We start from the raw sequence: 46,144 nt of genomic DNA, 5'->3' as shown, positions 1-46,144 counted from the left end.
CGACAAGAGCGGCACCCCCGACGGCCTCGCGCTGCGCGGCAAGGCGGCCCTCGCCGACGCCCGCCTCGCGTACGCCGCCTACCAGCAGGTCTTCGAGGTGCAGCCGCGGTTCCAGGGACTGCTCGAGGGCGGTGCCCGCCCGCAGCGCGCACTGTGGGCGTCGACCGGCGTCAAGAACCCCGCCTACCCGGACACCCTGTACGTCGCCGACCTGGTGGCCCCGAACACCGTGAACACGATGCCGGAGAAGACCCTCGACGCGTTCGCCGACCACGGCCAGGTCAAAGGGGACACCGTCTCCGGCACCGCGGTCGCCTCGCAGGAGATCTTCGACCAGCTCACCGCCGTCGGCATCGACCTACCCGACGTGTTCAAGGTCCTCGAGGACGAGGGCGTCGACAAGTTCGAGGTGTCCTGGAACGAACTCCTCGAGGCCACCGCGGAGCAGTTGCGCGCAGCAGGGCAGAAGAGCTGATACGTGAGCGAGCCCGCAGCGTCAGACGATTGGGTCAATCCACTTCGCGACAGTAGGGACAAGCGCCTACCACGCATCGCCGGGCCGTGTGCGCTGGTGATCTTCGGTGTCACCGGCGACCTGGCCCGGCGCAAGTTGATGCCCGCCATCTACGATCTGGCCAATCGTGGTCTTCTGCCGCCCGGGTTCGCTCTCGTCGGGTTTGCCCGCAGGGATTGGTCGGACGAGGACTTCGGCAAGATCGTGCACGATGCCGTGCGCGACCATTCCCGGACCCCGTTCCGGGAGGACGTGTGGGAACGGCTGTCGGAGGGCCTGCGGTTCGTCAAGGGCAGCTTCGACGACCCGGCGGCCTTCCAGGAACTGGCGAACACCCTCGCCACTCTCGAACGCGAACGCGGGACCGGCGGCAATCACGGGTTCTATCTCGCGATTCCGCCGGACGCGTTCCCGGTGGTCCTCAAGCAGCTGTCCGAGGCCGGCCTCGCCCGGTCGAACGACAGCCAGTGGCGCCGGGTGGTCATCGAGAAGCCGTTCGGTCACGACCTCGCGAGCGCACGTGAGCTCAACGCGGTCGTGAACGAGGTCTTCCCCGAGGACACCGTCTTCCGGATCGACCACTACCTCGGCAAGGAAACCGTTCAGAACATCCTGGCGCTGCGCTTCGCCAACCAGTTGTTCGATCCGATCTGGAACGCCCACTACGTGGATCACGTGCAGATCACCATGGCCGAGGACATCGGTCTCGGTGGGCGAGCCGGGTACTACGACGGCATCGGGGCGGCGCGGGACGTCATCCAGAATCACCTGCTGCAACTCCTCGCGTTCACGGCGATGGAGGAGCCGATCAGCTTCGAACCGTCGGAGTTGCAGGCGGAGAAGATCAAGGTGCTTTCCGCCACCAAACTCGCGCAGCCACTCGACGAGACCACCGCGCGCGGGCAGTACGCGGGCGGCTGGCAGGGCGGCACCCGGGTGGTCGGCCTACTGGAGGAGGACGGGTTCTCACAGGACTCCACCACGGAGACGTTCGCGGCCATCACCCTCGAGGTCGACACCCGCCGCTGGGCGGGTGTGCCGTTCTACCTCCGCACCGGGAAGCGGCTCGGCCGCCGGGTCACCGAGATCGCCGTGATCTTCAAGCGCGCGCCGCACCTGCCGTTCGATCAGACGATGACCGAGGAACTCGGTCAGAACGCGCTCGTCATCCGGGTGCAGCCGGACGAGGGTGTGACGATGCGCTTCGGGTCCAAGGTCCCGGGATCGAGCATGGAGGTCCGCGACGTCAGCATGGACTTCAGCTACGGCCAGGCGTTCACCGAGTCGTCCCCCGAGGCGTACGAACGCCTGATCCTCGACATGCTGCTCGGTGAACCCTCCTTGTTCCCCGTCAACGCCGAGGTCGAATTGTCGTGGGAAATCCTCGATCCGGCGCTCGCAGCGTGGGCCGCGGAGGGCAAACCGGAACCGTACGAGGCAGGCACGTGGGGTCCCCCGTCCGCGGACGAAATGATGCAGCGCACCGGTCGCGAATGGAGAAGGCCGTAGATGATCATCGACATCCCCTCGACCACCACCGGCCAGGTCAACAAGAAGCTGGTGGAGGTCCGGAAGACCGGCGGGGCGGTGACGCTGGGACGGGTTCTCACCCTGGTGGTGTGCACCCGGGACAGCGAGAACTCCGAGGACATCATCGACGCCGCCAACGAGGCGAGCCGGGAACATCCTTGCCGTGTCATCGTCGTCGCCCGCGGTTCCCGCGACGCCGAACCGCGGCTGGACGCCCAGATCAGAGTCGGGGGTGACGCCGGCGCCTCGGAGGTGGTGGTGCTCCGCCTGTTCGGCGAACTCGCCGACCACGAGAGCAGCGTGGTGGTGCCGTTCCTCCTCCCCGACACCCCGGTCGTCGTGTGGTGGCCGGAGTCCGCTCCCACCGTCCCCGCGAAGGACCCGGTCGGGAAACTCGCGATCCGGCGCATCACCGACGCCACGGACCGTCCGGATCCCGCCGCGGAGATCAAGGGTCGCCTCGCCTCCTACACGTCCGGCGATACCGATCTGGCGTGGAGCCGCATCACGATGTGGCGGGGGCTCATCACCTCGGCCGTCGATCAGCCGCCGCATTCGCGCATCGAATCGGCGGTGGTGTCGGGCCTCGTGGACGAGCCCGCCGTCGACATGATCGCCGGATGGCTGGCAGGCCGTCTCGATGCGCCCGTCAGCCGCAGGGTCGGAAAGTTGTTCGTGACACTCGCGTTCGCGGACGGTGGCACGCTGACCATCAGCCGCCCGCAGACCGGCACCACCGCGACGTTGTCGCGGACCGGGAAACCGGATGCGCTGGTGGCGCTGGGCAGGCGGGAGACCCGTGACTGCCTGGCCGAAGAACTACGCAGACTGGACCCCGACGAGGCCTACGAGGCCGCACTCGCCGGGCTGACGAAGGTGACGTATGAGTGACATCCACGTAGAAGTGCACCCCGACACCGCCACGCTGGTGACGAAGGCCGCGGAGCGATTCGTCGCCACCGTCGTCGCCGCCCAGAAGGATCGCGGTTCGGCGTCGGTGGTCCTCACCGGCGGCGGCACCGGGATCGGGTTGCTCGAGAAGGTCCGGGAGAATCCGGGCGACATCGACTGGCGCGCGATCGACATCTTCTGGGGTGACGAGCGGTTCCTGCCGGCAGGCGATCCGGAACGCAACGACGTGCAGGCGCGGGCCGCGCTGCTCGACCACGTCGACGTCGATCCCGACCGCGTGCACACCATGCCCGTCGCGGACGGGATCTACGAGAACGACCCGGAGGCGGCCGCCGTCGCGTACGCGCAGGTGCTCGGGGCGCACGCCGACGGCAGGCAGGTCCCGGTCTTCGACGTCCACCTGCTCGGCATGGGCGGTGAGGGACACGTCAATTCGCTGTTCCCCGACACCGACGCGGTCCGCGAGGAGCACCGGTTCGTCGTCGCGGTGACGGACTCCCCCAAGCCGCCGCCGGTGCGGGTCACGCTGACCCTTCCCGCAGTCCGGCACGCCGACGAGGTGTGGCTCGTCGTGTCCGGCGAAGCCAAGGCCGAGGCCGTGGCCGCCGCGATCGCGGGCGCACCGCCCGTCGAGATCCCGGCGTCCGGGGCCCGCGGACTCTCGGCCACCCGGTGGCTGCTCGACAGTTCGGCCGCGTCCCGGCTGCCGAACTGACGCTCGCCGAACTGACCCTCTCATCCGACGGGGTCCTCGTCGTCGCCCGGTAACCCGGCGGGCGACCGGGGGTCCCGTTCGACCGGTGTCCGGGTGACCCGGCATTCGGTGACGATGCGGCCGGCCCGATGCGGGCTCGCCGTCCGCGTCCCCCGCCGCCCGATTCCGCCGCGCCAATAGACCGGGTCACCCGCGCATCGCCTCATCCTGTCGCCCCACTTCGTCTCGGAAACCTTGTGCTCTTTCCCGTTTTGACGCAGGGACGGACGGTTCGGTTCCCGCGCCCCGCAAGAAAGTTCGTGCACTTTCCCGCGGGCGCGGAAACCGGCCCTGCTACCCGCTGTTGCGCAGTGCGGTCGCCAGCCCGTTCATCGTGAGCTGGATGCCGCGGCGCGTCTGATCACTGTCGTCCCCGGCCCGGTAGCGGCGCAGCAGTTCCACCTGCAGGTGGTTGAGCGGCTCGAGGTACGGGAACCGGTTGTGCACCGACCGCTCCAGACCGGGATTGTCGGCGAACAGTGTGTCGTTCCCGGTGACCGCCTTGTACATCCGGATGGTCCGCTCGTGCTCCTCGGCGATCTTGCCGAACACCCGTCGGCGTAGTTCCTCGTCGGGGACGAGTTCCGCGTACCGGGCGGCGAGGCCCATGTCCGACTTCGACATCACCATCGCCAGGTTCGACAGCACGGTCCGGAAGAACGGCCACGTCTCGTAGAGGCGGGACAGTGTCGCCACCCTGTCGGGGTCACCCTGCGTCCATTCCTCGAACGCGGCGCCGGTGCCGTACCACCCGGGCAGCATGACCCGGGACTGACTCCACGACAGCACCCACGGGATGGCCCGCAGGTCGGAGATGGACGTGGTCTGCTTGCGGGAGGCCGGGCGGCTGCCGATGTTGAGCGCCCCGATCTCCGCGACCGGGGTCGACATCTCGAAGTACTCCACGAATCCGGGTGTCTCGTGCACCAATTCGCCGTAGGCGCGGCGGGCCAGTGCGGCGAGTTCGTCGAGGATGCGGTACGCCGGTTCGGCGTCGTCGCCGAGGCCCTCGACGTCGAGGAGGGTGGCCTCGAGGGTCGCGGCGAGCAGCGTTTCGAGATTGCGTTGCGCGAGGCGGGGTTCCGCGTACTTGGCGGCGATCACCTCACCCTGTTCGGTGATCCGCAGCGATCCGGCGACCGCGCCGGGCGGCTGCGCGAGGATCGCCTCGTAGCTGGGTCCGCCGCCGCGGCCCACGGTGCCACCGCGACCGTGAAAGAGCCGCAACCGGATTCCCGTCTTGCGGGCCGCGTCGACCAGGTCCAGCTCGGCGCGGTACAGCGCCCAGTTGGCCGCCAGATATCCGCCGTCCTTGTTGGAGTCGGAGTATCCGAGCATCACTTCCTGGGCGTCGCCGCGCGCCGACACCAGGGCCCGGTAGATCGGGACCTCCAGGGTGGCCTCGAGGGTGGCGGCCCCCTGCTGCAGGTCTTCGATCGTCTCGAACAGCGGCACGATGCCCACCGGGCAGGACGGCGCCTCCCCCGATCCGGGATCGAGGATGCCGACCTCCTTCAGCAGGACCGCGGCCTCGAGCATGTCGCTGACGGACGTGCACATGCTGATGATGTAATTGGGCACCGCGCCCGCACCGAGGGTCCGCACTGCGTCGGCGCCGGCCTGGAGAATGGCGAGTTCCTTCGCCGTCAGCTCGCTGAACTCGGCGTTCGCCGTGGTCAGGGGGCGCCGGGTGGACAGCTCCGCCGACAGTAACTCCACCCGCTCGTCCTCGGACAGCGACGGGTAGTCGGCGTGCACGCCCGCCCACGCCAACAGTTCGGCGACCACGGTCTCGTGCACGTCCGAGTTCTGCCGCATGTCGAGGCCGGAGAGATGGAAACCGAACACCTCCACCGAATCCCGCAGCGTGGCCAGTCCGTCGTCGGCGATCGTGCCGTCGCCGCCGCGCCGCAGGGAGTCGTCGACGACGTCGAGTTCGTCGAGCATCTGCCGCGGCGTGTCGTACGGTGCGAGCCCGAGGTCGAGCCCGTGATCGGGCGCCTCCCCCAGGATGCGGTGCGCGGTGGCCGTGAGACGCCCCCGGATGCCCCGCACGGCACGACGGTACGGCTCGTCGGCGCGGAACGGTGAATCGTCCTGGGACGCCGCGGCCAGGAGGTCGAGGGCGGGTGTGACGGTGACGAGACGGGCCGACATGGACAGTTCCCGCTCGAGCGTCTCGAGTTGCCCGAGATGGTGCTCGAGCGCGGTGGCCGCGGCCCGGATGGTGGCCTGGCGGACCACCTCGGCGGTGACGTACGGATTGCCGTCGCGGTCCCCGCCGATCCACGATCCGGGACGCAGGATCGGTTCCCGGCCCAGATCGGCGTCCGGCCACCGCGACCGCAGGGCAGTGCGCAGTTCGGCGTTGATCTTCGGGACGACCTCGAACAGCGCCGCGTCGTAGTACCGCAGCCCGACCTCGATCTCGTCCTGGATCCGCAACCGCGACAACCGGATCAGCGCGGTCTGCCACAGGGTGAGGATCTGCCGCCGCAACCGGACGTCGACGTCGGCGGTCTCGGACTCGGTCAGCGCGGTGCGTTCGCGGTACCGCATCAGTTCGGTGATCCGCGTCTGGGTCTCGAACACCGTGCGGCGACGGGTCTCGGTGGGATGCGCGGTGATGACCGGCGACACCAGCGCCCCGCGCAACGCGTCCGCGACGACGTCGCTGCTCAGATGAGCGGCGTCGAGCTTGGCGAACGTGGCGGTCAGGGTGCTGTCGGGGGCGGGTTCACCGGCGGCGACGTGGACGGCACGCCGGCGTTCGCGGTGATTGTCCTCGGCGAGGTTGGCCAGCAGGGCGAAGTGGCTGAAGGCCCGGATGACGGGAATGGCGTCGCTCGTGGACACCTCGGTGAACATGTCGGCCAGATCGGCGCGATCGATCTCGGAACGACGAACCCGGAACGATTCGACCCTGGCCTTCTCGACGAGGTCGAAGACGCTGTCCCCGGCCTGCTCCCGCACTATCTGACCGAGGATGCCGCCCAGGAGCCGAATGTCTTCGCGGAGTGGTTCAGTGGCCTCACGTGGGGTTTCGATCATGCATCCAGTATCGACCGGTGACGGCCCGTCCGCATGATGAAGCCGATCAGCCGAACTTGATCTCCAGGCCGATGCCGATGATGGCGATGAACCAGATCAGACCGGTGAAGACGGTCAGCCGGTCGAGGTTCTTCTCGACCACGGTGGAACCGGACAGGCTGGACTGGACGCCGCCGCCGAACAGGCTGGACAGACCGCCGCCCTTACCGCGGTGCAGCAGCACCAGCAGAATCAGCAGCAAGCTGGTGATCACCAGCAAGATATCCAGGAACAGTTCCATGTCTGTCTACGTCCACCCATCCAGTAGGAACAACTACAACCTTGTACACCCTACAGGCGCTCCGCGCTCGTGCGCCTTTCCGGTACCCACCGCTACCGGAAAGGCGCACGAGCGCCGAAGGCGCCTTACGGCAGGGGTCCGCCCGCGGCGATCGCCGACAGGGTGGCGAACTCGTCGGCCTTCAGTGACGCGCCGCCCACGAGGGCGCCGTCCACATCCGTCTGACCGACGATCTCACCGACGTTCTTCGCGTTGACGCTGCCGCCGTAGAGAACGCGGACACCGGACGCGACGTCCGGCGAGGCCAGCTCACCGAGCGTGGCGCGGATCGCGGCGCAGACTTCCTGCGCGTCCGCGGCACTGGCCACCCGGCCGGTGCCGATGGCCCACACCGGCTCGTACGCGATGACGACCTTCGCGATGTCCTCGGCGGACAGTCCGGCGAGCGAACCCCGCAGCTGCTCGACGTTGTAGGACACGTGCTCACCGGCCTCGCGGATATCGAGGCCCTCACCGATGCAGACGATCGGGGTGAGCCCGTTCTTCAGCGCGGCCTTGGTTTTGGCCAGCACGGTGTCGTTGTCCTCACAGTGCAGGGTCCGGCGCTCCGAGTGTCCGACGACGACGAACGTGCAGCCCAGCTTGGCCAGCATGGAGCCGCTGATCTCGCCGGTGTACGCACCCGAATCCTGGGCCGACACGTCCTGCGCACCGTAGGTGAGCAGGAGCTTGTCGCCCTCGACGAGGGTCTGCACGCTGCGGATGTCGGTGAACGGCGGGATCACCGTCACGTCGACCTTGTCGAAGTACTTCGCGGGGAGCGAGAAGGCGATCTTCTGAACCAGCGCGATGGCCTCGAGGTGGTTCAGATTCATCTTCCAGTTGCCGGCGATCAGCGGCTTCCGTGCCATTCCTCAGCCCTCCAGAACTGCGATGCCGGGGAGTTCCTTGCCCTCGAGGTACTCGAGGGAGGCGCCGCCACCGGTGGAGATGTGCGAGAACCCGTCCTCGGGCAGACCGAGCTGGCGCACCGCCGCGGCGGAGTCACCGCCACCGACGACGCTGTACGCGCCCTTGCCGGTGGCCTCGATGATCGCCTCGGCGACACCCTTGGTGCCCGCGGCGAACTTCTCGAACTCGAACACGCCCATCGGGCCGTTCCAGAACACGGTCTTCGCGCTGGTCAGGATCGCCGCGAACCGGCGAACCGACTGCGGTCCGATGTCGAGTCCCATCCAGCCGTCCGGGATCTCGAGCACCGACACGATCTTCGACTCGGCGTCGGCCGAGAACGAATCGGCGATGACCACGTCCTGCGGGATGTGGATCACGTCGGCGTACTGCTCGAGCAGCGCCTTGCACGTGTCGATCATCGACTCCTCGCACAGCGAGTTGCCGACCGAGACGCCCTGCGCCGCGAGGAACGTGTAGTACATGCCGCCGCCGATCACGAGGGTGTCGACCTTGGGGGCCAGCGCCTCGATCACCGCGAGCTTGTCCGACACCTTGGATCCACCGAGGACGACCGCGTACGGCCGCTCGGGCTCCTCGGTGAGCTTGCCGAGCACCTCGATCTCGGCTTCGACGAGCTTGCCCGCGTAGTGCGGGAGCAGCTTCGCGACGTCGTACACCGACGCCTGCGCGCGGTGCACGACACCGAAGCCGTCGGACACGAACGCACCGTCGTCGCCGACGAGTTCGACCAGGGCCTTGGCGAGCTTCATCCGCTCGGCCTCGTCCTTGCTGGTCTCTCGCGGGTCGAAGCGGATGTTCTCCAGCAGGAGGACGTCGCCGTCGGTGAGTCCCTCCGCGCGTGCCAGCGCGTCCTGCCCGACGACGTCGCCGGCGAGCTGGACGTTGCGGCCCAGCACCTCGGCGAGCTTGGCCGCCACCGGTGCGAGGGAGTACTGCGGGTCGGGCTCGCCCTTGGGGCGACCCAGATGGGCGGTGACGATGACCTTGGCGCCCGCCTCCGCCAGCGCTTTCAGCGTCGGTGCGGAAGCGAGGATGCGCCCGGGATCGGTGATCCGGTCGCCGTCGAGCGGAACGTTGAGGTCGGAGCGCACCAGCACGGCACGCCCCTCGACCCCAGCGTTCAGAAGATCGTCGAGAGTCTGAACTGCCACTGTTACCGGACCTTCACTCAGAGAGACTTGGCGACGAGACCGATGAGGTCGGCCAGACGGTTGGAGTAACCCCACTCGTTGTCGTACCAGGACACGATCTTGGCCTGATCCTCGATGACCTTGGTGAGGCCGGAGTCGAAAATCGAGCTGTGCGGGTCGGTGACGATGTCGGACGACACGATCGGGGCGTCCGTGTACTTCAGGATGCCCTTGAGCGGGCCCTCGGCGGCAGCCTTCATCGCGGCGTTGATGTCCTCGACGCTGGCCGACTTCCGCAGGTTCGCGGTGAGGTCGGTGACCGAACCCGTGGGGATCGGGACGCGCAGCGCGTAGCCGTCCAGCTTGCCGAGCAGCTGCGGGAGGACCAGGCCGATGGCCTTGGCGGCACCGGTTCCGGTGGGAACCACGTTCAGTGCGGCGGCACGGGCGCGACGAAGGTCGCTGTGCGGGCCGTCCTGCAGGTTCTGGTCCTGAGTGTAGGCGTGGACCGTCGTCATGAGGCCCTTGACGATGCCGAACTCGTCGTCGAGCACCTTGGCGATGGGGCCGAGGCAGTTGGTGGTGCACGAGGCGTTGGAGATGATGTTCTGGCTGCCGTCGTACTTGTCGTCGTTGACGCCCATCACGATGGTGATGTCCTCGCCCTTGGCCGGGGCGGAGATGATGACCTTCTTGGCGCCGGCCTCGAGGTGGCCCTTCGCCTTGGCTGCGTCGGTGAAGATGCCGGTGGACTCGACGACGACGTCGACGCCCAGGTCGCCCCAGGGAAGCGCCGCCGGGCCTTCCTTGATGGCGAGAGCCTTGATCTTCTGGCTTCCGACGACGATGGTGTCTTCACCCTCGAGCGAGACGTCGTGCGGGAGACGACCGAGGATCGAGTCGTACTTCAGGAGATGCGCCAGCGAAGCGTTGTCCGTGAGGTCGTTGACCGCCACAATCTCGATGTCGGTGGTTCCGAGCGCCTTCTGCGCATCCACCGCCCTGAAGAAGTTACGCCCGATACGGCCGAAACCGTTTACGCCTACCCGGACAGTCACAATCTGCTCCTTTGTGCATGATTCTGGTTGTGCAGCTCTGCTCCCGCGCCGCTACGACACCACCGATGGGTGATCGGCGCAGGGGTTCATCGGTCGATGTGGTTCCTACCCTAGTGCGCGGACGACGCCCGCGCGCAGTCAACTCCGAGCGCCTTTCGCCCTGCCGCCCCGACCGGAACGAACGGGACGCTCGTTCGATCCGACGCGACGGACGTCCCGTTCGTCCGGGAAACCCGGGGTGGCGGGCGGTGACGGCGGACGACGGTCAGGCGTCGTCGAGAAGGTCTGCGGTGACGGCCGACTCGGTGTCCGGGATGCCGGTTTCCTTCGCCTTGCGGTCCGCCATCGACAGCAGCCGCCGGATGCGGCCTGCCACGGCGTCCTTCGTCATCGGCGGGTCGGCGAGCTGGCCGAGTTCCTCGAGGGACGCCTGCCGGTGCTCCACCCGCAGGTGACCGGCGGCCGCCAAGTGGTCGGGCACCTCGTCACCCAGGATGTCGAGGGCCCGCTCGACGCGGGCGGCGGCCGCGACCGCGGCGCGTGCGGAGCGGCGCAGGTTGGCGTCGTCGAAGTTGGCGAGCCGGTTGGCGGTGGCGCGGACCTCCCGGCGCATGCGCCGTTCCTCCCACACGAGGCGGGTGTCCTGGGCTCCCATCCGGGTGAGGAGCGCGCCGATGGCCTCGCCGTCGCGGATCACCACCCGGTCGGTGCCGCGGACCTCGCGGGCCTTCGCGGAGATGCCCAGCCTGCGCGCCGCCCCGACGAGGGCGAGCGCCGCCTCCGGGCCGGGGCAGGAGACCTCGAGCGCGGACGAGCGTCCCGGCTCGGTCAGCGAACCGTGCGCCAGGAACGCGCCGCGCCACGCGGCCTCCGCGTCGGCGACGCTGCCACCGACGACCTGCGCGGGAAGCCCGCGCACCGGACGTCCCCGCAGGTCCAGCAGCCCCGTCTGACGGGCCAGGGCCTCCCCCTCCTTCGCGACCCGCACGATGTACCGGGACGACTTGCGCAGCCCGCCCGCGCTGAGAACGTGGACGTCGGCGCTGTAGGTGAACAGGTCGAAGATCTCGCGGCGCAACCGGCGGGCCGTGGACCCCAGATCCACTTCCGCCTCGACCACTACCCGGCCTCCGACGATGTGCAATCCCCCGGCGAACCGCAGCAGCGACGAGACCTCGGCCTTCCGGCAACTCACGTGAGTGATGACGAGACGACTGAGTTCGTCTTTGACCTCTGCTGTCATTGCCACGAAGCGCTCTCCCTTTCCTCTGGTGTCTCGGCCGCTTCGCTCCCCCGAGACCCCGCTTCGGGGTCGCTCCAGAGCTGTTCGAGAACGGACGCAAGTTTTCCTGCATGGTGCGTGTGGGTGCCGTGCTCCGACACGTCGGCGTACACGACGCGTGCCCGGAACTGTCCGGCGGCGCGCGCGAGGTGCTCGCGCTCGCGCCCCGGTGGCACCGAACCCGAATCGACGACGACGAAGTCGACGGTGAGTTCGGGTGCGTGTTGGGACAGTACGTGCAGATGACGCTCGGTGGAGAATCCCGCGGTCTCGCCGGGTTCCGGAGCCAGGTTGAGTACCAGCACCTTCCGCGCGGGGGTGGCGATCAGCGTGTCGAGGAGTTCGGGCACGAGGACGTGCGGGATGACGCTGGAGAACCACGACCCGGGGCCGAGGACGACCATGTCGGCGACGTCGATCGCCCGGACCGCGTCCGGGCAGGCGGGCGGATTCGCCGGCAGCAACCGCACGCGGCGCACCTTGCCGGGGGTGGTCGCGACCGCGACCTGACCGCGGATGCAGCGGCTGACCCGCGGGTCCGCCTCGAGGCCCTGCACGTCGGCCTCGATGTCCAGGGCGATCGGCGACATCGGCAGCACCCGCCCGTTGATCCGCAGAAGCCGGGCGAGTTCGTCGAGCGCAGCGACGGGGTCGCCGAGCACCTCGGTGAGACCGGCGAGAATGAGATTGCCCACCGAGTGTCCGGCGAGGGCGCCGATTCCGCCGAATCGGTGCTGGATGGTGTCGGTCCAGTCCTGCACCTCGGGGTCGTCCGCGGCGAGCGCGGCGAGCGCCATCCGCAGATCCCCGGGCGGGATGACGCCGAGTTCGGCGCGGAGCCGCCCCGAGGATCCACCGTCGTCCGCGACGGTGACGACGGCGGTCACGTCACGGCTGAGCCTGCGGGCGGCGCTGAGGGTGGCGAACAGCCCGTGGCCACCGCCGAGCGCGACGATCGCAGGCGCCTGGTGCACCGGCCTCATTCGCGCCCCAGATCACGATGGACGACGCGCACGTTCAGCCCGGAGTCCTTTCCGAGCCGGCCCGCCAAGGCCTCCGACATGGCGACACTGCGATGTTTCCCCCCGGTGCATCCCACCGCGATGGTCATGTAGCGCTTCCCCTCCCGACGATATCCGGCGATCGTCAGATCCAGCAGGTGGTGATACGTGGCGAGATAGTCGTCCGCACCGTCCTGCGACAACACGTAGTCCCGCACGTCCGCGTTCTGTCCGGTATGCGGACGCAACTCGGGGATCCAGTGCGGGTTGGGCAGGAACCGGACGTCGCAGACGAGATCAGCGTCCATCGGAAGACCGTACTTGAAACCGAACGACTGGACTGTTACTTGCATGGTGCGGTTCTCGGCGTCGCCGAACGCGTCCTCGATCTTCTGCCGCAACTGGTGCGCGGCGAGGGACGACGTGTCGATCACCAGATCCGCGGCGGCCTTCACCTTCGCGAGCTGGTCGCGCTCGGCGGCGATGCCCTCCGACAGGGTGCCCTCGGCGCCGCCGCCGGACAGCGGGTGACTGCGCCGGACCTGTTCGAACCGGCGGACCAGGACCTCGTCCGACGCGTCGAGGTACAGCACCCGCGTATGCACGGGCTTGCTCTCGAGTTCGGTGAGGACCCAGCCGAGGTCGCCGGTGAACAACCGGGAGCGCACGTCGATGACGACGGCGAGCCGCTCGAGCCGCGAATCGGATTCCAGGCTCAGATCCACCATCCGGGAGATCAGTTCCGGGGGAAGATTGTCCGCGACGTACCACCCGAGGTCCTCGAGGACCTTCGCCGCGGTCTGCAGACCCGCCCCGGAAAGCCCGGTGACGAGAAGGAAGTCCATCGGCCGAACCGTGGGCGGACGGTCGCTCTGCGCGTGCTGCTCGTTCACTCGACACCTGTCCGTTGCGATGCGCTCTGTGCTGCCGGGCCGTGCTGTCCTACCGGTTCGCGGGGTAGGTCCGCGCCGTTTCGTTCCGCCGTGCCCGGCCCGTTCCGATCCGGTTCATCATCCCCCACTCCCGTGACGTCCGCAGACGGTTCCTCTGCCCCGAGAGCGGTGAGTACCGCCTTCGCCGTGGCCGTTCCGATGCCGGGCACCGCGGTGATCTCCTCGACGGAGGCCTGTTTGAGTTTGGCAACCGATCCGAAATGCGTCACCAGCGCCTTGCGCCGGGTCTCGCCGAGGCCGCGGACCGAGTCGAGTGCGGAGGCCGTCATCCGGCGGGACCGTTTGCTGCGATGGAACGTGATCGCGAAGCGGTGCGCCTCGTCCCGCACCCGCTGCAGCAGGTACAGCGACTCGCTGGTGCGCGGGAGGATCACCGGGTCCTCCTCCCCCGGCACCCACACCTCCTCGAGCCGCTTGGCCAGCCCGACGACGGCGACGTCGGTGATGCCCAGTTCGTCGAGCACCGCCGAGGCCGCGGCCACCTGCGGGGCACCGCCGTCGACGACGAACAGGTTCGGCGGGTACGCGAACCGCCGCGGCCTGCCGGTCTGCGGGTCGATCGCCGCCTCCGGGGCGAGGTCGCCGCCGTCGCCGCCGGACACCTGGTCGGCGTCCGCCCCGGCCGCTTCCGCGCGCAGCACCCCGACGTCACGGTTGTGCCGGAGGAACCGGCGCCGGGTGACCTCGGCGATGCTGGCGACGTCGTCGGAGCGGCCGTCGCCTGCGGCTTCCTTGATGGCGTAGTGCCGGTAGTCGGACTTGCGCGGCAGGCCGTCCTCGAAGACGACGAGCGACGCCACCACATCGGTGCCCTGCACGTGGCTGATGTCGACGCATTCGATGCGCAGCGGCGCCGAGTCCAGGTCGAGGGCCTCCTGGATGCCCTGCAGGGCCGCCGACCGCGACGTGAAGTCGCCGGCGCGGCGCAGCTTGTGCTGTTGCAGTGCCTCCGTCGCGTTGCGCTGCACGGTCTCGGCGAGTGCCTTCTTGTCGCCGCGCTGGGGCACCCGGAGACGAACGGCGGAACCGCGGAGACCGCTGAGCCATTCCTGCACCTGCTCGGCGTTCGGTGGCAGCACCGGCACCAGGACCTCCCTCGGCACCCCGCTGGTGCCCACCTCCTGGTCGGCCGCGCCGGACAGGGCCGCCTGCTCACCGTAGAACTGGGTGAGGAACTGCTCGACGAGCAACGGCAGGTCCGAGCCCGCAGCGGAATCGACGCTGGCCCAGTCGATGACGTCGCCTGCCTTCTCGACCACCCAGCCGCGCTGCCCGCGGACGCGGCCGCCCCGGACGTGGAACACCTGGACCGCGGCCTCGAGTTCGTCGGTCGCGAATGCGGCGACGTCGGCGTCGGTGCCGTCGCCGAGCACGACGGCCTGCTTTTCGAGCGCCCGCCGCAACGCGCCCACGTCGTCGCGTAGTCGCGCCGCCGTCTCGAAGTCGAGTTCCTCGGACGCCTGCTGCATCCGGGCCTCGAGCTGGCGGACCAGTTTGTCGGTGCGCCCCGACAGGAAGTCGCAGAAGTCCTCGACGATCTGACGGTGTTCGGTCGCGGACACGCGTCCGACGCACGGCGCGGAGCACTTGTCGATGTAGCCGAGCAGGCAGGGGCGGCCGATCTGGTTGTGCCGCTTGAACACCCCGGCCGAGCAGGTGCGGGCGGGGAAGACCCGCAGCAGCAGGTCGAGGGTTTCGCGGATGGCCCACGCGTGCGAGTAGGGGCCGAAGTAGCGGACACCCTTGCGCCGGGGGCCGCGGTAGACGAACAGCCGCGGGTACTCCTCGTTCAGCGTGACCGCCAGAACCGGGTACGTCTTGTCGTCGCGGTAGCGGACGTTGAACCGGGGATCGAATTCCTTGATCCAGTTGTACTCGAGCTGGAGCGCCTCGACCTCGGTGCTCACCACGGTCCACTCGACGCTGCCGGCCGTGGTCACCATCTGGCGGGTGCGCGGGTGCAGCGTCGAGACGTCGGCGAAATAGGAATTCAGCCGTGATCGAAGACTCTTCGCCTTCCCGACATAGATGACCCGGCCGTGCGGATCGCGGAACTTGTACACCCCCGGGTCGACCGGAATCGTTCCGGTCGCGGGGCGATATGTCGAAGGATCGGGCACCCCTCCACGTTAGTCGGCGCCACCGACCAACTCCGCATCCGCGGCGGCGCGGAGGGGTGGCCCGCCGGTCAGGACGGCGCGTACTCCGACGCGAGCGCGCGGAACCGGTCGACGGCGTCGACGGCGTACTCGCGATCGTTCGACTGGATGGCCATCACGGCCAGGTACTCGTCGTCGGGCAGTTCGATCCGGGCCCAGGCCGCGCCGTCCGGGAAGGACAGCCCCTCGTACAGGTCCCAGTCGACGATGCGCTCACCGAGCACGTTGCGCACGGCGATGCCGCGGGGCCCGATGCGCACCCGCGGGCGGGTCAGCAGCAGCACGCCGGCCGCGAGGAGGCAGCCGATGCCCGCGAACGCAAGCTGGTCGGCGAGCCGGAAGTACACACCCGTCGAATCGCCGCGCAACAGGATCGCGAACGTCACGTGCACGACGACGAGCAGGACCGCAACCCCGATCGCGTAGCGGCGGGACTTGCGGGGCTTCGCGACGAGTGTCCACTCGGATTCTGGGGTGGTCACGGGTGGATCCGGATCATGCGAAGGACTCCTCGGCCCGGCGCAGCCGCGCCAACGTGACGGCGGTGTCGAGCGCGGCCGCGCACGCCTGGCCGCCCTTGTCCTCGACGGATCCGGGCAGGCCGCTGCGGTCGACGGCCTGCTGCTCGGTGTCCGTGGTGAGCACACCGTTCCCCACCGGGGTGCTCTCGTCCAGCGAGACCCGGGTCAGACCGGCCGTGACGGCGTCGCAGACGTATTCGAAGTGCGGGGTCCCGCCGCGGATCACGACACCGAGCGCGACGACGGCGTCGTGGCTGCGGGCCAGCGCCTGCGCGACCACGGGCAGTTCGATGGCGCCCGCGACGCGGACCAGGGTGACGTTCTTCACGTTCGCCTCGGCGGCCACTCGCTGCGCGCCGGCGATCAGCGCCTCGGAGATCTCGGCGTGCCAGCTGCCTGCGACGATGGCGAGCCGGAGGTCGCCGGCCTCCCCGAGTTGCAGCTCCGGCAGTCCCTCGCCGCTCACAGCATCTCTCCCGCTTCGAAGTCGTCGAGGCCGATCAGGTCGTGGCCCATGCGGTCGCGCTTGGTGCGCAGGTATGTCAGGTTCTCGGCGTTCGCCCGCAGCGGCATCGACACCCGCTCGGTGATCTGCAGCCCGTAGCCGTCGAGGCCGACGCGCTTGGCCGGGTTGTTGGTGAGCAGCCGCATCGAGGAGATGCCCAGGTCCACCAGGATCTGCGCGCCGATGCCGTAGTCGCGGGCGTCGGCGGGCAGGCCGAGCTCGAGGTTGGCGTCGACGGTGTCCGAACCGGCGTCCTGCAGCTGGTAGGCCTGCAGCTTGTGCATCAGGCCGATGCCGCGGCCCTCGTGCCCGCGCATGTACAGCACCACCCCGCGGCCCTCCTGCGCGACCATGTCCAGTGCGGCGTCGAGCTGGGGACCGCAGTCGCAGCGCAGCGAGCCGAACACGTCGCCGGTGAGGCATTCGGAGTGCACGCGCACGAGCACGTCGCTGCCGTCGCCGTCCGGTCCGGGCAGGTCGCCGCGGACCAGGGCCACGTGCTCGACGTCGTCGTAGATGCTCGTGTAGCCGACGGCGGTGAACTCGCCGTGCCGGGTCGGGATGCGCGCGGACGCGACCCGCACCACGTGTTTCTCGTGCTTGCGGCGCCACGCGATGAGGTCGGCGATGGAGATCAGTGCGAGGTTGTGGTCGTCGGCGAAGACCCGCAGTTCGTCGGTCTGGGCCATGTGGCCCTCGTCCTTCTGACTGACGATCTCGCAGATCACGCCGGCCGGCCGGAGGTCGGCCATCCGGGCGAGGTCGACGGCGGCCTCGGTGTGGCCGGGACGGCGGAGCACTCCGCCGTCCTTGGCCCGCAGCGGCACGACGTGGCCGGGGCGGGTGAAGTCCTGGGCGCCGGAGTTCGGGTCGGCCAGCAATCGCATGGTGGCGGCGCGGTCGGACGCGGAGATGCCGGTGCCGATGCCCTCGCGGGCGTCGACGGTGACGGTGTACGCGGTGCCGTGCTTGTCCTGGTTGGCGGCGTACATCGGGGGCAGGCCGAGCCGGTCACAGTCGGCGCCGTCGAGCGGCACACACAGGTAGCCGGAGGTGTATCGAACCATGAAGGCAACCAACTCGGGGGTGGCTTTCTCCGCGGCGAAGATGAGGTCTCCCTCGTTCTCGCGGTCTTCGTCGTCGACGACGACGACAGCCTTGCCTGCGGCGATATCCGCAACGGCGCGCTCGATAGTGTCGAACCTGGTCACGTGCTCGGTCTCCAAAGTCTTGACTGACGCATCTTCGAATACAACGGATGCATCCGTGGGATGCTCCTCAACAGTACGACTCAGCGGCCGGCCGCTTGCAGCCGCTCCACATACTTCGCGATCACGTCGACCTCGAGGTTGACGGGCGTCCCGACGGCCGCCGCCCCGAGCGTGGTCAGTTGCAGCGTGGTCGGGATGAGCGAGATCTCGAAGTATTCGGCGCCGCGTTCCCCGCCGAGCGCCGACACCGTCAGCGACACACCGTCGACCGTGATCGACCCCTTCTCCACGACGTACCGGGAGATGGCGTCGGGAAGGGCGATGCGCACGACCTCCCAGTTCTCGGACGGGCTGCGGCTGATGATGTGCCCGGTGCCGTCGACGTGTCCCTGGACGAGGTGGCCGCCGAGGCGGCTGTTCAGCGCGGCGGCCCGCTCCAGGTTGACGCGGCTGCCCACGTCGATCTTCTCCAGGCTCGACCGGTTCAGCGTTTCCTGCATGACGTCCGCGGTGAAGGAGCCGTCGGTGAGCACCTCGACGACGGTGAGACACACGCCGTTCACCGCGATCGAATCACCGTGTGACGCATCGGAAGTCACGACCGGACCACGCACGGTGAACCGTGCGGCGTCGGCCAGTTCCTCCTTGGCGACGATTTCACCCAACTCTTCGACGATCCCGGTGAACACTGTGGCTTCTCCTACGTTCGGTGACTGTCAGGGTTTTCGGACACTGCTGGAACCAGACTCAACAACAGATCGGGGCCGATTGTTTCGACCGACTCGTGCCGGAACCGCAGGGCGCCGCCGATCGTGTGCACACCCGCCTCCGACACGGCGGACGTGCCCGCGCCGAGGACCAGCGGGGCGAGGTACGCCTGGATGCGGTCGACCCGGCCCGCGGCGAGGAACGCGCCCGCCAGCCGGGGTCCGCCCTCGAGCAGTACGTCGGTGTACTCGGCGAGCGCGGCGAGGACCTCGTCCACGTCCCGGGTGCGCAGCAGCAGGGTGGGCGCCGAGTCGTCGAGTACGCGGGCGCCGGGCGGGATGTCGCCGAGCCCGACGACGACGCGCACCGGCTGGTGCGCGGCGAGCGACCCGTCGGGCGTCCGTGCGGTCAGGCGGGGGTCGTCGGCCAGCACCGTTCCCGTCCCGACCACGATCGCGTCGAGCTTCGCGCGGTCGGTGTGGACCCGTTCGCGCGCCTCGGGACCGGTGATCCACTGGCTGGTGCCGTCGGCGGCCGCGCTGCGCCCGTCCAGTGTGGCCGCGTACTTCCAGGTCACGTGCGGTCGTCCGGTGCGCTGCCGGTGCAGCCAGGCCCGCAGCGGGCCGCGCTCGACGTCCTGCGCGCGCAGACCGGATGTCACCTCGACGCCCGCGGAGACGAGGGTCTCGGCGCCGCCCGCGGCCTCCGGGTTGGGGTCGCCCACCGCGTAGTGCACGGCGACCACACCGGCATCGAGCAGCGCCCGCGAGCACGGCCCGGTGCGGCCGGTGTGGTTGCACGGTTCCAATGTGACGACGGCAGTGCCGCCGCGGGCGGCGTCCCCCGCCTCCCGCAGCGCGACAACCTCCGCGTGGGGGCCGCCGGGCGGCTGCGTCATCCCGACGCCGGCGATGCGCCCGGCGGAGTCGAGGACCACCGCGCCGACCGCCGGGTTCGGGCTGGTGAATCCGCGCGCCGACTCCGCGGCGCCGATCGCGATCTGCATGGCGGCGTCGAGGTCCGCAGCCGAATTCTCGTGCCGCACGTGGGGGTTCACGATGTGCCGGGTGCCGCTACCGGGACAGGCTCAGGTGCGGCGACGCCTTCGCGGCGCTGGCCCGCAGGGCGCGCACGGCCTCCGCGGGATCGCTCGTGCCGTAGACGGCGGAACCGGCGACGAAGCAGTCGACACCGGCCTCGGCGGCGGCCTCGACGGTGTCGGCGTTGATGCCGCCGTCGATCTCCACGACGAGGCGCAGCTCACCGGAGTCGACGAGGCGCCGGACGGCCTTCGCCTTCGACAGGACCTCCGGGATGAACGACTGACCGCCGAAGCCGGGTTCGACGCTCATGACGAGGAGCGTGTCGAAGTCCTTCAGGATCTCCAGGTACGGCTCGATCGGCGTGCCGGGCTTGACGCTGAGGCCGGCCTTGGCGCCGGCGGCGCGGATGTCGCGGGCGACGGACCGGGGGTCGTCGGTCGCCTCGGCGTGGAACGTGACGTTGTGCGCGCCGGCCTCCGCGTACGGCGGCGCCCAGCGGCCGGGGTCGTCGATCATGAGATGGCAGTCGAGCGGGATGTCCGTCGCCGCGAGGAGACTCGTCACGACGGGCAGGCCGAGGGTCAGGTTGGGCACGAAATGTGCGTCCATCACGTCGACGTGCAGCCAGTCGGCACCGGCGACCGCGTCCGCCTCCTCGGCGAGACGCGCGAAATCGGCAGAGAGAATGGACGGTGCGATCATCGGGGTTGCCACGCGCCGAAGTTTAGTCGTACGCGTACCGGGGCCGGGTCACGCGGTCCATACTGGGCGCATGCCGACCTGGACGGACGTCGTGGCGATCGGTGCGGCCCTGCCGGAGGTGCAGGAGAGCACGTCGTACAACACCCCGGCACTGAAGGTGGCGGGCAAGTTGCTCGCCCGGTTGCGAGCCGAGTCGGACGGCGGCCTGGTGGTGATGTGCGACCTCGACGAGAAGGCCGCCCTGCTCGCCGAGGGCGCACCGTTCTACACCACCGCGCACTACGACGGCCACGGTTCCATCCTCGTGGACCTCGAGAACGTCGACGTCCCGCAGCTGACCGAGTTGCTGCGCGACGCCTGGCGGATCAAGGCTCCGGCGAAGCTGCGCAAGCAGTTCGACCAGATCTGACGGGAAGGCGAGGGCCCGGGCGGCGCCCGCACACCGGCCCGGACCCTCATCGGATCGGCGTCAGACGCCGAGTTTGAGACCCGCCCCCGCATCGACCCGGAGTTGCTGACCGGTGACGAACCGGGACTCGTCGGACGACAGGAACACCACCGCGTGCGAGATGTCCTCGGGTTCGACCCACGGGGTCGGCATCGCCTGCATGAACGGGAACGTGACCTTCGCGTCCGCGGCGGTCGGGTTCTCGAGGTCGGGGCGGAACGTGCGGAACATCGGGGGGCTCTGCAGCATGTCCGTGTTGCAGTTGGTGGGGTGGATCGCGTTGACGCGGATGGACTTCGGGCCCAGGGTGAGCGCGAGCGAGTTGGTGTACGTCCACAACATCCTCTTGGCGAGGCCGTAGCCGTCGCCCCCCGGCCCCTGCAGGGCCTGCTGGCCGTTCAGACCGGTCTGCGGAACCAGCCCGGCCACCGATCCCGTCGCGATGATCGACGCGCCGGCGTCCAGGTGCGGCAGGGCCGAGTGGATCGTGTTGACCACACCGACGAAGTCGACGTCGAACGCATCGACGAAGCCCTCGACGGGCACGTCGTTCCCGAGGGGCGCGATTCCCGCGTTGGCGACGACGACGTCCAGGCGTCCCAGCGTCGCGACCGCGGCGTCGAGTTCGCGGCGCAGTGCCGCCCGGTCGCGCACGTCCACCTTGGCGGTGACGACGCGCCGCCCCGCTTTCTCGACGAGCCGTCTCGTCTCCGCGAGGTCGGCCTCGGTGGCCAGCGGGTATTCGTTCGACGCGATGTCCTCGCAGAGGTCGAACGCGATGATGTCGGCGCCCTCGTCGGCGAGATGCACGGCATGACTACGACCCTGACCCCGTGCCGCCCCGGTGATCAGAACGACCTTCCCCGCTACCCGATTCATCTGAAGTCCTCCACTCGCCTCGTGACGCACGTCTCTGTCGCGAGAAGAATTAGAACACGTTTCACAACAAAAGTGAAACAGGTTCTACCCTTTGGGGCGGGTGTCGGGTAGCGGGGAGAAGACAGCGCTATGGCTTGCGCAACGCGGCCATGAACATCGCGTCGGTGCCCTGCCGGTGCGGCCAGAGCTGGACGCTCGGACCGTCCCCCAGACCCGGCACCCCGGGAACGAGTTCACGGGTGTCGAGCGCCGTGAGCCCGTGGCGCCGCACCGCGTCGGCGACCACCGCCACCGTCTCGGACAGGTGCGGCGAACACGTCGCGTACAGGATCACGCCACCGGGGCGAACCAGCTCGGCGGCCGACGCGAGGAGTTCCCGCTGCAGTTTCGCGAGACCCGCCACGTCGGACGGTTGACGCCGCCACCGCGCCTCCGGACGCCGGCGCAGCGCACCCAGTCCGGTGCACGGCGCGTCGACCAGGATGCGGTCGAAGCCGCCCTCCAGCCCGGGATCGCGGCCGTCGGCGACGTGCACGTCCACCGGGAGTTCCTTCGTCGTCTTGCGGATCAGGTCCGCGCGATGTGCCACCGGTTCCACGGCGTCGAGGCGCCCGCCTTCGATCCCCGCGAGTGCGCCGAGCAGGGCGGCCTTGCCGCCGGGGCCCGCACACAGGTCGAGCCAGCGGCCGGTGTCCGGTCCGTCCAGCGGCGCCAGCGACAGCGCGCGGGCGACGAGCTGACTGCCCTCGTCCTGTACTCCGGCGAGCCCCTCGCGGACCGCGTCGAGCAGACCCGGGTCGCCGCCGTCCAGGTAGACGGCGTACGGCGAGTACCGGCCCACCTCGCCGCCGGTGGCGAGCGCGAGTTCCTCCGACGAGATCTCCCCCGGACGGGCGACGAGATGGACCGCGGGCCGCGCGTCGTCGGCGATGAGCACGTCCTCGAGTTCCCCGGCGTCGGCGCCGAGCGCGTCCGCGAACACCTGCGCGATCCACGTGGGGTGCGCGTGCTCGAACGCCAGCCGCCCCACCGGGTCGGCGGGGGCGAGACGCTCCACCCATTCCGCCTCCGACCGCTCCGACACCCGGCGCAGCACAGCGTTGACGAACCCCGCCTTCCCCGGACCGGCCTCCGCGCGGACCAGGTCGACGGAGGTGGCGACGGCGGCGTGCGGGGCGACGCGGGTGCGCAGCAGCTGGTAGGCGCCCAACTGGAGAACGTCGAGGAGCGGGCCGTCGATCTCGGCGATCGGCCGGCCCGCGCAGTCGGCGATCACGGCGTCGAGGAGTCCGCGGGCACGGGCGGCGCCGTACGCCAGTTCCGTGGCGAGGGCGGCGTCACGGCCGTCCAGGCGTCGCTCACGCAGCAGCCCGGGCAGGACGAGATTGGCGTAGGCGTCGCGTTCCCGGACGGCGCGCAGCACGTCCCTCGCGGCGAGCCGGGGCTGGTCGAGTCCGGACTGGGATGCGTCCGGGCGGCGCGCCTGCCGGGGGCGGTTGTTGCGGGCCCCCGAGCCGGACTGGCCGCGGCGTGCGGGCCTTCTGGATTCGCTCACTGTGCCCGTACCTCCGCGTCGAGTCGTGCGCCTCGTGCCCAGTCCAGGGCGGCCATCTGTTTCTTGCCCTGCGGCTGGACGCGGTCGAGCCGCACCGCCACCGTGGACGTCCCGATCAGAAATCCGGACTTGGTCACGGAGATCTCCCCCGGCTCCAGTCGCTCGTCCGTCACGGTGACCGGGCCGACCTTGACACGCAGATCACCGATCGTCGTCCAGGCGCCGGGCGCGGGGGTCACCGACCGGACGTGCCGGTCCACCACCGCAGCTGTTCTGTCCCACCGGATCCGGGCCGCCTCGACCGTCACCTTGGCGGCGTGCGAGACCCCCTCGGCCGGTTGCGGGACCGCGGTGATCGCGCCGTCCTCGATTCCGTCGAGCACCGACTCCAGGAGCACGGCGCCGCTGTCGGCGAGGCGTCCGAGGAGGTCGCCTGCGGTGTCGGTGTCCCGGATCCGCTCGGTGACCACCCCGTAGACCGGACCGGTGTCCATCCCCGCCTCCAGCCGGAACGCGCTCGCACCGGTCATGTCGTCGCCCGCGCCGATCGCGGCCTGCACGGGGGCGGCCCCGCGCCACGCAGGCAACAGCGAGAAGTGCAGGTTCACCCAGCCGTGGGCCGGGATGTCGAGCACCTTCTGCGGCAGCAGCGCGCCGTAGGCGACGACGGGCGCGCAGTCGGGTGCGAGGTCGGTGAGGCGCGCCAGGAACTCCGGTTCCGTGGGCCGCTCGGGCGTGAGCACCTCGATACCGTGGGAGTCGGCGAGTTCGCCTATCGGTGAGCGGACCACCTTGCGTCCACGCCCGGCGACCGCGTCGGGGCGGGTGATCACGGCCACGACGTCGTGGCGTGGCGAACGGATCAGGCGTTCGAGGGAGGGAACGGCGGGCTCGGGGGTTCCGGCGAAGACTATGCGCACGCCGGCGACCCACACGACGGACGGTGGACCGCTGCGCGGGCCGAAACGGTACTCACGAAGGAAGCTCCCCTTTGATCGACGATGTGCCGACCAGTCTAGGGAGTCGCACCCGGGCCGTGACACTCGGCGAACGGTCGGCGAAGCGATTCCGCGGAACCGCACACAGCGACGACGGACGGGTATTGACTGTTCTGAGGCCGGCGCGAACGGTCGGGCCGGTGTCCCGTTTTCGAACCTCTGGAGGTAACGATGGCAGGAATCGAGAGCAAGTTCGACAAGGCCTACGAGACGAAGCCCGTCGAAGAACTGGCAAGCGCACCCGTCGCCGCCCTGCAGGGCGTGAGCGATTCCGACGCCGAACACCTGGCGGCCGCGTTCAACATCAAGACCGTGAAGGACCTCGGCACCAACAAGTACTTCCTGTGGGCGCAGGCCGTCGCGAAACTGGCGGAATAGCAGCCACACACGAGAAGCGGGGAGCCGTGCGGTGCACGGCTCCCGCTTCTTCTGTGCGGAACTAGCGGTTGCTGTCGACGACGACCTCCGGGATGCCCGCGCCGATCGGGACGAACTCGCAGCGAGCGAGCGGAACCGCGTCCGGGTCGAGGGCCGCCCGGACCAGGTCGAGCGCGAACGGATCGTACGGAGCGCGGAAGTGCCCGGTGCCGTCCTCGGGGCATCCATCCTGGATCAGGATGTTGACCGCCCCGGCGCCGCGGAGCGCCATGTTCGTATATGGCTGGATCATCTCGTCGTACCGCGACCCGATCGTCGTGTACGAGACGCCGGGAACCGTGTCGCCGCCCGCGTTGAGGTCGTTCATGAACGGCGAGCCCTGCATCTGCTGACTGACGGCCACCGACGTGACCGTGCGGGCGAAGTCCGGGCCGCCGGGCAGCGCCTGCACGACCGGAACGAGGCCGTACATCACTCCCCCGTAGCTGGGCGACGCGAGTCCGACCCAGTGGTCGACGAACGGGGCGCCGCCGAGTTTGTTCACGTAGTACCTGGTGACGTTCGCGCCCTGCGAGTAGCCGACGACGTCGACCTTGCCGGCGCCGGTCGCGTCGCGGATCCGGTCGACGAACCGGCCGAACTCCCCCGCGCTCGCGACGATGTCCTCGGTCCCGAACGAATCGGCGCCCGGCGCACCGCCGTAGTCGAGCGCGAACACGCAATAGCCGTCCGCGGCGAGCATCGGCGACAGGGCGGCCCAGTCGGCGTACGCGCTGGCGTCGGTGCCGTGCGCGAGCACGACCGGCTCGGGGTGTTCCGCGGAGGGCGTGCAGGAGAAGTCGTTCGATCCGGCGGGCGCACTGCCCGGGTGGTCGTGGGCGTACGCGGCGGCGGCACTACGGCCGGTCTGGGGAACCCCGGCGCCTGCGGGCACGACGTATGAGGGCGGGGAGGCGTCGTCCGCGTGGGCGGCGGACACTGCGCCGGACATCAGCAGGACGACACCCGCGACGACCGCACCGGCACCCCGAAACCTCATGATCCCTCCCGACTTCGCTGCGATGTTTCTGTGAACCTTCCCAGAATGTGCACGCTCTGTCGCGTCGAGCCGGCGGGTCCGCGGCGGGGTGCGGCGCCCTACGAGTCGGTCTCGTCCTTGCCCGCGTCGCTCTGATCATCTTCTGCGAGAAGGCGATACAACGAGCGTCGCGCTTCGGTGAGAATCTCGCCGGCCCGCCGGACCTGGTCGTCGTCGCCGACCGCCGCGACCTGCCCCGCAGCACCCATCAGCAGCCCGATCAGGCCCCGCAGGTCCTCGGCGGGCCTGCCGACACTCTCCCGCACGTCGTCCCACGGCGTGCCGAGTTCGGCCTTGTTCGCTTCGACGAAGGCCTTGCCTTCGTCCGTGAGGCGCGCGGTCTTGCGGCCCGCCACTTTTTCGATGAGCACCAGACCCTCGTCCTCGAGCTGCGACAGCGCGGGGTAGATCGACCCGGGACTGGGCTTCCACACCCCGTCACTGCGGTCGACGATCTGCTGGATCAGCTCGTAGCCGTGCATCGGCTGCTCGGTGAGCAGCAGCAGGATCGCGGAGCGGACATCGCCGCGCCGTCCCCGCCCACCCCGCCCACGTCCGCGGCCGAAGTGCATTCCGGGCCCGAAGCCCGGACCGCCCTCGGGGCCGAAGCCGCCTCGGCGGTGTCCGTGACGGTGCGGCCCGTCGGGCCGTGCCATCCGTTCGCGTCCGAATCGTTCCCGTCGGGAACCTCTGTGTTCGAAATGGAAGTCTTCCATCATCAGCCTCCTTCTGTATCGCTGATGCATCAACGATATATCGTCAATAGCAGCGCGGCAAGGCCCCATTTCTGTGACGGTGGTCAATTACCCGATGCGAATGGGGTCGATCTGTACCCGCGCGGGCTGCGAGTCCTTCCGCGCACTGCGCACCGACTGCGCCTCCCCCAACGCCTTGGCCAGCGGTTTCCCCTCTCCGCGGGGCACCCGGATCAGCATGCGCTCCACCTCCGCCGGCTCCGGTGCGTCACCGGAGAACGGCAACCGCTCCCCGGCGGGCAATTCGACCGGGCCGAGCAATTCCGCATTCGCCGGCAGGTCGGCGAGATCCAGGAGGTCGGCGATCGCCTTCGCGCTGCCGTCGATCGCCGCGAGATGGATGGCGGGCGGAAATCCGACCTCGGCCCGCTCCTCGTACTGCGCACGCGCGTGACCGACCGGATCCCAGCGGACCAGCGCCTGCACCGTCGGAATGCCCGAATCGGCGACGACGACCACCTGACCACCCTCGGCGAACGGGCGCACGAGGGACGACGCCGTCATCCACCGCCGCATCGTCTCCTCGGCTGCACGCAGATCGGGACGGCCCAGCAGCGCCCAGCCGTCGAGCAGCAACGCCGCGCCGTAGCCGCCCGGCATCACCGGTTCGGCCCCGACCGTCGACACCACCAGGGTGGGGCCCTGCTTCACTTCGTCGACGACGTCCGAGCCTCCGGACATCCGGACGGCCACCCCGGGGAATGCGCGACCCAGTTCCTCGGCGGTACGTCCCGCACCGACCACGACGGCCCGCAGCGCCCGCGCTCCGCACGCGTGGCAGCGGTGCGCGGCGTCGGCGACGCCGCACCACCGGCACGCGGGTGTTCCCGCCCCGTCCGGACCCGCCGCGGACGGCAGCGCGAGCGGTCCGTTGCACCGCCGGCACCGCGCGGGCGCCCGGCACTTGCCGCACGCGAGGCTGGGGACGTAGCCGCGCCGGGGCACCTGGACCAGCACACCCCGGCCTGCGCCGAGAGCCTCCCGGGCGGCGGCGAACGCGATGGCGGGCAACCGGGCGGCCCGCGCTCCGGGGTCGCGGGCCAGGGCGTGGTCGCTGTCCGCGAGTGCGGTGATCTTCGGGGCGGCCGCCCGCACGGTGTCCCGGGAGGCCACGAGGTCGTGCGCCCAGCCCGAATCGACCAGGGCCTGGGCCTCCGCGGTGCGCGCGTGCCCGGCCAGCACCACCGCACACCCACTGGCATACGCGCGGAGCAGTGCCACCTCGCGGGCGTGCGGGTACGGTGCGCGCGGTTCGGAATGGTTGTCGTCCCCGTCGTCCCACACCACGATCAGTCCGGTGCGCGGTGTCGGCGCAAACACCGAACTCCGGGTTCCGACGACGACCCGGGCGGTCCCGCGCAGCGCCGCCAGCCACCGCCGGTAGCGCAGGGCGGGCCCGAGACCGGCGGCGAGTCCGACGACGGCGTCCTTACCGAGCAGCGTCTCCACCGCAGCGACCACCCGGTCGAGGTCGCGCTGGTCGGGGACGACGACGACGGTGCTCGCCCCGGTGGCGGCGACGAGCCCGGACAGTTCGGCGAGACGCGCCGGCCAGTCCTCGCCGGGGAGTGCCTGCCACACCGCGCGCGGGGCGCGCCCCTCGGACAGCGCCGTCAGGAACGCGGCGCCGTGCATGTACCGGTCCCACGCGTCGGCGGCGATCGCGGTGGCGGACACCTCGGTCGGTTCGGACGCGGCCTCGGACTCCGCCCGCGCGTGCCTCGGCGGAATCGCGAGCCGCAGGACGTCCGCGCGGGTTCCGGCGTAGCGGCCGGCGACGAGGTCGACCACCCGGGTGATCTCCTCGGTCAGCACCCGTTCGGGTGAGATGACCCGTTCGAGCCACCCGAATCGGCCCTGATGGTCGCTCGTCGCGGTGCGGGCCACGACGAATCCGTCGACGAGGCGCCCGGCGAACCGGATGCGGACCCGGACCCCGGGCTGCGCCTGCTCGTCGAGGTCCTTCGGCACGAGATAGTCGAACTCGCGGTCGAGGTGTGCGAGCGGAAGGAGCGGCAGCACCCGGGCAACCGGGTCGACTTCTGCCGCAACCTTTTCCGCGCTCACGCGGCGGCCCCTACCGCAGCGGCGCCCGCCGCGCCGTGACGACCGATCAGAGGCCTGCGGCTGCCCGCAGCTTCTCCGCCCGGTCGATGCTCTCCCACGGGAGGTCGATGTCGGTGCGACCGAAGTGACCGTACGCCGCGGTCTGCGCGTAGATCGGGCGCAGCAGGTCGAGGTCGCGGATGATGGCGCCCGGACGCAGATCGAACGTCTCGGTGATGGCCTGCTGGATCCGCGCCGGATCCGTCTTCTCGGTCCCGAACGTCTCGACGAACAGACCCACCGGCGCCGCCTTGCCGATCGCGTACGCCACCTGGACCTCGATGCGGTCCGCGAGACCCGCCGCGACCGCGTTCTTGGCCACCCAGCGCATGGCGTAGGCCGCCGACCGGTCGACCTTCGAGGGGTCCTTGCCGGAGAACGCGCCGCCGCCGTGGCGGGCCATGCCGCCGTAGGTGTCGACGATGATCTTGCGTCCGGTCAACCCGGCGTCGCCCATCGGGCCGCCGAGGACGAACTTGCCGGTCGGGTTGACGAGCAGACGGATGTTCGACACGTCGAGTTGGGGCATGTCGATGTCGGCGAGAACCGAACCGAGCACCTTCTCGCGCAGATCCGGGGTGAGCAGGTTGTCGAGGTCGATGTCGGCGGCGTGCTGCGTCGAGATGACCACGGTGTCGAGGCGCACCGCCTTGTCACCGTCGTATTCGATGGTGACCTGGGTCTTGCCGTCCGGGCGCAGGTACGGCAGGACCCCCGACTTGCGGACCTCGGTAAGTCGGCGCGACAACCGGTGCGCCAGTGCGATCGGCAGGGGCATCAGTTCCGGGGTGTCGGTGGTGGCGAACCCGAACATCAGTCCCTGGTCGCCTGCGCCCTGACGGTCGATCTCGTCGTCGCTCAGTTCGCCGGTGCGGACCTCGTGCGAGTGGTCGACGCCCTGGGCGATCTCCGGGGACTGCGCGCCGATCGCCACGTTGACGCCGCAGGAGTTGCCGTCGAAGCCCTTGGCCGAGGAGTCGTACCCGATCTCGAGCACGGTGTCGCGCACGATCTTGGGGATGTCGGCGTAGGCGGTGGTCGTGACCTCACCGGCGACGTGGACCTGTCCGGTGGTCACCAGCGTCTCGACGGCGACGCGGGCACGGGGGTCTTCGGTGAGGAGCGCGTCGAGGATGGAGTCGCTGATCGCATCACAAATCTTGTCCGGGTGCCCCTCGGTCACAGACTCACTGGTGAATAGCCGACTACCGGACTGGCTCACAGAATTCCCTCTCGACAGTTGTCCTGAACAGCACTTGAAAACAGCTTAGCTGCGTAATACAACGAACGACCCTAGCGCCACCCCGGCGGGAGTGACACCCTTCGAATCACCGAAACTCTGCCGGATTTTCCGTCAGAGTGTCCGGAAAAGCTGGTCGACGGCGTCGAGCACCCGGCTCGCCATCAACGCCTTCGATCCGTGTTCGAGCGCGGACTCGGAACCGTCGGCTCCGAGCAGCCACCCGTCGTTGTGGTCGACCTCGAACGCCTTGCCCTCACCGACCGCGTTGACGACGAGGAGGTCGCAACCCTTACGCCCGAGCTTGGCCCGGGCGTAGGTGAGGACGTCACCGTCCGCGTCGCCGGTCTCGGCCGCGAATCCGACGATCACCGTCTTCGACGGGATCTCGCCGTCCCGCCGGGACTGGACGAGGCCGGCGAGGATGTCCTCGTTCTTGGTGAGTGCGATCGAGTCGGGTTCGCCCGCACCCTTCTTGATCTTGCTCGCCACCGTCGTCGTCGGCCGGAAGTCGGCGACGGCCGCGGCCATGATCACCGCGTCGAACCCCGGCGCGTGTTTGGCGACGGCGACCCGCATGTCTTCCGCGGTCCGCACGTGCACCACGTCGACGGCGGCCGGGTCGGCGAGGCCGGCGGTGTACCCGGAGACGAGGGTGACCTCGGCCCCGCGCTGCACGGCGAGCCGGGCGATGGCGTACCCTTGCTTGCCGGAACTGCGGTTCCCGAGGAACCGCACCGGGTCGAGTGGTTCGCGGGTGCCGCCCGCGGACACGAGGACCCGCCGGCCCTCGAGGTCTCGGGGCAGCGCGTCAGGACGCTCGACCAGCAACGACGCCAATCCGACGATCTCGTCGGGTTCGGGCAGCCGGCCTGCGCCGGTGTCCTTGCCGGTGAGGCGGCCGGACGCGGGTTCGATCACGGTCACGCCGCGGGCGCGCAGCGTGGCGACGTTGGCGACGGTGGCCGGGTGCTCCCACATCTCCGTGTGCATCGCAGGTGCGAACACGACGGGACATCGCGCGGTGAGCAGCGTGGCGGTGAGCAGGTCGTCCGCGCGTCCCGCCACGGCCCGCGCCATGAGGTCGGCGGTGGCGGGAGCGATGACGACGAGATCCGCTTCCTGCCCGAGACGCACGTGCGGAACCTGCGGAACGTCGGTGAACACACCCGTGTGGACGGGGTTGCCCGACAGCGCCTCGAACGTCGCCTTGCCGACGAACTCGAGCGCGGACTCCGTCGGGATGACCCGCACGTGGTGTCCGGCCTCGGTGAAGGCGCGGATGACGGCGCAACTCTTGTACGCGGCGATGCCGCCGCCGACACCGACGACGATCCGCTTGCGGGCCCCCGAGGGCGCCGGTCCCGGTGAATCCGTCACGTGCCCGGAGTCCGGGCTCGCTGCCTGGTCAGGCACCGCAGATCCTCCGCTCACTCGCCTTCGGTGTGCTCGAGAAGATCGGAGTGGATCTCACGCAGCGCGATCGACAGCGGCTTCTCCTGCAAGCCCGGCTCCACGAGGGGGCCGACGTACTCCAGGATGCCGTCGCCGAGCTGGTTGTAGTAGTCGTTGATCTGACGCGCACGCTTGGCCGCGTAGATCACCAGCGCGTACTTCGACGACGTGCGGGCGAGAAGCTCGTCGATCGGAGGGTTGGTGATGCCGAGCGGGGTGTCGTAAGCCGGCAGGGCGCCGTGGCTGGGTGTGGCGGACGCTACTGCGGGGGTGCTGCTCACTCGGTATCTCCTGAAATTGTTCTGGCTAGTTGATGTGAGATCTAGTGGGTCGACTCGGACTGTTCCGGTCGTCCAACCAACAAGGATACCAACTCGTCGCACGTTCGGCTGACATCCTCGTTCACGACGACCACGTCGAACTCGTCCTGCGCCTCCAGCTCGACCCGGGCGGTCGCGAGACGCCGCTCCACGACCTCGGCGGATTCGGTGCCCCGGCCGGTCAATCTCTCGACCAGCACGTCCCAGCTCGGGGGCGCCATGAAGACGAGCAGCGCCTCCGGCATCGCGGCGCGGACGGCCCGCGCACCGGCGAGATCGACCTCGACCAGCACCGGCCTGCCCTGTTCGATCGCCGCGCGGACGGGTGCGGCCGGGGTTCCCGACAGCTGGAGTCCGCCGTGGATCTCGGCCCATTCGAGCAGCTCACCGGAATCGATCATCCGCTGGAACTCGCCACGAGAGGTGAACCGGTAGTCCTTGCCGTCCACCTCGCCCGGGCGTGGATCACGCGTCGTCGCGGACACGCTGAAGACGAGCTCCGGCATCCGCTCACGCAGGAGTCGCACCACGCTGGACTTACCGACGGCCGAGGGGCCGGCCAGTACTACCAGCCGACCCCTCCGCACTGCGGTCTTGCGCTCTGACACTTGTGCGTCAGCTACCACTGTCGTGCTCAGGCCTCGAAGTCGAACTTCGCGAGCAGGGCCTTCCGCTGCCGATCGCCGAGGCCACGGAGGCGACGGGTCGGAGCGATCTCCAGCTCGGTCATGATCTCCTGAGCCTTGACCTTGCCCACCTTGGGCAGCGCCTCGAGCAGTGCCGACACCTTCATCTTGCCCAGGATCTCGTCGTCCTCGGCGTCCTTGAGAACCTGCTTGAGGTCGGTGCCACCACGCTTCAGGCGCTCCTTGAGCTCAGCCCTGGCCTTGCGGGCAGCAGCTGCCTTCTCCAAAGCAGCAGCGCGCTGCTCATCAGTCAACTGGGGAAGGGCCACGGTTCCTCCGTCTCGTCGTTGGCAAATAGTCCAAACCACTGGATAACCAGCAGCGATAGCGACCGTACTCACGCCCGGCGCCGATTGCGAACCCACCCCCGGAGGTCAGAGCCGGATTCAGGTGGGCTATGACAGTGCGGACTCGATCTCGTCACGCACCTTCACGGCCGCCTCACGCAGTGCCGCGGCCGACGGTCCGGCCTGGAGAACACCACGAGACGTGTTCGGCAACAACAGTTTTCGCGAATCGGGGAAAATGTCGGCGAGATCACCGGGAGTCGCGCCCTGGGCGCCGAGACCGGGCGCGAGAATCGGCCCGGAAAAATTCGACAAATCCAGGCCGTGTCCGCGTGTCGCGCCCACCACCAGACCCACCAGACCCGGTTGTGCGTCGTTGTGCCGGACCGCCGCGTCCACCACGGACTGGGCCACGGACACCCCTGCGGCCGTCCCCGCCGCCTGCAGATCGCCGCCCTCGGGATTGGACGTCCGGGCCAGCACGAAGAGCCCGCGGCCCTGCTCCGCCGCCAGCGACAGCGCCGGATCCAGGGCACCGAATCCCAGGTACGGCGACACCGTCACGGCATCGGACGACAGAGTGGACTCCGCGCCCAGCCAGGACTGCGCGTACGCCGCCATCGTCGACCCGATGTCCCCGCGCTTGGCATCGGCGACGACGAGCGTCCCTGCCTCTCTGAGGACCGAAATGGTGCGTTCGAGCACCGCGTATCCGGCGGAGCCGTACGCTTCGAAGAACGCCACCTGAGGCTTCACGACGGCCACCTCACCGACGAATGCCTCCACGCAGATCTCTGCGAACGTCTCCAGCCCCTCGGCGGAGACGGGCAGGCCCCACGCCTCGAGCAGTCCCGGGTGCGGGTCGATGCCGACACACAACCGCCCCCGGTGCTCGACCGCCGACGTCAGCCGATGCAGCCAGGAGTGGTGGTGATGATGGTGTCCGCTCACGAGGAGACGGCCCCGGTCGCGGGGGCCACGACCACGGCCGGCGACCGCAGCCGCGCGTGCAACGCCTGGAGCGACTGGACGCCGATGTCGCCGCGGATCGCTGCCTCGATGCCCTGCACCGCGGCGGACGCGCCCTGAACGGTGGTGACGCACGGGATGTTCGTGGCGACGGCCGCGCTGCGGATCTCGTAGCCGTCGACACGCGGTCCGGAGTTGCCGTACGGGGTGTTGATCACCATGTCGACCTCACCGTCGCGGATCGTCTCGACGATGGTGCGCTCCCCCGCCTCCAGCTTCTCGCCGGAGTGCTTGTGCACCTCCTGGCAGGTGATCCCGTTGCGGCGGAGGACGGCCGCGGTGCCCTCGGTGGCCAGGATCCGGAAGCCCAGGTCGGCGAGCCGCTTGACCGGGAAGATCAGCGACCGCTTGTCCTTGTTGGCGACCGACACGAACACCGAGCCCGAGGTGGGCAGCGAACCGTACGCGGCCGTCTGGCTCTTCGCGAACGCGGTGCCGAAGTCGGCGTCGATGCCCATGACCTCGCCGGTCGACTTCATCTCCGGGCTCAGCAGGGTGTCGACCCCGGTGCCGTCGGCGCGGCGGAACCGGTTGAACGGCAGCACCGCCTCCTTGACGGCGACGGGCGCATCCGCCGGGGTCCAGCCGCCGTCGCCGGTGGCCGGGAGCACGCCGCTCGTGCGCAGGTTCGCGATGGACTCGCCGAGCATGACGCGGGCGCACGCCTTCGCGAGCTGCACGGCCGTCGCCTTCGACACGAACGGCACGGTGCGGCTGGCGCGGGGGTTGGCCTCGAGGACGTACAGGATGTCGTCCTTGAGGGCGTACTGGACGTTGAGCAGGCCCTTCACGCCGATGCCCTTGGCGAGCGCCTCCGTGGAGCGGCGGACATTCTCGAGGTCGGCGCGGCCGAGGGTGATCGGCGGCAGCGCACAGGCCGAGTCGCCCGAGTGGATACCGGCCTCCTCGATGTGCTCCATCACGCCGCCGAGGTACACCTCGGTGCCGTCGCACAGCGCGTCGACGTCGATCTCGATGGCGTCTTCCAGGAACCGGTCGACCAGCACCGGCCGGTCGTCGGAGATCTCGGTGGCGCGGGAGATGTAGCTTTCGAGGGACGCCTCGTCGTACACGATCTCCATGCCGCGGCCACCGAGGACGTACGACGGCCGCACCAGCACCGGGTACCCGATGCCGGCGGCGATGTCGCGGGCCCCGGCGAACGTGGTCGCGGTGCCGAACTTGGGAGCGGGCAGACCGGCGTCGACCAGCACCTTCCCGAACTCGCCGCGGTCCTCCGCGAGGTCGATCGCCTCGGGGCTGGTGCCGACGATCGGCACCCCCGCCGCCTTCAGCCGCTTCGCCAGACCCAGTGGGGTCTGACCGCCGAGCTGCACGATCACACCGGCGACGGTGCCCGAGATCGACTCCGCCCGGTACACCTCGAGCACGTCCTCGAACGTGAGCGGTTCGAAGTACAGCCGGTCGGCCGTGTCGTAGTCGGTGGAGACGGTCTCCGGGTTGCAGTTGACCATCACGGTCTCGTAGCCGGCCTCCGACAGCGTCAGGGCGGCGTGCACGCAGGAGTAGTCGAACTCGATGCCCTGACCGATGCGGTTCGGTCCGGAACCGAGGATCAGGACCTTCGGACGCTCGGTCTGCGGGGCCACCTCGGACTCGGCCGCCGGGTCCAGTTCGTACGTCGAGTAGTGGTACGGCGTCTTCGCCTCGAACTCTGCGGCGCAGGTGTCGACCGTCTTGTAGACGGGGTGGACGTCCCACTGCTCGCGCAGCGCACGGACCGCGTCCTCGCCACCGATCTCGGGGCGCAGGGCCGCGATCTGCCGGTCCGACAGGCCGTGGTGCTTGGCGCGCCGCAGGACCCGCTCGGTCACCTCGGGAGCCTCGCGCAGCGTGTCGCCGAGTTCGTGGATCTGCAGGATCTGGTCGAGGAACCACGGGTCGATCTTCGTGGCGTCGAACAGCTGCTCGACGGTGGCGCCGAGCGCGAACGCCTTCTCGATGCCGTACACGCGTCCGTCGCGGGGGATGCTCAGTTCCGCGAGGAGGCTGTCGAGGTCGGCGGCCTCCACGTCGGGACCCGTCCAGTACCCGGCCCGCTTGGTCTCGAGGGAGCGCAGCACCTTGCCGAACGCCTCGGTGAAGTTGCGGCCGATCGACATGGCCTCACCGACCGACTTCATCGTGGTGGTGAGGGTGTCATCCGCGCCGGGGAACTTCTCGAACGCGAACCGGGGCGCCTTGACCACGACGTAGTCGAGGGTCGGCTCGAAGCACGCCGGGGTTTCCTTGGTGATGTCGTTGACGATCTCGTCCAGCGTGTAACCGATGGCGAGCTTCGCGGCGATCTTCGCGATCGGGAAGCCCGTCGCCTTCGACGCGAGCGCGCTGGACCGGGACACGCGCGGGTTCATCTCGATGACGACGAGGCGCCCGTCGGCAGGGTCCATCGCGAACTGGATGTTGCAGCCGCCGGTGTCGACGCCGACCTCGCGGAGGATGTCGATGGAGAGATCGCGCATCGCCTGGTACTCACGGTCGGTGAGCGTCATGGCGGGGGCGACGGTGATCGAGTCACCGGTGTGCACACCGACCGGGTCGACGTTCTCGATCGAGCACACGATCACCACGTTGTCGCGGCCGTCGCGCATCAGCTCGAGCTCGTATTCCTTCCACCCGAGGATCGACTCCTCGATCAGCACGTTGGCGGTGGGGGACGCCGCGAGGCCGCCGCCGGCGATCCGGGTGAGGTCCTCGTCGTCGTAGGCCATGCCGGAGCCGAGGCCGCCCATCGTGAACGACGGCCGCACAACGACGGGGAAGCCCAGTTCTGCGACCGTGTCGCGGACCTCGTCCATCGTGTAGCAGACGCGGGAGCGCGCCGACTCGCCGCCGACCTTGGCGACGATGTCCTTGAACTTCTGCCGGTCCTCACCGCGCTGGATGGCGTCGAAGTCGGCGCCGATCAGCTCGACGTCGTACTTCTCGAGGATGCCCTGCTCGTGCAGCGCCACCGCGGTGTTCAGCGCCGTCTGGCCGCCGAGCGTCGCGAGGACGGCGTCGATCGGGTGACCCTTCTCGGCCTCGAGGGCGATGACCTTCTCGACGAATTCGGCGGTGATCGGCTCCACGTACGTCGCGTCCGCGAATTCGGGGTCGGTCATGATCGTGGCCGGGTTGGAGTTGACGAGGCTGACCCGCAGGCCCTCCTCGCGCAGCACCCGGCAGGCCTGGGTTCCGGAGTAGTCGAACTCACAGGCCTGGCCGATGACGATCGGCCCGGAGCCGATCACCAGGATGTGGGAGAGATCGGTACGGCGTGGCATTAGTTCTTGACTCCCTCGAGCAGGCTGGTGAAGCGGTCGAACAGGTACGCGGCGTCGTGCGGGCCCGCCGCGGCCTCGGGGTGGTACTGCACCGAGAAGGCGGATCCGTCGAGCAGGCGGACCCCCTCGACGGCACCGTCGTTGGCGCAGGTGTGACTGACGACGGCCTTGCCGAACGGGGTGTCGAACTCCTGTCCGGCCTCCCCCTCCAGCGCGAACCCGTGGTTCTGCGCGGTGATCGCGATGCGTCCCGTCTCGTGTTCGACGACCGGGATGTTGATGCCCCGGTGACCGAACTTCATCTTGTACGTGCCGAGACCGAGTGCGCGGCCGAGGATCTGGTTGCCGAAGCAGATGCCGAACAGGGGCAGGCCCTGCCCGATGACTTCCTTCGTCAGGTGCACGGCGCCGTCGGCGGTCGCCGGGTCGCCGGGGCCGTTGGAGAGGAAGACGCCGTCGGCCTTCAGGTCCAGGATCTGCGCGAGCGTGGCGTCGGACGGGAGCACGTGCACCCGGATGCCGCGCTCGGCGAACATGCGCGGGGTGTTGGTCTTGATGCCGAGGTCGATGGCCGCGACGGTGAAGCGCGCCTCTCCCCCGGTCGGCTCGACGACGTACCCGCTGGTGGTGCTGACCTCGCCGGCGAGGTCCGCGCCGAGCATCGACGGCTGGCCCTTCACCCGGTCGAGCAGCACGTCGGTGTCGGCGAGGGCGTCGCCGGAGAACACGCCTGCGCGCATGGAGCCGCGGGTGCGCAGGTGGCGGACCAGGGCCCGGGTGTCGATGCCGGCGATCCCGACGACGCCCTGCTTGACGAGTTCGTCCTGCAGGGATCCGGTGGCACGCCAGCTGGAGGTGCGGCGGGCGGGGTCGCGGACGACGTACCCGGCGACCCAGATCTTCGCCTCGGCGCTGCTGCCGGTGGGACCGACGGATTCGTCGTCCTCGTCGTTCCACCCGGTGTTGCCGATCTGCGGCGCGGTGGCCACGACGATCTGGCGGTGGTAGCTGGGGTCGGTGAGCGTCTCCTGGTAGCCGGTCATGCCGGTGCTGAAGACGGCCTCACCGAGCGTCTGGCCGACGGCCCCGAAAGTGGTGCCCCGGAATACCCGTCCGTCCTCGAGGACCAGTACTGCAGAGTCGGTGTCGTAGCCGCTCATGCGTTCTCTCCGTTCTGCTCGACCTCACCAGAGCTCGCCGCATTCGCTGAATCTTCACTGTCTGTCTTGCCGTCCGGTGTCCCTGCGCCCACCCAGGCCGGGTACACGGACTTGTCGTCGCTGCGGAAACCGGTGTCGATCTCGGTGCCGGTCGGCAACTCCCACCGGATCACCAGGACGCCGTCCTTGCTCATGACCTTGCCCGCCAGTCCGCGCTCGGTGCGCACGGCGCGGACCGCGTCCTGCGGGATCCAGATCGCCGACGCCCCGTCGCGTTCGAGCAGGATCCCGGTTTCGTACCGGGAGATCTCACCCGTCGCCCGGAAGCCGAGGTCGCCGACGGCGATCCGGTCCTGCCAGCTGGGGGCGAGGGTGCTGCCTACATACAGTCCGGTGGCCGGGGCGATCGTCTGCGCGCCGAGGTGCGCGGGCACGCCGGGCAGTTGCCCGACCCGGTCGGCCTGCCGCCGGGCGCGACCGCGCCAGCCGATGTACATGAGGAAGATGGCCAGCGCCCAGAACGCGACGAGGCCGACTACCCACAGAATTCTCTCCACCGTCATCCCCTGCCGTTTCGCACCCGGACGCGGGCCCGGCCGTCGCTCGCGGTGATCCGGCCGCGCAGGATCGTCGTGGTCACCCGTGCCGGGAGAGTCATCGACTCGTACGGCGTGTTGTGGGCGACGCTGGCGAGATCGGGGCCGTGGACGGTCCATTCGGCGTCCGGATCGATCAGCACGAGGTTGGCGGGCTCGCCGACCTCGAGCGGGCGACCCTGGTCGTCGAGTCCGACGATCTCGGCCGGACGCTCACTCATCACCCGGGCCACGCCGCGCCAGTCGAGCAGCCCGGTGCGGACCATCGTCTGCACGACGATCGACAGCGCGGTCTCGAGCCCCAGCATGCCGGGGCGGGCGGCCGCGAACTCGCAGCACTTGTCCTGCTCGGCGTGCGGCGCGTGGTCGGTCGCGACACAGTCGATGGTGCCCTCGGCCAGTCCGGCCCGGAGCGCGGCGACGTCGCTCGTCTCCCGCAGCGGCGGGTTCACCTTGTTGACGGCGTCGTACGTCTCGAGCCGGGAGTCGTCGAGCAGCAGGTGGTGCGGGGTGACCTCGGCGGTAATCGAAATGCCTTGTCCGCGTGCCCACTTCATCAGTTCGACGGTGCCCGCGGTGGAGGCGTGGCAGATGTGCACCCGCGCCCCGGCGTCGCGGGCGAGCAGTGCGTCGCGGGCGACGATCGACTCCTCGGCGGCGCGCGGCCAGCCGGCGAGCCCGAGCCGGGCGGCGGTGGGTCCTTCGTGCGCGATCGCCCCGACGGTCAGTCGCGGCTCCTCCGCGTGCTGCGCGATGAGCACGCCCAGCGAGCTCGAGTACTCGAGGGCCCGGCGCATGATCAGCGGGTCGTAGACGCAGTGGCCGTCGTCCGAGAACATGCGCACCCGGCCCGTCCCCGACGCCATCGTAGCCATCTCGGCGAGTTGCTTGCCCTCGAGCCCGACGGTGACGGCGCCGACGGGGTGCACGTCGACGAGCCCGACCTCCTGGCCGCGGCGCCACACGTGGTCGGTGACGACCACCGAGTCGGCGACCGGGCTGGTGTTGGCCATCGCGAACACCGCGGTGTACCCGCCGAGCGCGGCGGCGGCGGAACCGGAATCGATGGTCTCGGTGTCCTCGCGGCCGGGTTCCCGCAGGTGGGTGTGCAGGTCGACGAAACCGGGGAGCAGGATCTGCCCCGCCGCGTCGATCACCTCGGCGTCGGGCGCGGCGTCCGTGCCCGCGTCCGCACCGATCGCGGCGATGACGCCGTCACCGAGCAGAACGTCAGTGGGCTCGCCCTCGCCGTACAGCAACACGTTCTTGATGAGCACTGTCTCTCCTGTCACTGCACTGTCACTCATCCCGCAACTTCCTCCGCTCCGACCAGCAGCCGGAACAGCACCGCCATCCGCATGTGCACACCGTTGGTGACCTGCTGCAGCACGGCGGTTCTCGACGAATCGGCCACCGCCGAGGCGATTTCCATGCCGCGCAGCATCGGACCGGGGTGCAGCACCACCGCGTGCTCGGGAAGCAGCGCCAGCCGCTTCTCCGACAGGCCGTAATTGATCGAGTACTCCCGCTGGGACGGGAAGAACCCGCCGTTCATCCGTTCCGCCTGCACGCGCAGCATGAGGACGGCGTCGAGACCGGGCAGCTCCGCGTCGAGGGAATGCGCCACCGACACCGGCCACGACGACACCCCGACCGGGAGCAGCGTGGGGGGCGCGACGAGGACGACCTCGGCGCCGAGCATCGACAGCAGCAGCGCGTTCGACCGCGCGACCCGGCTGTGCAGGATGTCGCCGACGATGGCGATGCGTTTGCCCTCGATGTCGCCGAGGCGCTGACGCAGCGTGAGCGCGTCGAGCAGCGCCTGGGTGGGGTGTTCGTGCGTGCCGTCACCGGCGTTGATGACCGCGGGTCCGCCGTCGTCCTGACGTCCGGTCCAGCTCGCGATCTGGTGAGCCGCACCCGACGCGGGGTGCCGCACGATCAGGGCGTCGGCGCCTGCCGCGCGCAGCGTCATCGCGGTGTCCCGGAGGGACTCGCCCTTCGACACCGACGAACTGGACGCGCTGACGTTGATGACGTCCGCGCTCATCCACTTCCCGGCGACCTCGAACGACACCCGGGTGCGGGTCGAGTTCTCGAAGAACACGGTCATCACGGTCCGGCCGCGCAGCGTCGGGAGCTTGCGCACCTCGCGCCCGAGGAGGGCCTGTTCGAAGCGTTCGGCCTCGTCGAGAAGTTCGACTGCCGATTCCCGTGTCAGGTCCGCGATCGACAACAGGTGCTTCACTTAGCTCTTCCCCCCGGAGATCATGACCGCGTCGCGGCCGTCGTGTTCGCTCAGGAGCACCTTGACGTCCTCGGTGCGGGCGGTGGGCACGTTCTTGCCCACGTAGTCGGCGCGCAGCGGCAACTCGCGGTGGCCGCGGTCGACGAGGACGGCCAGCTGGACGGCGCGGGGCCGCCCGAGGTCGCGGAGGGCGTCGAGCGCGGAGCGGACGGTGCGGCCGGAGAACAGCACGTCGTCGACGAGGACGACCAGGGTGTTGTCGACGCCACCCTCGGGAACCGAGGTGCGTTCGAGGGGGCGGTGCGGTTTGGTGCGCAGATCGTCGCGGTACAGGGTGATGTCGAGGGAGCCGACCGGTGGGCGCACCCCGGAGAATTCTTCGATCTTCCCGGCGAGCCGCGCGGCGAGCGTCGTGCCCCGGGTCGGGATGCCGATCAGAACGACACGCGGCGCTTCACCGTCGGCGGCGTCGATCGCGGTCTTCTCGATGATCTGGTGCGCGATTCGCGCGATGGTCCGTCCCACATCGGCCGCGGACAGCAGCTCCCGTGCGGGCTCGACGGACGGGGACTCTTCTGGTGTTGAATCCGCCGGTTCCCCGGCGGGGCGAGACCCTTCGGGCACGCGCATACAACGACCTCCTTCTCCGCCTCACTGGACGGATCGTTAAAGGATGCCTGACGCGGACAGCTTATCAGCGCGTCGACTGCGCCAGGCCCGGACCCCTGACCTGCGGACCCGCCGACGCGGGCCCGCAGCGGGACACGAACTTACGAGCGCGCGTCGTTCGACTCGCCGCCGGCGGTCTCGGCACGCCGCGACGTCGCGGCCGCAGCCGACCGCACCTGCGGGGCCACCAGCACGACCTGACCGAGAATGCCGTTGACGAAACCCGGCGACTCGTCGGTGGAGAGCTGCTTGGCCAGCTCCACCGCCTCGTCCACGGCCACGACCGGAGGCACGTCGGTGGCGTGGAACAGCTCCCACACGGCGATGCGCAGGATGGCGCGGTCGACGGCGGGAAGCCGCTCGAGCGTCCAGTCCTGCAGGTGGGACGAGATCACCTCGTCGAGGCGGTCCAGGTTCTCCGCGACACCCGTCACCACGGTGACGGTGTACGGGGCGACCGGTGCCACCGAATCGTCCTTGCCGGACAATTCGGCGCGCTCGGTCGCGAGATCGACCGGATCGAGATCTCGCGCCTCGGCCTCGAAGAGGAAATCGACGGCGCGTTTGCGGGCCTTGTGCCGCGCGCCGAGTTTCTTATGCGTACCGGACACTCAGGAATTCACACGCCCGAGGTAGTTGCCGTCGCGGGAGTCGACCTTCAGCTTGTCACCGGTGTTGATGAACAGCGGAACGTTGATCTCGGCGCCGGTCTCGAGGGTGGCGGGCTTGGTGCCGCCGGTGGAGCGGTCGCCCTGCAGGCCGGGATCGGTGTGCTGGACCACCAGTTCGACGGTGACGGGAAGTTCCACGAACAGCGGAACGTCCTCGTGCGTCGCGACCTGCACGGCCATGTTCTCGAGCATGAAGCGGGCGCCGTCGCCGACGGTGGCCTCGCTGATCGAGATCTGGTCGTAGGTGTCGCCGTCCATGAAGATGTAGTCGGTGCCGTCGTGGTACAGGTACGTCATGTCACGGCGGTCGACCGTGGCCGTGTCCACCTTGACGCCGGCGTTGAACGTCTTGTCGACGACCTTGCCCGAGAGCACGTTCTTCAACTTGGTGCGCACGAACGCGGGACCCTTGCCGGGCTTCACGTGCTGGAACTCGGTAATCGTCCACAGCTGGCCTTCGATCTGCAGGACCAGGCCGTTCTTGAAATCACTGGTGGAAGCCACTTGCTTCGCGTCTCCTCGATAAGGTCGAAACCGTCTACACGACAGTCAGGTCTTTGGTGGTGAGTGTGAGCAGTTCCGGTCCCTGCTCACGAACCACGAGCGTGTCCTCGATCCGCACGCCTCCGCGCCCGGAGAAGTACACGCCCGGCTCGACGGTCACCGCCGCACCGTCCAGAAGTGTACCGGTGCCCAGCTTGCCGATTCCCGGAGCTTCGTGGATCTCCAGGCCGACGCCGTGTCCGAGGCCGTGCAGGAACAGCTCCCCGTAGCCGGCGTCCTCGATGACCCGGCGGGCGGCGGCATCGACCGCGGACACCTCGGCTCCCGGGCGCAGCGCGTCCCGCCCGGCCTCCTGCGACCGCGCGACCAGCGCATATACGTCGCGTTGCCAGTCTGCGGCCTGCTCGAGGACGTACGTTCTGGTCATGTCCGAGTGGTAACCGCCGACCTCCGCCCCGAAGTCCAGCTTCACGAAGTCGCCACTGCCGAGCACCGCCTCGGTCGGGCGGTGGTGCGGGATCGCCGAGTGGGCACCCGCCGCGACGATGGTCTCGAACGAGATGCCGTCGGCGCCGTGCGCGAGCATCAGCGCCTCCAGTTCCCGGCCCACCTCCTTCTCGGTGCGTCCGGGGCGGAGACCACCACGCTCGATCAGCTCGGCGAGCGCGGAGTCGGCGGCCGCACACGCCGCGCGCAGCAGTCCGACCTCGAAGTCGTCTTTCACCATCCGCAGTTCCTCGACGAGCCCTGGAACGGGGTCGAGCCGCGCGTCCGGCGCGAGCACCGACCAGGCCGCGAACTCGTCCACCGTGACGACGTGACTTTCGAACGCCAGCGACGACGGGCTCCGCCGCCCCACCGATTCGATCAGGTGGGCGGCGCTGGCGCGGGCGATCTCGGCGCGCAGATCGGGAACCTGTTCTCCGACCTGTGTGAGGTAGCGGCCGTCGGTGCAGATGACGGTGCGCTCCTCGGCGCCCACGGCGTCCGACGCGTGCACGAGCAGCGCGGCATTGGAGCCGGTGAACCCGGTGAGATATCGGATATTCACCAGATTCGTCACCAGAAGTGCGTCGAGATCCCGGGCGGCGAGGGCCGCGCGCAGCGCCGCGCGCCGCGAACCATGATCAGCAGGCATGTCGTCAAACGTACCGGCAATCCGCCGCCGGGAGGGCGCGGATCGACGGCACCCGCCCGCAGGCGAGAACAGGTTTCAGACCGCCGCCGTGTGGGTTAGGCCACACGGACGAAAACCCGCTCGTTACGCTGTGCCCATGAATGCGTGGGTGGTACGCGGCCTCGGCATGGCCCTGATACATGTTTTCGTTCGTGTGATCCTCGGTGTGTCGATCACACAGTGGCCGCTTCAGGGTTCCGCTCTGAGATGGCTCGCACTGCTGATCGTGGTGTTCGTGGCACTGATCTGGGCCGGCATCGACGGCATCCGGGACCGTCGCCGGAACCCCGATCCGGAGGACGGCGCCGACCTGACGATGCTGTGGCTGAAGGCGGCCCTGCTCGGCGGAGTCGTCGCGGGGGTGGGGAGCTGGCTGGCGAACCTGGTGCCGAACCTCAACGTCACCCAGAACTCGTTCTTCTTCGAGATCACGTCGGGGGCCGCGTTCACGGTCCTGCTGATCTTCGTCCCCGCGATGCTCGCCGTGTTCCTCGGCCGGTTCTTCGTCGGCCGGGAGTCCAGGAAGACGGTGAAGGACCGCGGCGAACGCCGGCCGGCGGCGCACGGTGCCGGAGCGGCCGCAGGAGCCGCAGCGGGGGGAACCGCAGCCGCAGCCGTGGCCGACGACGACGGGTACGGCCAGAACTACCCGGGCCAGGCGTACGAGCAGACCCCGGACACCGGGTACGCCGGTTCCGACGCCGACACGGCCGTATTCGAACCGGTGCACAACTACCGCGAGGACACATCCGACCTCGATCAGCCGCAGGGCGGGGACACCACCTGGCAGGACCCGGTCGATCTCGGGAAGCGGACCACGGACGACCAGCGGCGCGGCGAGTAGCGGCTCGGCTTTCCCCACCCGACACACGACGCGGCGGTGTGAGCGCGCTCGCTCACACCGCCGCGTCCTTGCTTTCTTCGGCCTACGTCACAGGAGGACGGCACCGCCGGCGCCCGGCGTCGCCTCGCGGGCCACCGCGGAGTACGCGGCGACGAGCAGAGACGGGTCCGGGCCCTCGAGCCGTCCGGGCTTCGCGAGCCCGTCGAGCACGACGAACCGCAGCACGCCGGCCCGGTTCTTCTTGTCCGTCTGCATTCCCTCGACCAGCTGGCCGAACGCGTCCGCGTCGTACGTGGTGGGAAGCCCCACCAGTTCCAGGATGGTGCGGTGCCGGTCGGCCGTCGCATCGTCCAGGCGTCCCGCCAGCCGCCCCAGTTCGGCCGCGAAGACGAGCCCGACGGCGACCGCCGCACCGTGACGCCAGCGGTAGCGCTCCCGCCGCTCGATCGCGTGCCCGAGCGTGTGCCCGTAGTTGAGGATCTCCCGCAGATCCGACTCCCGCAGGTCGGCGGCCACGACCTTGGCCTTGACCTCCACGGACCGCCGGATCAGTTCGGGCAGAACGGTTCCCGTCGGGTCCAGCGCGGCCTCGGGATCCTTCTCGATGAGCTCCAGGATGACGGGGTCGGCGATGAACCCGGTCTTCACGACCTCCGCCATGCCCGCGACGATCTCGTTGCGGGGCACCGTCTCGAGCGTCGCCAGGTCGATCAGCACCGCCGACGGCTCGTGGAACGATCCCACCAGGTTCTTGCCGGCCTCGGTGTTGATGCCGGTCTTGCCGCCGACCGCCGCATCCACCATCGCGAGCAATGTCGTGGGCACATGGATCACGCGGACCCCGCGCATCCACGTCGCCGCGACGAACCCGGCGAGGTCGGTCGCCGCGCCGCCGCCCAGACTGACGACGGCGTCGCTGCGGGTCAGGCCGATCCGGCCGAGGACCTCCCAGCAGAACCCGGCGACGGCCAGATCCTTGCCGTCTTCCGCGTCCGGAATCTCGATGCGGTGCGCATCGATCCCCTTCTCGGCGAGCGCCGCGCGCACCGCCTCCGCCGTCTCCGCCAGCGGCGGCTGGTGGAAGATCGCCACCGTCCTCGTGCCGGTGAGTTCGTCCACCAGCTCGCCGAGCAATCCGCGCCCGATGATGACCGGGTAGGGGTTCGCCGTCTGCACCTGTACGCGTACCGGTTCGGTCACTGTCTGCTGCTCCGCTCCGTCTTGTCCGATGTTCTCGGACGTCTTTGGTTCCGCTGGGTCGCCGATCACTCGGTGAGTTTCGCCACCAGCTGCTGCACCACCCGGGCGGGACTCCGCCCGTCCGTGCGTATCCGGATGGACGCCACCTCCCGGTACAGCGGTCGGCGCTTGCGCATCAACTCGGTGTACACCTGGCGCGGGTCGCCACCGGACAGGAGGGGGCGCGCGGTGTTGGTTCCCGTGCGCTTGAGCCCCTCGGCCACGCTGATCTCGAGGTAGATCACG

45 protein-coding genes (1 of these 45 running past the window's edge) are annotated in these 46,144 nt (G+C 69.6%); 7 read left to right on the top strand and 38 right to left on the bottom strand.

The genetic code is table 11. The annotated features are described in order from the left end of the window. The 4 genes from CA951_RS06110 to pgl form a co-directional block, all read left to right on the top strand. Nucleotides 1-475: transaldolase family protein (locus tag CA951_RS06110; RefSeq protein WP_306300844.1), on the top strand; the 475-nt coding region annotated here is incomplete at its 5' end. A gap of 3 nt (nt 476-478) precedes the next feature. Further along, a complete protein-coding gene (gene zwf / locus CA951_RS06105; protein ID WP_087555964.1) occupies nt 479-2,023 on the top strand; it encodes a glucose-6-phosphate dehydrogenase in 1,545 nt (514 codons plus the stop codon). Beyond that, complete coding sequence (gene opcA / locus CA951_RS06100; RefSeq protein ID WP_087555963.1) at nt 2,024-2,935, top strand: glucose-6-phosphate dehydrogenase assembly protein OpcA; 912 nt, start codon at nt 2,024-2,026, stop codon at nt 2,933-2,935. Further along, nucleotides 2,928-3,671 carry a 6-phosphogluconolactonase gene (gene pgl / locus CA951_RS06095; RefSeq protein ID WP_087555962.1) on the top strand — a complete coding sequence of 248 codons (744 nt, stop codon included), beginning with the start codon at nt 2,928-2,930 and terminating at the stop codon, nt 3,669-3,671. The genes opcA and pgl overlap by 8 nt, the downstream gene beginning before the upstream one ends. Before the next feature lie 333 nt (nt 3,672-4,004). Here pgl and ppc read toward each other — a convergent pair whose 3' ends face one another. From ppc to rpe, 15 genes are all read right to left on the bottom strand, one after another. Continuing rightward, nucleotides 4,005-6,761, bottom strand: coding sequence for a phosphoenolpyruvate carboxylase (ppc, locus tag CA951_RS06090; protein WP_087555961.1), 2,757 nt, complete (start codon nt 6,759-6,761; stop codon nt 4,005-4,007). 46 nt (nt 6,762-6,807) lie between these two features. Next, nucleotides 6,808-7,041: a preprotein translocase subunit SecG gene (secG, locus tag CA951_RS06085; protein ID WP_015890633.1), complete on the bottom strand. Its 234-nt coding sequence runs from the start codon at nt 7,039-7,041 to the stop codon at nt 6,808-6,810. 125 nt (nt 7,042-7,166) lie between these two features. After that, nucleotides 7,167-7,952 (bottom strand): triose-phosphate isomerase, encoded by a 786-nt coding sequence (gene tpiA / locus CA951_RS06080; protein WP_087555960.1) that lies wholly within the window; start codon nt 7,950-7,952, stop codon nt 7,167-7,169. 3 nt (nt 7,953-7,955) lie between these two features. Then, entirely contained in the window at nt 7,956-9,167 is a 1,212-nt protein-coding gene (gene pgk, locus CA951_RS06075; RefSeq protein ID WP_087555959.1) for a phosphoglycerate kinase, read from the bottom strand. A 17-nt stretch (nt 9,168-9,184) separates the two neighbouring features. Further along, entirely contained in the window at nt 9,185-10,204 is a 1,020-nt protein-coding gene (gene gap, locus CA951_RS06070; RefSeq protein ID WP_015890630.1) for a type I glyceraldehyde-3-phosphate dehydrogenase, read from the bottom strand. 265 nt (nt 10,205-10,469) lie between these two features. Beyond that, entirely contained in the window at nt 10,470-11,453 is a 984-nt protein-coding gene (gene whiA / locus CA951_RS06065; protein WP_037237817.1) for a DNA-binding protein WhiA, read from the bottom strand. After that, nucleotides 11,444-12,469 (bottom strand): uridine diphosphate-N-acetylglucosamine-binding protein YvcK, encoded by a 1,026-nt coding sequence (yvcK, locus tag CA951_RS06060; RefSeq protein WP_087555958.1) that lies wholly within the window; start codon nt 12,467-12,469, stop codon nt 11,444-11,446. Before yvcK ends, whiA begins: the two co-directional genes overlap by 10 nt. Next, nucleotides 12,466-13,332 (bottom strand): RNase adapter RapZ, encoded by an 867-nt coding sequence (gene rapZ / locus CA951_RS06055; RefSeq protein WP_072942446.1) that lies wholly within the window; start codon nt 13,330-13,332, stop codon nt 12,466-12,468. The genes yvcK and rapZ overlap by 4 nt, the downstream gene beginning before the upstream one ends. 44 nt (nt 13,333-13,376) lie before the next feature. Next, nucleotides 13,377-15,560, bottom strand: a complete 2,184-nt coding sequence (gene uvrC / locus CA951_RS06050; protein ID WP_087555957.1) for an excinuclease ABC subunit UvrC — start codon at nt 15,558-15,560, stop codon at nt 13,377-13,379. 68 nt (nt 15,561-15,628) lie between these two features. Beyond that, on the bottom strand, nt 15,629-16,081 hold the full coding sequence (locus tag CA951_RS06045) for a PH domain-containing protein (RefSeq protein ID WP_087555956.1): 453 nt from the start codon (nt 16,079-16,081) through the stop codon (nt 15,629-15,631). A gap of 13 nt (nt 16,082-16,094) precedes the next feature. After that, entirely contained in the window at nt 16,095-16,586 is a 492-nt protein-coding gene (ribH, locus tag CA951_RS06040) for a 6,7-dimethyl-8-ribityllumazine synthase (RefSeq protein ID WP_087555955.1), read from the bottom strand. Continuing rightward, nucleotides 16,583-17,836 carry a bifunctional 3,4-dihydroxy-2-butanone-4-phosphate synthase/GTP cyclohydrolase II gene (locus CA951_RS06035; protein WP_087556009.1) on the bottom strand — a complete coding sequence of 418 codons (1,254 nt, stop codon included), beginning with the start codon at nt 17,834-17,836 and terminating at the stop codon, nt 16,583-16,585. The genes ribH and CA951_RS06035 overlap by 4 nt, the downstream gene beginning before the upstream one ends. A gap of 80 nt (nt 17,837-17,916) precedes the next feature. Beyond that, nucleotides 17,917-18,525: a riboflavin synthase gene (locus CA951_RS06030; protein WP_087555954.1), complete on the bottom strand. Its 609-nt coding sequence runs from the start codon at nt 18,523-18,525 to the stop codon at nt 17,917-17,919. Nucleotides 18,526-18,536: 11 nt separating this feature from the next. Further along, the gene (gene ribD / locus CA951_RS06025; protein ID WP_087555953.1) at nt 18,537-19,589 is read right to left on the bottom strand and encodes a bifunctional diaminohydroxyphosphoribosylaminopyrimidine deaminase/5-amino-6-(5-phosphoribosylamino)uracil reductase RibD; all 1,053 of its coding nucleotides are present in this window, start codon (nt 19,587-19,589) and stop codon (nt 18,537-18,539) included. 28 nt (nt 19,590-19,617) lie between these two features. After that, on the bottom strand, nt 19,618-20,301 hold the full coding sequence (gene rpe / locus CA951_RS06020; RefSeq protein WP_072942121.1) for a ribulose-phosphate 3-epimerase: 684 nt from the start codon (nt 20,299-20,301) through the stop codon (nt 19,618-19,620). A 58-nt stretch (nt 20,302-20,359) separates the two neighbouring features. On the opposite strand from rpe, the gene CA951_RS06015 reads away from it, so the two are divergent. After that, entirely contained in the window at nt 20,360-20,698 is a 339-nt protein-coding gene (locus CA951_RS06015) for an MmcQ/YjbR family DNA-binding protein (RefSeq protein ID WP_087555952.1), read from the top strand. Nucleotides 20,699-20,758: 60 nt separating this feature from the next. On the opposite strand, the gene CA951_RS06010 is transcribed toward CA951_RS06015, so the two are convergent. The 3 genes from CA951_RS06010 to fmt form a co-directional block, all read right to left on the bottom strand. Further along, complete coding sequence (locus tag CA951_RS06010; RefSeq protein ID WP_087555951.1) at nt 20,759-21,616, bottom strand: mycofactocin-coupled SDR family oxidoreductase; 858 nt, start codon at nt 21,614-21,616, stop codon at nt 20,759-20,761. Nucleotides 21,617-21,743: 127 nt separating this feature from the next. Next, entirely contained in the window at nt 21,744-23,171 is a 1,428-nt protein-coding gene (locus tag CA951_RS06005; RefSeq protein WP_087555950.1) for an RsmB/NOP family class I SAM-dependent RNA methyltransferase, read from the bottom strand. Further along, nucleotides 23,168-24,091, bottom strand: a complete 924-nt coding sequence (gene fmt, locus CA951_RS06000; RefSeq protein WP_087556008.1) for a methionyl-tRNA formyltransferase — start codon at nt 24,089-24,091, stop codon at nt 23,168-23,170. The genes CA951_RS06005 and fmt overlap by 4 nt, the downstream gene beginning before the upstream one ends. A 249-nt stretch (nt 24,092-24,340) precedes the next feature. Here fmt and CA951_RS05995 point away from each other — a divergent pair, with 249 nt between their 5' ends. Next, entirely contained in the window at nt 24,341-24,547 is a 207-nt protein-coding gene (locus CA951_RS05995; RefSeq protein WP_087555949.1) for a hypothetical protein, read from the top strand. A 61-nt stretch (nt 24,548-24,608) separates the two neighbouring features. On the opposite strand, the gene CA951_RS05990 is transcribed toward CA951_RS05995, so the two are convergent. From CA951_RS05990 to CA951_RS05905, 18 genes are all read right to left on the bottom strand, one after another. Beyond that, nucleotides 24,609-25,586: a triacylglycerol lipase gene (locus CA951_RS05990; RefSeq protein ID WP_087555948.1), complete on the bottom strand. Its 978-nt coding sequence runs from the start codon at nt 25,584-25,586 to the stop codon at nt 24,609-24,611. A 98-nt stretch (nt 25,587-25,684) separates the two neighbouring features. Next, nucleotides 25,685-26,341 (bottom strand): PadR family transcriptional regulator, encoded by a 657-nt coding sequence (locus CA951_RS05985; protein WP_087556007.1) that lies wholly within the window; start codon nt 26,339-26,341, stop codon nt 25,685-25,687. Between the two features lie 87 nt (nt 26,342-26,428). After that, a complete protein-coding gene (locus tag CA951_RS05980) occupies nt 26,429-28,447 on the bottom strand; it encodes a primosomal protein N' (protein WP_087555947.1) in 2,019 nt (672 codons plus the stop codon). A gap of 46 nt (nt 28,448-28,493) precedes the next feature. Next, on the bottom strand, nt 28,494-29,708 hold the full coding sequence (gene metK / locus CA951_RS05975; RefSeq protein WP_087555946.1) for a methionine adenosyltransferase: 1,215 nt from the start codon (nt 29,706-29,708) through the stop codon (nt 28,494-28,496). 132 nt (nt 29,709-29,840) lie between these two features. Then, nucleotides 29,841-31,142, bottom strand: a complete 1,302-nt coding sequence (coaBC, locus tag CA951_RS05970) for a bifunctional phosphopantothenoylcysteine decarboxylase/phosphopantothenate--cysteine ligase CoaBC (protein ID WP_087555945.1) — start codon at nt 31,140-31,142, stop codon at nt 29,841-29,843. A gap of 14 nt (nt 31,143-31,156) precedes the next feature. Further along, nucleotides 31,157-31,462, bottom strand: coding sequence for a DNA-directed RNA polymerase subunit omega (rpoZ, locus tag CA951_RS05965; RefSeq protein WP_005241734.1), 306 nt, complete (start codon nt 31,460-31,462; stop codon nt 31,157-31,159). Between the two features lie 41 nt (nt 31,463-31,503). Beyond that, nucleotides 31,504-32,127, bottom strand: a complete 624-nt coding sequence (gene gmk / locus CA951_RS05960) for a guanylate kinase (RefSeq protein WP_087555944.1) — start codon at nt 32,125-32,127, stop codon at nt 31,504-31,506. Between the two features lie 8 nt (nt 32,128-32,135). Continuing rightward, nucleotides 32,136-32,456 carry an integration host factor, actinobacterial type gene (gene mihF / locus CA951_RS05955; protein ID WP_072942134.1) on the bottom strand — a complete coding sequence of 107 codons (321 nt, stop codon included), beginning with the start codon at nt 32,454-32,456 and terminating at the stop codon, nt 32,136-32,138. 126 nt (nt 32,457-32,582) lie between these two features. After that, nucleotides 32,583-33,392 (bottom strand): orotidine-5'-phosphate decarboxylase, encoded by an 810-nt coding sequence (pyrF, locus tag CA951_RS05950; RefSeq protein WP_087556006.1) that lies wholly within the window; start codon nt 33,390-33,392, stop codon nt 32,583-32,585. A 29-nt stretch (nt 33,393-33,421) separates the two neighbouring features. Then, nucleotides 33,422-36,790, bottom strand: coding sequence for a carbamoyl-phosphate synthase large subunit (gene carB / locus CA951_RS05945; RefSeq protein ID WP_087555943.1), 3,369 nt, complete (start codon nt 36,788-36,790; stop codon nt 33,422-33,424). Next, entirely contained in the window at nt 36,790-37,950 is a 1,161-nt protein-coding gene (carA, locus tag CA951_RS05940) for a glutamine-hydrolyzing carbamoyl-phosphate synthase small subunit (RefSeq protein ID WP_087555942.1), read from the bottom strand. The genes carB and carA overlap by 1 nt, the downstream gene beginning before the upstream one ends. Next, nucleotides 37,947-38,513: a transporter gene (locus CA951_RS05935; RefSeq protein WP_087555941.1), complete on the bottom strand. Its 567-nt coding sequence runs from the start codon at nt 38,511-38,513 to the stop codon at nt 37,947-37,949. The genes carA and CA951_RS05935 overlap by 4 nt, the downstream gene beginning before the upstream one ends. Beyond that, nucleotides 38,510-39,853 carry a dihydroorotase gene (locus CA951_RS05930; RefSeq protein ID WP_087555940.1) on the bottom strand — a complete coding sequence of 448 codons (1,344 nt, stop codon included), beginning with the start codon at nt 39,851-39,853 and terminating at the stop codon, nt 38,510-38,512. The genes CA951_RS05935 and CA951_RS05930 overlap by 4 nt, the downstream gene beginning before the upstream one ends. After that, nucleotides 39,850-40,794, bottom strand: coding sequence for an aspartate carbamoyltransferase catalytic subunit (locus CA951_RS05925; RefSeq protein WP_072942146.1), 945 nt, complete (start codon nt 40,792-40,794; stop codon nt 39,850-39,852). Before CA951_RS05925 ends, CA951_RS05930 begins: the two co-directional genes overlap by 4 nt. Next, entirely contained in the window at nt 40,795-41,424 is a 630-nt protein-coding gene (gene pyrR, locus CA951_RS05920; RefSeq protein ID WP_087555939.1) for a bifunctional pyr operon transcriptional regulator/uracil phosphoribosyltransferase PyrR, read from the bottom strand. It lies immediately after the preceding gene. Nucleotides 41,425-41,564: 140 nt separating this feature from the next. Beyond that, nucleotides 41,565-42,074, bottom strand: coding sequence for a transcription antitermination factor NusB (gene nusB / locus CA951_RS05915; protein WP_087555938.1), 510 nt, complete (start codon nt 42,072-42,074; stop codon nt 41,565-41,567). Continuing rightward, nucleotides 42,075-42,638: an elongation factor P gene (gene efp, locus CA951_RS05910; protein ID WP_005241702.1), complete on the bottom strand. Its 564-nt coding sequence runs from the start codon at nt 42,636-42,638 to the stop codon at nt 42,075-42,077. 34 nt (nt 42,639-42,672) lie between these two features. Beyond that, nucleotides 42,673-43,776, bottom strand: coding sequence for an aminopeptidase P family protein (locus CA951_RS05905; RefSeq protein ID WP_087555937.1), 1,104 nt, complete (start codon nt 43,774-43,776; stop codon nt 42,673-42,675). Between the two features lie 136 nt (nt 43,777-43,912). On the opposite strand from CA951_RS05905, the gene CA951_RS05900 reads away from it, so the two are divergent. Next, nucleotides 43,913-44,659, top strand: coding sequence for a B-4DMT family transporter (locus tag CA951_RS05900; protein WP_087555936.1), 747 nt, complete (start codon nt 43,913-43,915; stop codon nt 44,657-44,659). Nucleotides 44,660-44,746: 87 nt separating this feature from the next. Here the strand turns inward: CA951_RS05900 and aroB are convergent, their stop codons facing one another. Both aroB and CA951_RS05890 read right to left on the bottom strand, forming a co-directional pair. Then, nucleotides 44,747-45,859, bottom strand: a complete 1,113-nt coding sequence (gene aroB, locus CA951_RS05895) for a 3-dehydroquinate synthase (protein WP_087556005.1) — start codon at nt 45,857-45,859, stop codon at nt 44,747-44,749. Between the two features lie 65 nt (nt 45,860-45,924). Further along, a protein-coding gene (locus CA951_RS05890; protein ID WP_087555935.1) for a shikimate kinase crosses the window boundary here: on the bottom strand, nt 45,925-46,144 show its final stretch. The gene runs 287 nt beyond the window's last position; only the last 220 of its 507 coding nucleotides appear in the window; its start codon lies beyond the right edge, outside the window; its stop codon occupies nt 45,925-45,927.

Source organism: Rhodococcus sp. NCIMB 12038 (assembly GCF_002165735.1).
In the GTDB taxonomy this organism is placed as follows: Bacteria; Actinomycetota; Actinomycetes; order Mycobacteriales; family Mycobacteriaceae; genus Rhodococcus_F.
This window is presented reverse-complemented; position numbering and strand designations above follow the sequence as displayed.

What these genes read in the sequence shown, in the direction of transcription:
- opcA (WP_087555963.1), top strand. Translation starts at nt 2,024, where the DNA reads ATGATCATCGACATCCCCTCGACCACCACCGGCCAGGTCAACAAGAAG.
- pgl (WP_087555962.1), top strand. Translation starts at nt 2,928, where the DNA reads ATGAGTGACATCCACGTAGAAGTGCACCCCGACACCGCCACGCTGGTG.
- ppc (WP_087555961.1), bottom strand. Translation starts at nt 6,761, where the DNA reads ATGATCGAAACCCCACGTGAGGCCACTGAACCACTCCGCGAAGACATT.
- secG (WP_015890633.1), bottom strand. Translation starts at nt 7,041, where the DNA reads ATGGAACTGTTCCTGGATATCTTGCTGGTGATCACCAGCTTGCTGCTG.
- tpiA (WP_087555960.1), bottom strand. Translation starts at nt 7,952, where the DNA reads ATGGCACGGAAGCCGCTGATCGCCGGCAACTGGAAGATGAATCTGAAC.
- yvcK (WP_087555958.1), bottom strand. Translation starts at nt 12,469, where the DNA reads ATGAGGCCGGTGCACCAGGCGCCTGCGATCGTCGCGCTCGGCGGTGGC.
- rapZ (WP_072942446.1), bottom strand. Translation starts at nt 13,332, where the DNA reads ATGGACTTCCTTCTCGTCACCGGGCTTTCCGGGGCGGGTCTGCAGACC.
- CA951_RS06015 (WP_087555952.1), top strand. Translation starts at nt 20,360, where the DNA reads ATGCCGACCTGGACGGACGTCGTGGCGATCGGTGCGGCCCTGCCGGAG.
- CA951_RS06010 (WP_087555951.1), bottom strand. Translation starts at nt 21,616, where the DNA reads ATGAATCGGGTAGCGGGGAAGGTCGTTCTGATCACCGGGGCGGCACGG.
- CA951_RS05995 (WP_087555949.1), top strand. Translation starts at nt 24,341, where the DNA reads ATGGCAGGAATCGAGAGCAAGTTCGACAAGGCCTACGAGACGAAGCCC.
- CA951_RS05990 (WP_087555948.1), bottom strand. Translation starts at nt 25,586, where the DNA reads ATGAGGTTTCGGGGTGCCGGTGCGGTCGTCGCGGGTGTCGTCCTGCTG.
- CA951_RS05985 (WP_087556007.1), bottom strand. Translation starts at nt 26,341, where the DNA reads ATGGAAGACTTCCATTTCGAACACAGAGGTTCCCGACGGGAACGATTC.
- carB (WP_087555943.1), bottom strand. Translation starts at nt 36,790, where the DNA reads ATGCCACGCCGTACCGATCTCTCCCACATCCTGGTGATCGGCTCCGGG.
- carA (WP_087555942.1), bottom strand. Translation starts at nt 37,950, where the DNA reads ATGAGCGGCTACGACACCGACTCTGCAGTACTGGTCCTCGAGGACGGA.
- CA951_RS05935 (WP_087555941.1), bottom strand. Translation starts at nt 38,513, where the DNA reads ATGACGGTGGAGAGAATTCTGTGGGTAGTCGGCCTCGTCGCGTTCTGG.
- CA951_RS05930 (WP_087555940.1), bottom strand. Translation starts at nt 39,853, where the DNA reads ATGAGTGACAGTGCAGTGACAGGAGAGACAGTGCTCATCAAGAACGTG.
- pyrR (WP_087555939.1), bottom strand. Translation starts at nt 41,424, where the DNA reads ATGCGCGTGCCCGAAGGGTCTCGCCCCGCCGGGGAACCGGCGGATTCA.
- CA951_RS05905 (WP_087555937.1), bottom strand. Translation starts at nt 43,776, where the DNA reads ATGCCTGCTGATCATGGTTCGCGGCGCGCGGCGCTGCGCGCGGCCCTC.
- CA951_RS05900 (WP_087555936.1), top strand. Translation starts at nt 43,913, where the DNA reads ATGAATGCGTGGGTGGTACGCGGCCTCGGCATGGCCCTGATACATGTT.